The organism is Kitasatospora sp. NPDC001261, from assembly GCF_042896795.1.
Taxonomy (GTDB): domain Bacteria; phylum Actinomycetota; class Actinomycetes; order Streptomycetales; family Streptomycetaceae; genus Kitasatospora.
Genome location: NZ_JBIAXP010000005.1, coordinates 333,334 through 391,004 on the forward strand (window position 1 = coordinate 333,334; position 57,671 = coordinate 391,004).

Consider the following 57,671-nt stretch of genomic DNA (forward strand, 5'->3'; position numbering starts at 1 on the left):
AACCAGAGGCGTTGCTGCGCGAAGGAGAGGGGAAGGACGTCCGGTCGGGAGACGGGCGCGAGGCGGATGCGCCGCTCCCCGGTTCCGTGACCGAGACGGAGTGCCAGGGCGCCCGGGCTCGGGTGCTCGAACAGCTCGCCGGGCTGGATCTCGGCGTCGAGGACACCGCGGACGCGGCTGATCAGGCGGGTGGCGAGCAGGGACTGGCCGCCGATGTCGAAGAAGCTGTCGCCGGGTGCCACCCGGGTGAGGCCGAGCAGTTCGGCGAAGAGCCCGCAGAGGACCGCCTCCCGGGCGTGCGGCTCGTCGGCGCCGAGGATCTCGACGGGGGCGAGGTGGGCCGGCAGGCGGTCGCGGAGCTCCTGGAGCACCTTCGGGGACGGGCCGGGCAGGACGTAGGCCACGAGCCTGGTCTCGGCCCGGGCCGTCGTCCGCTCCTGCTCCTGCTCCTGCTCCTGCTCCGCGGGATCTTCGGCCCGCACCAGGACGGGGATCGCGTGGGAGACCTCGGGGTGTTCGAGCAGCTGGTCGCGCAGTCGGTCGAGCAGACGGCGGCCCCGCTCGTCCTCCCGGCCGCCGGACAGCAGGCCGGCCAGGGAGAACGACTCGGCACCGGTGGCCGCGATCCGGCGCGGGCGGCGTACCAGTCGGCGCAGGACGGAGGGCACCGGCCCGGCGGAGCGCTCGCGCAGGCCGACAGTGTCCAGGCGGACGGGAGCCACCACGGGCCGGCGGGCGCGGATCGCGAGGTCGAGGAGGGCGAGGGCCCGCGGCGTGGGCAGCGGCAGGACGCCGGAGCGCCGGATGCGGCCGAGGTCGCCCTCGTCGAGGCCGGCGGTCATGCCGGACTCCTGCTCCCACAAGCCCCACGCGAGCGAGAGGCCCGGCAGCCCCAGGGCCGACCGCTCCTGCGCCAGCGCGTCCAGGAACGTGTTCGCCGCCGCGTAGTTCGCCTGACCGGCACCGCCGATCAGGCCCGACACCGAGGAGTACACGACGAACGCTGCCAGCCCGGGGCACCGCTCCCGTGTCACCTCGTGCAACGCCCACGCGCCGTCCACCTTCGACCGCAGCACCTCCCCCAGCGCCTCCGCACCCAGCGACACCAGCACCCCGTCGCGCAGCACACCCGCCAGGTGGAACACGCCCGTCAGCGGCCGCTGGGCCACCACCTCGTCGACCAGCACCCCCAACGCCACCCGGTCGGCCGCGTCACACGCCCGCACCTCCACAGTGCGCGCGCCCAACTCCAACAGCTCGTCCCGCAGTGTCGCCGCCCCGGGCGCCTCCACGCCCCGACGGCCCACCAGCACCAGGTGCCGCACCCCGCACGCCACCACCAGATGACGCGCCAGCAATGCCCCCAACACCCCCGTACCGCCCACCAGCAGCACCGCCCCCTCCGGGTCCAACGGCACCGGGGCCCGGAGCTCGGCCGGTGCCGTCCGGGTGAGTCGGGGGGCGAGCAGGGTGCCGTCGCGCAGGGCGAGTTGCGGCTCGCCGGTCGCGAGGGCCGCGGCCAGGACGCCGCGGTCCGGGTCGGTGTCGACGTCCAGGAGGACGAAGCGGTCCGGGTGTTCGGTCTGGGCGGAGCGCAGCAGACCCCACAGGACCGAGGCCGGCAGCGCGCTCACGCCCTCGTCGGGGGCGGTGGCGACGGCCCCGCGGGTGAGGACGACGAGGCGTGAGCGGGCCAACCGCCCCTCGGCCAGCCAGTCCTGCAGCACCTCCAGTACGCGCTGGGCGACGGCGCGGGCCGCGCCGGGCACGTCCCGCCCGTCGCCCTCCGCGTCCAGGCAAGGGAGGATCACCGTGCCGGGCACCTCGGCGGCCCGGGCCAGGGCGGCCGGGTCGGGGTACGCCACGGCACCAGGGAGAGCGAGCCCGTCGGCGGAGCCGAGCACGCCCCAGGAGTCTTCGGAGGAGGGCCGGACGGCGTGGCCGCCGAGTGCGGTCCAGTCCAGGTGGAACAGGTCGTCGTGAACCTCGGCCTCGACCCCGCCCTCGGTTTGCTGACTCATCGTCACTTCACCGATGCTCAGCACCGGTTCGCCCATCGCGTCCACCGCGAACACCCGCGCGGTGCCGGCTCCCGTGGGCGTCAGCGACACGTGCAGCGCGGTGGCCCCGGTGGCGTACAGCTCGACGCCGGACCAGGTGCGGGGCGCACCGGTTCCGGCGAACGGTCGCAGTGCGGCGGCCAGCAGCACCGGGTGCACGCCGTACCCCACGGGGTCGGTGTGGGACGGGAGTTCCACATCCGCCCGGAGGACGTCGTGGTCCGGGCCCGTGGCGGCCGGCCCGGCGTCGACCGGGGTCTCGGTCAGTTCCCCGGTGGCGTGCCGGATCCAGGTTCCGGAAGCCCGCGAGAAGACGGCGAGGGAGCAGCGGCCGCGGCCCAGCGCCTCGACCACGACCTGCACGTCGGTCGCGGTCCGTCCGAGGCTCAGGGGCGTCTCGACGGTCAGCCGCTCCAGCCGGTCGCACCCGGCCCGGTCGGCCGCGGCCAGCGCCAGTTCGAGCAGCACGGCGTGCGGAACGTCCGCGGCCCAGGGGTGGGTCGTGGGCGAGAGCCGGCCCGTGAGCACCCAGCCGTTCCCGTCGGGCCGCTCGACCGCCGCGCCCAGCAGCGGGTGCCCCACCGTTTCGAGACCCGCGGAGGCCACGTCCGCGACGGCGGTGTCCTCCTTCAGCCAGTAGGACCGGCGCTGGAAGGCGTACGTCGGCAGCTCCACCGGCCGCGCGCCCGGGAAGAGCGGGGACCAGTCGACGGGCAGTCCGCCGGTGTGGAGGCGGGCCGCGTTCGTGAGGATCTGCCGGACGGCCCCGTGGTCACGGCGCAGGGAGCCCACGACGACCCGCTCGCCGCCGAGGGTCTCCTCGATGCCGGCGGTCAGGACGGGGTGCGGGCTGGATTCCACGACGAACCCGTGGCCGCCGTCGGCCGCGGCCTGGACGGCCTCCTGGAACCGGATCGGCCGCCGGAGGTTCTCGTACCAGTAGTCGGCGTCCAGCCGCGTGGTGTCGAGGGCGGTCGCGGTGACGCTGGAGTAGAAGGCGGTGTCGCAGGTCGTGGGGGTGATGCCGGCCAGCTCCGCCAGGAGCTGCTCACGCAGCGGCTCGACGCTCGCGGAGTGGGAGGCGTAGTCGACGTCGATGCGGCGGCTCACGATCCCGCGCGCCTCGCAGCGGGCCGTGAGCCGGTCGAGGGCCTCGGGGCCGCCCGAGACCACGGTCGAGGAGGGGCCGTTGACCGCGGCGATCTCGGCATGGCCGTCGACGGTGGCCAGCAGTGCGCGCACGTCCTCGACGGGGGCGGCGACGGAGACCATGCCACCGGTGCCCGCCAGGCGCAGCAGGGCCCGGCTGCGGATGGCGACGATCTTGGCCGAGTCGTCCAGGGACAGCGCTCCCGCGACGTGGGCGGCGGCGATCTCGCCCTGGGAGTGGCCCACCACCGCGTCGGGGCGCACGCCCAGGGAGCGCCAGACCGCGGCCAGTCCGATCATCACGGCCCAGAGGGCCGGCTGGACGACGTCGACCCGGTGCAGCGGGGGTGCGCCGTCACGGCCGTTCAGCACGTCGAGCAGGGACCAGTCGACGTACGGGGTCAGGGCCTGGTCGCAGGCGCGGAGCTGTTCCTCGAACGCCGGTGACCCGGCGAGCAGTTCCCGTGCCATGCCGGCCCACTGGGAGCCCTGGCCGGGGAAGACGAAGACGGTGCCGCGCCGACCGTCGGGGGGTGTGGTGGAGGGCGTGACGGTGACGTTGTCCGCCGTGCCGCCCTCGGCCAGGACGCGCAGCCCCGCGAGCAGCTCTTCACGGTCGGCGCCCGTCACGACGGCGCGCTGCTCGAACAGCGAGCGCTGCGCGACCAGCGACCAGCCGACGCTGCCCGCGCCGACCTCCGGGCGCTCCGTCAGGTGCTCCGCCAGCCGGCCCGCCTGCGCCCGCAACGCCTCCACCGACCGGCCGGACACCACCCACGGCACCACACCCGGACCCTCAACAGGGGCTGTTAGCTCTTCGGCGACCCCTTCGACGATCACATGCGCGTTCGTCCCACTGATCCCGAACGACGACACACCCGCCCGCCGCGGCCGACCCACCTCAGGCCACTCCCGCGCCTCGCTCAGCAGCTCCACCCCGCCCGAGGACCAGTCCACATGCGACGACGGCACCTCCGCGTGCAACGTCCGCGGCAACACCCCGTGCCGCATCGCCAGCACCATCTTCATCACACCCGCCACACCCGCGGCGGCCTGCGTATGACCGATGTTCGACTTCACCGACCCCAGCCACAAAGGCACTTCACGCCCCGCCCCATAGGCGGACAGCAAGGCCTGCGCCTCGATCGGGTCCCCCAGCCGCGTCCCCGTCCCGTGCGCCTCCACCGCGTCGACGTCACCCGCCGACAACCCCGCGTCCTCCAAGGCCCCGCGCACCACCCGCACCTGCGCCCGACCGCTCGGCGCCGTCAACCCGTTCGACGCACCGTCCTGGTTCACCGCCGAACCCCGCAGCACCCCCAACACCCGGCGCCCAGCCCGCCGCGCGTCGGAAAGCCGCTCCAGCACCAGCACGCCGCAACCCTCACCGAACCCCGTGCCGTCGGCCCCCTCGCCGAACGCCCGGCACCGGCCGTCCGGGGAAAGACCGCCCTGTTTGCCGAGTTCGACGAGCGTGGACGGGCCCGCCATGACGGTGACACCGCCGGCCAGCGCCATCGCGCACTCGCCCCGCCGCAGCGACTGCACCGCCAGGTGCAGCGCCACCAGCGACGACGAGCACGCCGTGTCCACCGACACGGCCGGGCCCTCCAGCCCCAGCACATAGGCCACCCGGCCGGACGCGACACTGGCCGTGTTCCCCGTACCGGCGTAGCCCTCGGCCTCGGCGGGGACGGAGGACAGCCGGGAGACGTACTCCCCGGAGATCAGCCCGGTGAAGACACCGGTCGCACTGCCCTTCAGGGTGTCGGGACGGATCCCCGCCCGCTCCAGCGCCTCCCAGGACACCTCCAGCAGCAGCCGCTGCTGCGGGTCCATCGCCTCGGCCTCGAGCGGCGAGACACCGAAGAACCCCGCGTCGAACAGGTCCGCGTCGTGCAGGAACCCGCCGCTCCGGGTGGGGATCGAGCCGGGTCCCCGCGCGTCCTGCTCCCGGGTCGGGGCGCCGGAGCCGTCCAGGTTCCATCCCCGTCCCTCGGGGAAGCCGGAGATCGCGTCGCGCCCCTCCGACAGCAGCTGCCACAGGTCCTCCGGCGAGCTCACCCCGCCCGGGTAGCGGCACCCCATGCCCACGATCGCGATGGGTTCGTGGGCCTTCTCCTCCAGTTCCCTGGCCTGCTGTCGTGCCTCGCGCAGGTCCGCCGTGGCGCGCTTGAGGTAGTCGCGGAGCTTGGCTTCGTTGGACATGGGGCTCACCTTTCCCTTACCTCAGCGCGACAGTTCGTTGTCGAGCGCGTCGAAGAGTTCGTCGTCGGTCACGTGGTCGAGGTCGTCGGCGGATTCGGCGGGTTCGTCCTGCTCCCGCTGCCAGGCGCGAAGGATCTGCGTCAGTCGGGTGGTGACCCTGGTGCGGTCCTCGCGCTCGCCGGCGAAGAGCTTCAACGCCTCCTCCATCCGGTCGGCGTCGGCGAGGATGCGCGAGACCGGGTCCGGTTGCCCGGGTTCGAGGGCCGCCAGGAGGTGGGCGGCCAGTTCGTCCGGTGTGGGCTGGTCGAACAGCACGTTGACGGGGAGCCTGAGCCCGGTGGCCGCGTTGAGCCGGTTGCGCAGTTCGACGAGGGTGAGGGAGTCGAGGCCGAGCCCCCGGAACTCCGCGCCGGTGTCGATGGCTCCGGGCCCCGGGTGGCCGAGGACGTCGGCGATCTCCTGGCACAGGAGCTCCGTCACGACGTCGAGGCCGCGTCCTCCGGCCGCCCCCGCGATCCGGTCGGTCCAGGTGGAGGCGCCCGCCGTCCTCGGTGCCGCGGCCGGGGCCGCCGTACGCCGGGCCGGGGCGGAGACGAGGCCGCGCAGCAGCGGTGGCAGGTCGGCCACGGCGGCCCTCGCGTGCAGTCGCGCCGGGTCGAGCACCAGCGGTGCCACGGCCGGCTCGCTTCCCTGCCGCGCCTCGTCGAACAGCGCCATGCCCTGTTCGGAGGGGATCTTTCCGATGCCGTACCGCTCGAAGCGCTGGAAGGCCGTGTCGTCGAGGCCGGCGGTCATGCCGGACTCCTGCTCCCACAGCCCCCACGCCAGCGAGAGACCCGGCAGCCCCCGGGCCGACCGCTCCTGCGCCAGCGCGTCCAGGAAGGTGTTCGCCGCCGCGTAGTTCGCCTGGCCCGCGGTGCCCACCAGGCCCGACACCGAGGAGTACAGCACGAAGGCCGCCAGCCCGGGGCACCGCTCCCGCGTCACCTCGTGCAACGCCCACGCACCGTCCACCTTCGACCGCAACACCTCCCCCAGCGCCTCCGCACCCAGCGACACCAGCACCCCGTCCCTCAGCACCCCCGCCACGTGGAACACACCCGTCAGCGGCCGCTGGGCCACCACCTCGTCGACCAGCACCCCCAACGCCACCCGGTCGGCCGCGTCACACGCCCGCACCACCACAGTGCGCGCGCCCAACTCCAACAGCTCGTCCCGCAGTGTCGCCGCCCCGGGCGCCTCCACACCCCGACGACTCACCAGCACCAGGTGCCGCACCCCGCACGCCACCACCAGATGACGCGCCAGCAACGCCCCCAGCACCCCCGTCCCACCGACCACCAGCACCGCCCCCTCCGGATCCAACGACACCGGAAGGGTGAGCACGTTCTTGCCGGTGTGGCGGCCCTGGCTGATGTGGCGGAAGGCCTCCCTGCCCCGGCGGACGTCCCGGACGGTGAGCGGGAGGTGGGTGAGCGCGCCGGCCTCGAAGAGGCGCACGAGCTCGGTGAGCATCTCCTGGATGCGGTCCGCGTCGACCACCATGAGGTCGAACGCCTGGTAGGAGACGTCGGGGAGGGACGCGGGGTCCCTGACGTCGGTCTTGCCCATCTCCAGGAACCGGCCGCCGGGGCGCAGCAGGCGCAGCGAGGCGTCCACGTACTCGTGGGCCAGCGCGTTGAGGACGACGTCGAAGCCGCCGTCCTCGCCGAGCACCCGGCGGAAGCCCTGCTCGAAGAGGAGGTCCCGGGACGAGGCGATGCGCTCGTCCGGCAGGCCCATCGAGCGCAGCGTGTCCCACTTGCCGGGGCTCGCGGTGCCGAAGACCCGCGCGCCGAGGTGGTGGGCGAGCTGGACCGCGGCCATGCCGACGCCGCCCGCCGCCGCGTGGACCAGCAGCGACTGGCCCGGGGCCAGGGCGGCCAGGTCGGTCAGCGCGTAGTAGGCGGTCAGGAAGACGACGGGAACGGCCGCCGCCTGGGCGAAGGTCCAGCCATCCGGGACGGTGACGAGCATCCTGCTGTCGGTGGCGACCACCGGTCCGAACGCGCCGGGCAGCAGGCCCATGACCCGGTCGCCGGGCGCGAACCCGGTCACTCCGGGACCGACCTCGGTGACCACGCCCGCCCCCTCGATGCCGAGCGGGCCCGCGTCGCCGGGGTAGAGCCCCAGGGCGTTCAGCGCGTCACGGAAGTTGAGGCCCGCGGCGCGGACGGCGACGCGCACCTCGCCCGGCAACAGGGGGGCGAGCGCCTCGGGGCGGGGCTGGAGGGACAGCGCGTCGAGGGAGCCGCTGGCGCCCGGTTCCATCCGCCAGGCCGGCGCGCCCTCCGGGGGTGCGAGCAGCTCACGGGATGTCTGCCGGGCCAGCCGGGCGGCCTTCAAGGTGCCGTTGCGCAGGGCCAGTTGAGGCTCTCCGGTGGCGAGCGCGGCGGCCACCAGCCCGGGGGTCGGGTCGGCGTCGGCGTCGAGCAGGACGAAGCGGCCCGGGTGTTCGGTCTGGGCGGTGCGCAGCAGGCCCCACAGCACGGATGCGGCGAGGTCCGCCACGCCTTCGGCCGCTTCGACGGCCACCGCGTTCCGGGTGAGGACCACCAGGGGCGCGGAGGTCCGGTGCTCCTCGGCCAGCCAGCTCTTCAGCAGGCCCAGGACCTCCCGGGCGGCGTCATGGGCCGCGGACGGCACCGCGTGCTCCGGCGCGCTCGCCGTCCACGGGAGGACGGCCACCTCCAGGTCCTCGACCGCACCGGCCAGCGTGGTGAGGTCGGCGTGGCGGGTCACGCCCGGCAGGTCGGGGCCGCGCGTGCCGAGGACGGCCCAGCGGTCCGTCGGCGGGTCCGTCGGCAGGTCCGGGGCCGGGCCGGCCGGAGCGGTGCCGGCGGCCGGGTCCGGCACGGGCACCCACTCCACGGCGAACAGCGGCGTACGGCCCCCGCCCGCCGCCGAGTAGGGGCGCAGGGTCAGCGCCTCGACGGTGGCGACCGGCGCCCCGGCGGCGTCGCAGACGGCCAGGGCCACGGTGTCGGTGCCGGTGGGCGTCAGCCGTACCCGCAGCGCGGTGGCACCGGTGGCGTGCAGTTCGGCACCGGACCAGGCGAACGGCAGCCGGAGCCCGGCCGCCTGGTCGCCCTCCAGGACGAGCAGGTGCAGCGCCGCGTCCAGCACGGCCGGGTGCACTCCGAAACCGGAGGGCTCCACGCCGGCCGGGAGCCCGACCTCCGCGTACAGCACGTCGCCGTCGCGCCAGGCGGCGCGCAGGCCCTGGAAGGTCGGCCCGTAGTCGTAGCCACGGGCGGCCAGGGCCTGGTACGCGTCGGCCACGTCGAGGGGGGTCGCGTCCTTCGGCGGCCAGTCCGTCAGCGCGCTCCCGGTGCCTTCGGCCCCGGCGGCCAGCACGCCGGTGGCGTGGCGCCGCCAGGTGTCGTCGGAGCGCGAGAACACGGCCAGCGACCAGCGTCCCTCCTCTTCGGGGTCCAGCACCACGCGCAGGTCGGCCGGGGCGTCGGGGTGGAGGGACAGCGGGGCTTCCAGGGTGAGTTCGTCCAGCCGCCGGCAGCCGGCCCGGGTGCCCGCCGCGAGGGCGACGTCGAGCAGCGCCACACCGGGCAGCAGCACCTCCTCGCCGATGACGTGGTCCTCCGTCCAGGGGTGGGTCGTGGGCGACAGGCGGCCGGTGAACACCCAGCCCCTCCCGTCGGGCCGCTCGACCGCCGCGCCCAGCAGCGGGTGCCCCACGGTCTCGAGACCCGCCGAGGCGACGTCCGCGACGGCGGTGTCCTGCGTCAGCCAGTAGGACCGGTGCTGGAAGGCGTACGTCGGCAGCTCCACCGGCCGCCCGCCCGGGAAGAGCGGGGACCAGTCGGGCAGGTGGCCGATGAAGGCGGCCTGGGCGACCGCGGTGAGCAGGGAGCCGCTCTCCGGGCGCCGGGCCCGCAGCAGCGGCAGGGTGACCGCGTCGGTCCCGGCCGGCAGGCAGTCCGGGACCAGACCGGTCAGGACACCGTCGGGGCCGAGTTCGAGGTAGGTCCCCACGCCGAGCCCGGCGAGGTGCTCGACCCCGTCGCCGAACCGGACGGCGCGGCGGATGTGGGACACCCAGTAGTCAGGGGAGCAGAGCTGCTCGGCGGTGGCCTCCCGCCCGGTCACGTTGGACACGACGGAGAGGACGGGGGCGCGGAAGGTCAGGCCTTCGAGAACGGTGCGGAACTCCTCCAGCGCGCTGTCCATGTGGGGAGAGTGGAAGGCGTGGCTGACCCGCAGCCGCCTGGTCCGGCGCCCCAGCGCCGCGAAGTGGTCCGCGACCTCGGTGGCGACCTCGGCATCACCCGAGACCACCACGGACCGCGGGCCGTTGACCGCGGCGATCCCCGCCAGGTCCTCGCGCTCTCCGAGGACCGCCAGGACCTCCTGCTCGGTGGCCTCCACGGCGATCATGGCGCCGTCGCCGCGGGCGGCCTGCATCAGCCGTCCCCGCGTCGCCACCATGAGCGCGGCGTCCGGCAGGTCGAGCACGCCCGCGACATGGGCGGCGGCCACCTCGCCGACCGAGTGTCCGAGCAGGTGGTCGGGCCTGATGCCGTAGTGCTCCAGGAGCCTGAACTGCGCGGTCTCCAGGGCGAACAGGGCCGACTGGGCGTACAGGGTGCGGTCCAGGAGGTCGGCGTCCGTACCGAAGACGACGTCCTTCAGGGGGACGGGCAGGTGCGCGTCCAACTGCGCGCACGCCTCGTCGAACGCCTTCGCGAAGACGGGGAAGTCCCGGTGCAGACTGCGGCCCATGCCGAGGCGTTGTGCGCCCTGGCCGGTGAAGAGCAGCGCGAGCCTGTTCGAGCCGTCGGGGGGTGCGGTGGAGGGCGTGACGGTGACGTTGTCCGCCGTGCCGCCCTCGGCCAGGGTCCGCAGTCCGGCGAGCAGTTCTTCACGGTCGGCGCCCGTCACGACGGCGCGCTGCTCGAACAGTGAGCGCTGCGCGACCAGCGACCAGCCGACGCTGCCCGCTCCGACCTCCGGGCGCTCCGTCAGGTGCTCCGCCAGCCGGCCGGCCTGCGCCCGCAACGCCTCCACCGACCGCCCGGACACCACCCACGGCACCACATCATCAACAGGGCTATCGGGAAAGGCAGTTGCTTCTTCGGCGACCCCTTCCACGATCACATGCGCGTTCGTCCCACTGATCCCGAAGGACGACACACCCGCCCGCCGCGGCCGGTCCAGCTCAGGCCACTCCCTCGCCTCGGCCAGCAGCTCCACCCCGCCCGAGGACCAGTCCACATGCGACGACGGCACCTCCGCGTGCAACGTCCGCGGCAGCACCCCGTGCCGCATCGCCAGCACCATCTTCATCACACCCGCCACGCCCGCGGCGGCCTGCGTATGACCGATGTTCGACTTCACCGAGCCCAGCCACAACGGCACTTCGCGCTCCACCCCGTAGGCGGACAGCAAGGCCTGCGCCTCGATCGGATCGCCCAACCGCGTGCCCGTCCCGTGCGCCTCCACCGCGTCGACGTCACCCGCCGCCAACCCCGCGTCCTCCAAGGCCCCGCGCACCACCCGCACCTGCGCCCGACCACTCGGCGCCGTCAACCCGTTCGACGCACCGTCCTGGTTCACCGCCGAACCCCGCAGCACCCCCAACACCCGGCGCCCAGCCCGCCGCGCGTCGGAAAGCCGCTCCAGCACCAGCACGCCGCAACCCTCACCGAACCCCGTCCCCTCGGCCCCCTCACCGAAGGCCCGGCACCGGCCGTCCGGGGACAGACCCCGGTGCCGGGCGAACTCGATGAGGGTGGCCGGGGCCGCCATGACGGTGACGCCGCCGGCCAGGGCCATCGAGCACTCGCCCCGCCGCAGCGACTGCACCGCCAGGTGCAGCGCCACCAGCGACGACGAGCACGCCGTGTCCACCGACAGGGCCGGGCCCTCCAGCCCCAGCACGTAGGACACCCGGCCGGACGCGACACTGCTCTCGTTGCCGGTCAGGACGTGTCCTTCGAACTCCACCGGGACCCGGGCGGGGGCGGGCCGGTAGCCGCTGGTCATCACTCCGGTGAAGACGCCGGTCGCACTGCCCTTCAGGGTGTCGGGACGGATCCCCGCCCGCTCCAGCGCCTCCCACGACACCTCCAGCAGCAGCCGCTGCTGCGGGTCCATCGCCTCCGCCTCGCGCGGCGGAACGCCGAAGAACCCCGCGTCGAACAGGTCCGCGTCGTGCAGGAAACCCCCGCCACGCGTGTACGTCCGCCCGCCTTCCCCCGCGTCGGGATCGGGGTCGTAGAGGTGCTCCAGGTCCCACCCCCGCCCCTCCGGGAGGCCGGAGATCGCGTCGCGCCCCTCCGACACCAGCCGCCACAGGTCCTCCGGCGACCGCACCCCGCCCGGGTACCGGCACCCCATCCCCACGATCGCGATCGGCTCGTCGTCGTGGGGGGTGCGGAGGGGTGCGGCGCCGGTGTCGGTGCGTTCGCCCGCGAGTTCCGTGCGCAGCCACTCCGCCAGGAGGGCGGGTGTGGGGTGGTCGAAGATCAGGGTGGGCGGGAGGGGGACGCCGGTGGCGGCGGTCAGCCGTTCCAGGAGGTTGACGGCGTCCAGCGAGTTGAAGCCGAGGTCCTTGAAGCGGCGGGAGGTGTCGACCAGCCCGGGCTCCGGGTGGCCGAGCACGGCCGCGGCGTGTTCCCGTACGAGGCCCGTCAGTTCGCCGTGGCCGGGCCGCGACGGCCCGGGTGCGGGGGCCCCGGTCTCCGCGCCGAACGGCACACGCCGGTCCGCCACCGCGGGCCCACGCCGGTCCGCCACCACGGTCTCGCGCCGGTCCTCGCCGTCGAGCCAGTACGACTGCCGCTGGAACGGGTAGGTGGGCAGCCGGAGCCGGCGCCCGCTGCCCGTCCGGAGCGCGGGCCGCCAGTCGACCCGCGCACCGCGCACGTGGAGCCGGGCGACGGAGTCCAGCAGACGGCGCGGACCGCCCTCGCCCCGCCGGAGCGTCCCGGTGACCGCCGCCGCGGCACCGACGGTCTGCTGGAGCGCGACGGTGAGCACCGGGTGCGGGCTGACCTCGACGAACGTCCGGTGCCCGGCCTCCAGCAGGTGCCGGGTGGCGGTCTCCATCCGGACCGGCCGGCGCAGGTTGCGGTACCAGTAGCCGGCGTCCAGCTCCGTGGTGTCGGTGATCTCACCGGTGACGGTGGAGCAGAACGGGATCCGCGACCGGCGCGGGGTGATCCCGGCGAGTTCCGTCAGCAGCGCGTCCCGCAGGACCTCCACGTCGCCGGAGTGCGAGGCGTAGTCGACCGGGATCGCGCGCACCCAGACGCCCTCGGCCTCGTACTCCGCCAGCAGCCGGTCGACGCTCCCGGGCGGACCGGAGACCACCGTGGACACCGGGCCGTTGACCGCGGCGATCTCCACCCCGTCCCAGCCCCGTTCGAGCCGGTCGCGGACCTGCGCCACGGGCAGGGAGACGGTGGCCATGGCGCCGGTGCCCGCCAGCCGGCCGAGCGCGCGGCTGCGCAGCGCCACGATCCTCGCGCCGTCCTCGACGCTGAGGGCGCCCGCGACGCACGCGGCGGCGATCTCGCCCTGCGAGTGCCCCACCACCGCGTCGGGACGCACCCCGAAGGAGCCCCACACCTCGGTCAGGGCGAGCATCATGGCCCACAGCACGGGCTGGACGACGTCGACCCGTTCCAGGGGCGGGGCGTCGGGCGTCCCGCGCAGGACGTCGAGCAGCGACCAGTCGACGTGCGGCCGCAGCGCCGCGTCGCACTGCTCCATCCGCTCCCGGAAGACGGCCGAGGTGTCAAGCAACTCCCTTGCCATGCCGTCCCATTGGGAGCCCTGGCCCGGGTAGACGAAGGTCACCTCGCCGTCCTCGGCGACGCTGCCCCGGACCAGTGCCGGGTCGACTCCGCCGGGTTCGGCGGCGGCGGTCAGGGCCCGGAGGAACTCCTCGCGGTCGGCCGCGACGACGACCGCGCGGTGCTCCCGGGTCGCGCGCGTGGTGGCCAACGCGAGGGCCACGTCGGCGGGTTCGGCGTCGGGCTCCTCGGCCACGTACGACCGGAGGCGGTCGGCCTGGGCCCGCAGCGCCTCCGCTGTGGCACCGGACAGGACCCACGGCACCACGCCGGAACCGCCGTCCGCCGGCGCCCGGGTGTCCACGGCGGGGGCGGGCGGCTGGGACAGCACGACATGGCAGTTGGTCCCGCCGAGACCGAAGGAGCTGACGCCCGCGAGGCGGGTGCCGTCCGCCCCGGTCCACGGCAGGCGGTCCGTCACCATGCGCAGCCGCAGGGCGTCCATGTCGATCAGCGGGTTGGGGGTGCGGAAGCCGAGGCTCGGCGGCAGCGTCGCGTGCTGGAGCGACAGTGCCACCTTGACCAGGCCGACCACGCCCGCCGCGGCCTCCAGGTGGCCGACGTTCGTCTTCACCGAGCCGACGTGCAGGGGGCTTTGGCCGGCCGTCCGGGCGGTGCCGAACACGGCGCCCAGCGCGGCGGCCTCGACCGGGTCGCCGACCCTGGTGCCCGTCCCGTGCAGTTCGACGTACTGGACGTGCGCGGGGTCGACACCGGCCCTCGCGCAGGCCCGCCGCAGCACCTCTTCCTGCCCGGCCCGGGCCGGCACCGTCAGTCCTTCTCCACCGCCGTCGTTGTTCAGGGCGCTGCCGAGCAGGACGCCGTACACGGGGTCCCCGTCCGCGAGGGCCCGGCTCAGGGGCTTGAGCACCACCATCGCCCCGCCCTCGCCGCGGACGTAGCCGTTCGCCCGCTCGTCGAAGGTGAAGCAGCGGCCGTCGGGCGAGAGCGCGCCGAGCCCGGCCATCGCGTGCGCCGTGTCGGGCAGCAGGTTGAGGTGCACCCCGCCCGCCACGGCGAGCGCGGAGTCGCCGCGCCGCAGGCTCTCGCAGGCCAGGTGGACGGCGGCCAGCGACGACGCCTGGCCGGCGTCGACGGTGAGGCTGGGGCCGTGCAGGCCGAGGGCGTACGAGACGCGGTTGGCCGTCATGCCGCGCTGGGTGCCGGCAACGGTGTGCGGGGTCCGGGCGGCCGGTCCCCGACGGTCGAGCAGGAGGCCGTAGTCGCCGGACGCCACGCCGAGGAAGACGGCGGTGTCCTGGGAGCGCCAGGTCTCCGGGCGGATTCCCGCGTCCTCGAAGGCCTCCCAGCTCAGTTCCAGGGCCAGGCGCTGCTGCGGATCCATCGCGGCGGCCTCGCGCGGGCCGATCCCGAAGAACCCCGCGTCGAACCGGTCCACGTCCTCCAGGAACGCCCCCCACCGCAGGGCGGACGGCTCGTCGTCCCCGGGCCCCCCGGGACCGCCCCGGCGGTCGTCGGGAGTTTCGGTGACGGCGCTGCGGCCGTCCCGCAGGAGGTCCCACAACTGCCGGGGTCCGGCAGCCCCCGGAAGGCGGCAGGAGATTCCGACCAACGCGATGGGTTCCTCCGGCACCGACCGATTTCCCGCGGAATTCACGGAGGCCTCGGAATGCCCATGGCGGAGATCAGACATGACGCCCCCTGTTATCACTTCGAACCGACCGACGGCATGACGGAACGCATCCCGGAGAACCAGGGAAAGGAAAGAGAGATTCGGAATTCCCCGTCAGAACACTGTGGAACACGGCACACGGCCCCCAGAGACTGACATACGCACCGCACCGCCCGACAAGCCCGTTCGACGGCCGACCACGCGTTTTCGGCCCATCTGGCGGAAGACCGCAGGTCAACGTCCGCCCCGGTCCCACCTGGTGGTTTCCGGAAGATCACGGTCCGGCACGGCCGGTCGCGGAACCCGCCGTCACCACGGACGCCTGAGCGATCTCGGCAAGAAATCGACGGGACATGTTTGGGCACCCGTGGGACTCCCGCACCCGGGACACCGCCCCGATCGTCCGTATCCTGCGGGCATGACGAGCCCAGCCGCCGCCCCCGTTCCCGTCGCCCGCCACGCCGCCGCCCACGCCTCGTCCGTGCGGGAGATCCTCGAACTCACGGCGCGGCCGGAGGTGATCTCCTTCGCCGGCGGCCTGCCCGCCCCGGAGCTCTTCGACGTCACCGGCCTGCGGGCCGCGTACGACCACGTGCTGGCCACGGCCCCGCACCGCGTCCTCCAGTACTCGACCACCGAGGGCGACCCGGCGCTGCGGGCGGCCGTCGCGGAGCGGCTGGGCTCCCGCGGCCTGCCCACCCCGGCGGACGACCTGCTGGTCACCTCGGGCTCCCAGCAGGCACTGACGCTGGTCTCGACGGCGCTGCTGGCCCCCGGCGACACCGTCCTCGTGGAGAACCCCACCTATCTGGCGGCCCTGCAGTGCTTCGCCTTCGCGGGAGCCCGCGTCGTCCCGGTCCCCTCCGACGAGGACGGCGTCGACCCGGTGGCGCTGGCCCGCCTCGTCGCCTCGGAGCGGCCCAGACTCCTCTACCTCGTCCCCAACTTCCAGAACCCGACCGGCCGTACGCTCTCCGTCGAGCGCCGCCGGGCCGTCGCGGAGGTCGCGGCCCGCCACGGCCTGTGGATCGTCGAGGACGACCCCTACGGCGAGTTGCGGTTCGACGGCGCTCCGCTGCCGTGGATCGCCTCGCTCGACGCCGCGGCCGACCGCACGGTGCTGCTCGGCAGCCTCTCCAAGACCATGTCCCCGGGCATGCGCCTCGGCTGGCTGCGCGCTCCGGCCGAACTGCGCCGCGCCTGTACGACGGTGAAGCAGACCACCGACCTGCACTCCTCCACCGTCGACCAGGCCGCCGCCGCCCGGTACCTCACCCATGCCGACCTCGACGCGCACCTGACGCGGGTCCGCGCCGCCTACCGGGAACGCCGTGACGCGCTGCTCGACGGCCTGCCCCACGCGCTCCCCCACGGAAGCACCTGGAACCGGCCGGACGGCGGGATGTTCGTGTGGGTGCGCCTGCCGGACGGGCACGACGCCACCGCCCTGCTGCCCCGGGCCGCGGCCCACGACGTCGCCTACGTACCCGGCGCGCCGTTCTTCGCGGACCGGCCCGACCCGGCGACCCTGCGGCTGTCGTTCACCGGACACCCCGCCGAGGCGATCAGGGAAGGACTGACCCGCCTCGCCGGGATCTTCGGGTGACCATCGGGGCCCGCCGACACCCGGCGACGGCGGGGCCGGCGCCCGGCAACGGCGCGGGTATGCTCCCGTTCTGACGGTGCGCTCCCGTACTTGTGGACACTCGTGCGCAAGCCGCCGTCACCTACAATGCGGCCATGACTGGCTTACTACGCCTACGGGTTGCGCGAGGAGCTTCCTTGTCCGGTGACACGCCTCGACGACTGGGCACCATGACAGCCGTGGCAATCGCACTGCTGGCGTCGGATTTCATCACCAAACAGATAGCGCTGACACATTTCTCGGGGACCGATCCGACATCGACCCTCGGCGGGCTTCTGAAATTCACGCTGGTCTTCAATTCGGGCGGGGCGTTCTCCATCGGCGCGGGGGAGACCTGGTTCTTCACCACGGTGAAGATGCTGGTCATCGTCCTCATGCTGGTGGTGTCGCCCCGGATCCGCACCCCCCTCTGGGCGGTCTCCTTCGGGCTGGTCATCGCCGGTGCGGCCGGAAACCTCATCGACCGGCTGTTCCGGGACCCCTCCCCGTGGGAGGGACGCGTCGTGGACTGGATCCAACTGCCGCACTGGCCGGTCTTCAACCTCGCCGACTGCGGCGTGGTCTGCGGCAGCGCCCTGGTGATGTGGGCCTCGATGCGCGGCATCCGCCTGGACGGCACGCGCGCCACCGAGGAGCCGGCCGAGCCGGACGCGACGGAACGGACCGCCGAGGTGAAGAACCCGTAGGGCAGCCGGCCGTCCGGCCCGGGGAGAGCCGCCCGGCCGGCCCCGAACCCGCCTGCGGGGCCCCCGAGTCGTGCGCCGGGCCCCGCACGGGGCCCCTTCCTCACGCCGCGGCGTGGGCCCTGAGCAGTCCGTACCGCTCGGCCAGGACGGCGGCCTGGGTCCGGTTGCGGACGCCCAGTTTGGCGAGCAGCTCGCTGACGTAGTCCTTGACGGTCGCCGGGCGGAGGTACAGCCGCTCGGCGATGTCCGCGTTGGACAGACCCTCGCCCAGGCAGACCAGGAGCTCCCGCTCGCGGGCGTTGAGCCGGGCCGGGACCTGCCGGTCGGGCGGCTCGGGCGCCACCGCCGGGGCGGCCGACCGGAGTTGCGGGAAGACCACGGTGCCGCCCGAGGTGAGCACCCGGACGGCGTCCAGCAGCAGGCCGCTCGGGGCGTTCCGCCGGAGGCAGCCGACCGCGCCGTGCTGCAGCGCCCGGTTCAGCAGGTCGCCGTCCTCCTCCGTGGCCAGCATGGCCACCCGGGGCGCCCGGGGCAGGTAGATCAGCGAGAGCAGGGTGTCGAGGGCCGCGTCGGCCTGGCGGCCGAGGTCGAGCAGGACCAGGTCGGGCTGGAGCGCGCGGGCCTGCTCGACCGCCCGGTCCACCGGACAGTCCGCCACCACCGTCAGCACGGGGTCGGATTCGATGATCAGGCGCAGTCCCGAAGCGACCGGTGGCTGCCGGATATTCCCAACCACTCCCTAAAGGTGGCGAACTGGAGATTAACATGTCCGTTTTCTCGACCCCGGAGAAGCGCATCGCCGCCGCCGGTGCGGCCGTTGCCGGTCTGAGCGCCCCGCTCCTGCTGGCCGCCACCACCCCTGACGTGCTGACCGGCTACTTCGGTCTGGAGTACAAGAGCGCCGACCGCGTGCTGACCGCCATCGAGGCCGGCACCGACGTCGCCGCCGCCCTCTCCCTGTTCGGTGGCGTCACCGCCGCCGGCGGCGTGGCCATGTGGATGCTCAAGAAGGCGATCACCGCCGGCGGCCGCCGCGCCATCATCGCCTGACCCGGGCGCCGGCCGGACCCCGCCGCACCGACGGGGTCCGGCCCACCGGCCGTGTGCAGCAGACGTCTTGGGGAGGGACGACGTGATCGCGGGAGTCCGCGGAGGGCTCGCAGCCGCCTGGGCCCGGCAGCGCTGGGCCGTGGCCGCGGGGCAGTTGCTCTGGTTCGCCTGCATGGCGATCGGGATCGCCTGCTCGGGCGGCATCGAGTCCGCCGTCCGCGTGGAACCCAAGCCCGCCGGTCCGGACCTGTGGCTCGAGGTCTTCCTCAACAACGCCAAGGTGGCCGCGCTGGCCTTCAGCGGAGTCGCCACCCTCGGCCTGACCACGGTCGCCTTCTCGCTGCTCTCCGGCCTCGGTGTCGGCGTGCTGATCGGGCACGCGTACGCGCTGGGCGGCGGCCAACTGCTGCGGGCCGTCGGACCGCACGCGGTGCTCGAACTGCCGGCCCTCGGCCTCGCCGTCGCGGCCGGCCTGGCCCCGGCGCTCGGGCTGTCCCGCCGCCTGGCGTCCGGACGGGGCGCCCCGTTCAGCCAGCACGTGGTCGACGCCGCTGTCCTCTTCGGAACCTCGCTGGCCGCGCTCGCCGTGGCCGCGGGCGTGGAAACGTGGGTGAGCCCCCGATGACCTTGACCACCACGACGGACCACCGTCCCCTGCTCGATCCGGAGGCCGCGCCCGAAGGCCGGGATGACGGCCGGGACGACGGCCGGGACGACGGCCGGGCCGGGCGCCTGCGCCACCGCGCCGCCCTGGCGCTCGCCGTCCTCGTCCAACCCCTGGCCGGTCTCGGCCTCGTGCTGTTCGCGGCCTTCACCGAGGTCCTGCGCCGCAGCACCGGCCTGAGCACCGCCCGCAGCGCGGCGGCCGCGCTCGCGCCTGCGGCGGTGCTCCTCGCGCTCTGCCTGATCCCGCGCTGAGCCCGCGCCGGACCGGGCTCGCACCGCCCGCACCGCTCGAGAGAACGACCCCCGTACGACCCGCACGACCCCGCACGACCGAGGAGCCGACATCACCGTGGTATCGCAGATCAAGCCGACCGGTGCGGCCGTGGCCGGCCTGCTGGCCGTGGCCGCCGCCGTCCTGGCCGGGGTCCGGACGGTCTGGTACTGGACGAGCCGGCCGGACACCCTGGCCGCGGTCGACCGGGCCGACCGGGTCGTCGACGCCGCCCGGTCGACGGTGGTGCAGACCCAGGACCTGCTCAACTGGGGCTGGCTGGCGGCCGCTGTCCTGCTGCTCGCCCTCGGCGCGGTGGTCGCCCTGGCCTCCACCGGCCGCTGGCTGCTGTTCGGCTTCTCGGCCCTGGTCTGCATGCCGCTCGGGGTGGCGGGCTTCCGGCTGCCCGCCGCCGCCGGACTCAACGGGACTGCCGCCGGCTTCTGCGTCCTGGTCGTCGCGGCCAGCGCGGTCGCCCTGCTCACCGGCCGGCGGGACTGATGGACGGCCGCCGACTCGCCTGGACCGCCGGGCTGGCCCTGGTCGACGCCGACCTGCGGCGCCGGCGCAACCGCCTCCCGGGGCTGCGCACCCTCGCCCCGCCGGCCCGGGCCGTGCTCGCGCTGGCCGTCGGCGTCGGCCTGGCCACCGTCGCGGCCCTGCTCTGGGGGATCGGCTCGGCGCTCGGCCGGGTCTTCCCGGTCGGCCCCGAGGACGGCACCGTCGTGTCCGGCGCCTGCTGGTCGGTGGCGGTCGTGCTGGTCGCCGGCCACCTGCTCTCGGCGCGGCCCAACCAGGCCCGGCTGCTGCTCGATCCGCCCGACCGCGCCGTCCTGCTCTCCTGGCGGGTGCCGCAGCAGTCCGTGTTCCTGGCCCGCCTCTGGCTGCCCGCCCTGGCCGGGGCCGTCGGCTCCGTGGCGGTCGCGGGCCTGGCGGCCGGCCCCTGGCTGGCCGCCTCCCCCGCGGGCCGGGCCCTGCTGCCCGCCGCGCTCACCGCCGTCGCCGGATCCGCGCTGGCCGGAGCGCTCGGCCACGTGGCCGCGACCGCCGCGCTGATGCTGGGCCCGCGCCGGGCCCTGCCGCTCGCCGCGCTCGGCGTCCTGCTGCCGGGGCTGTCCGCCCTCGGGCTCGTCCTCGGACCGCTCGCCGACCGCCTCCACCTGTCCGGCCGGGCCGAACCCGAGGAGTACGGGGCGGCGCTGCGCTCCGCCGTGGCCCGCCTTCGCCCGGACCTCTGGGACCGCCTGCTCGACCCCGACCGGCTCGGGACGGCCCTGCTCGGCTGGTGCTCGACCCTGCTGCTGCTCGGCGGCCTCGCCCACCTCCTGCTGCACCGGGCCGCCGCCCGCGGCGCGCTCCGCCCCGCCGTCCCCGGCGGGCCCGCGGCCGCCGCACACGCCTCCAGCACCCTGCTCGACCGGGTGCCGCCGGTGCTGCTGCCCGCGGCCAAGGACCTGCTGGCGCTGCGCCGCCGCCCCGTCGCCAGCACCGGCGCGCTGTTCCGGACGGCCCTGGTCGGCCTCGCCCTGGCGGCGCTCGGCGCGGGGGTCCGGCTCGGCCACGGCGGCGAACCGCCGTGGCGGCTCCCGCTGGGCGCCTGGAGCGTTCCGCTGGCGCTCGCCGTGTTCCTGGCGCTGTCCACCGTGGTGGCCCAGGTGGCGGGGGTCGAGGCCGAACAGCGGTCGCTCGACCTGCTCCGCCAGGCGCCGGTGCCGTTCGGCCGGATCCTGGCCGGGAAGGTGGCCTCCTGCTGCGCCGTCGCGGCCGTACCCGTCGTACCGCTGTACCTCGGGCTGCTGCTGGTCGGCGGCGGGAGCGTGACCGCGGGCGCGCTGCTCGCCCTCCCGGTCGCGCTGCTGGCCGGAAGCTGCGCGCTGGTGGCCGCCGCTTTCCTGACCCCGGCCGCCGAGGGCTTCGCCGACGGCCGGGCCGCCCGTTCCGGCGCGGCCGAGACCGTGGAGGGCCTGCTGGCCGCGGTGCTGGCCGCCCCCGCGGCGGCCGGGCCGGTACTCCGCTCGGCCACCGGCACCGGCGGGGCCGTCGAGGCGGCGGCCTGCCTGCTCGACCTGGCCCTGCTGCTGGCCGTCCTGCGGTTCGCGGCCCGAAGTGATCTCCGAATCCGGAAGGTGCGCCCGTGATCGCCGTCGAATCCGCCAGTGTCCGGTACGCCGGGCACACCGCCCTCGCCGAGGTCGGACTCACCGTCGGGGAGGGCGAGTTCGTCGCCCTGGTCGGCCACAACGGGTCGGGCAAGACCACCCTGCTGCGGCTGCTCGCCGGGCTGGAGGAGCCCACCTCGGGCCGGGTCGCCGTCGCCGGCCGGCCTGCCACCGCGCTCGCCGTCCGGGCCGAGCGAGGCTACGCCCCCGCCGAACCGCCGCTCTACGACTACCTGACCGTCCGTGAGCAGCTGGTCCTGGCGGCCAGGCTGTACGGCGCCCCGGTGCGGGAGGCCCTCGCCGCGCTGGCCGGCACCGCCCTGGAGGACCGCCCGGACGCCCTCGTCCGGGAGCTCTCGCTCGGCATGCGCAAGCAGCTCGGCCTGCTGGTCGCCACCGTGCACCGGCCCCGGCTGCTCCTGCTCGACGAGCCGACCAACGGCCTCGACAGCGGCGCGGCCGGCGCGCTCCGGGCCGCCGCCGACTGGCGGGACCAGGGGCGCACCGTCCTGCTCTGCACCCACGACCTCGGCTGGGCCGACGAGTTGGTGAACCGGCTGGTCGTCCTGGACCACGGCGCCGTCCGCCACGACCTCCGGCTCGACGGCGAGACGGCCACCGCCGCGCTGCACCGCCTCGACCCGACCGGCACCCTCCTCACCACCGCCGACTCCCCGACCCACCCGGCCAGCACGGAGCCCGCCACACCATGACCCCTCCCAGCGCCCGGACGGCCGGCCCGGCGGTCGAGGTCCGCGGACTGCGCCGCCGCTACGGCGCCCTCACCGCCCTCGACGGCGTCGACCTGACCGTCCCCGCCGGCTCGCTGACCGCGCTGATCGGGCCCAACGGCTCCGGCAAGACCACCACCATGCGCGTCCTGCTGGGCCTGGACCGCCCCGACGCGGGCACCGGCACCGTCCTCGGGCACCCGCTGGACCGGCCCGAGCGCTACCTCCACGCGGTCGGCGCGCTGATCGAACAACCCGCGCTCTACCGGCGGCTCGACGCCCGCACCAACCTGCGGGTGCTCGCCGAACTCGGCGGCATCCCCCGCGGCCGGGTCGACGAGGTACTGGAGCAGGTCGGCCTCACCGCCCACGCCGGCCGACCGGTGGGCGGGTACTCGCTCGGCATGCGCCAGCGGCTCGGCATCGCCGCGGCCCTGCTCCCCGAGCCCCGGCTGCTCGTCCTGGACGAGCCGATGAACGGGCTCGACCCGATCGGCATCCTCCAACTCTGGGAGCTGCTGCGGTCCCTGGCGGACGCCGGCGCCACCGTGCTGGTCTCCAGCCACCAGCTCAACGAACTGGACGCGATCTGCGACCGCTTCGTCCTGATGCACCGGGGCCGGGTGCTGTTCCAGGGCGGCAGGGCGGAGCTGACCGCCTCCCGGACGGCCGTCGTCGAACTGGCCCCGGAGTCCGCCGCCGACGGCGCGACCCTCCACGACGTGCTGAACGGGGCCGGGTACCCCAACCGCCACGAGGACGGGCTGCTGCTGGTCGAGGCCCCCGCCGACGCGGCCGCCGAACTGAACCGGATCGCGGCGGCGGGCGGCGTGACCCTCGCCCACCTGGCCGTCCGACGGGCCTCCGTGGAACAGGCCTTCCTCGCCCTGGTCACCGGCACCGGGCCCGCGCCGACCGCCCCTCCTCACCCGACCAGCCCGACCGAGAGGACAGCCGTCCCGTGCTGACCCACGTGCACCAGGCGTTCCGCAGCGAGCTGGTCAAACTGCTCCGGCCGCGGCTGCTCTGGCCGCTCCTCGGCTCCGTCGCGGCGGCCACCGCCGCGGTCGCCGCCGGCACCGCCGCCCTCCGGGACGACCCCGGCCCGGTGGACCTGCTCGGCGCCGCCCGTACCGCCACACCCCTGATCGGCCTGGTCATGATGTGCGTGGCCGCCAACGCCTTCTGCCAGGAGTACCGCGAGGGCACCTGGCGGAACCTGCTGGTCCGCCAGCCGGCCCGCGGCGCACTCGCCACCGGCAAGCTCGCCGGGCTGGCCCTCCTGTCCCTGCTGGTCGCCGCCACCGTCTGGGCCACCTGCGCGGCGACCACCACCCTGACCGCCGCACGCCACGGCTCCCCACCCCACTGGGACGGAGCCCCGTCCACCACCCTGCGCCTGCTCGCGGCGATGCCCGCCTACGCGGTCCTGGGCTCCGCCGCAGGCCTGCCCTACGGTCGACCGCGGCAGCCCTGGGAACAGTCCTCGGGTGGACCCTGGTCGCCGAGTCCGCCCTCACCGCCCTCGCCGCCACCAAGGGCTGGGACATCTCCCCCTGGCTCCCCGCCTCCGCCGTCACCCGCCTCTCCGCCGCCCCCTCCCCCACCCTCCCCCACCCTCACCACCACCGCCTGGTGCACCCTCCTCTTCACCACCGCCACCCACCACTTCACCCGCACCCCCCACCTCTGACCCACCCCCCACCCGCCCCGGCGCCAGCACGACCGCCCGGGCGGCCCCCTCCATCCCCCCGCCGACTCCCTGAATCCCAACACCGAGGGCCGGCGCCGCAAACAGAACCACAAACAGTTCACCAAGGTCGCCAACCCGAACCCGCCCAACGACGACTCGCTGGTCATCCCCTACAGCCCCACCGGAATCCGCCCACCAAACCGACCACACCCTGGCCGATACGGTCCAGCGACCACCATGCGACACCACAACAGAAAGAGCCTGCAGTCGGTTTCCCAAGTACCGGCTCTCACAACCGACATCACTGTCGGAACGACAGGATGTGAACCTGCGACCCCTTGACCCCCAGCCCCTCCCCGCCCCCGTCGCAGCTGTCGTGGCCCAAGCCGTCCCCATCGCTCGTTCCGGTCCGCCTTGCGTCGGCGAAGGCTCAGGTGTCCGGGTACGTGCTGAGACTCTCCGTTGTAGGTTTGACCTTGTCATCAGCGCGGCCCGCCGGGCTTCCTTCCAGGGACATGCCCCCACCCGCACGAGTCACTTCGTGCTGCCTGGGAGCATTCCTTGCTGTTCCGCGACTCCGCGTCCGCGGTCGCTGCCGAGAGCCTGGCCGGATCACTGTTCGTGCGCCTCATCGACCAGTTCGTTCACAAGCACGGCCACAAACCCAGCTCATCCGAGGTGCGCTCCTGGGAACGGAGCATCCCGGCTCTGACCAACGCCCTCCTGGACGCCGGGCTCGGCATGGTCGAAGTACTCCTCGAGTACTCGCTGCCGCTCAACAGCAAGCGAGCGGACGTCATACTCGCCGGCGTCCACCCGACCACGGGCGAGCCGTCGTACGTGGTGGTCGAGCTCAAGCAGTGGAGCAGCGCGCTTCCGGAGGACGGCGAGCCGCTGCTCTGCCGGGTGGACGCCTACACCCGGCCGGTGCTGAACCCGATCGAGCAGGTCCGCGGCTACTGCGACTACCTGATCTCCTTCAACGGCGCGCTCGCCGCGCATCCCGAGCGGCTCTCTGGCGTCGCTTTCCTCCACAACGCGACGGAGTTCGGCGTCCAGGGCCTCTACGAGGTTCCGCAGGACGAGCGCGGCCGGCTCTTCACCGCCGAGCGCCGCGGGGAGTTCATCCAGTACCTCCAGTCGAAGCTGAAGCCGGTCTCCGGCGCGGAGGCGGCGGACCAGTTGCTCGCGGGCAAGGTGGCCCCTTCCAAGCAGCTGATGGCGGTCGCCGCCGACGAGGTTCGCGAGCGCGAGCAGTTCGTGCTGCTGGACGAGCAGCGGGTCGCCTACGAGCTGGTGCTGCGCGCGGTCCGCCAGGCGCAGCAGTCTGATCACAAGGAGGTCGTCGTCATCACGGGTGGCCCGGGTACCGGGAAGAGCGTGATCGCGCTGTCCCTCCTGGGTGATCTGTACCGGCGCGGCGTCACGGCCCTGCACGCGACCGGGTCCAGCTCGTTCACCACCACCATGCGCCGGATCGCCGGCGCACGGAAGCGTGCGGTCCAGGACCTGTTCAAGTACTTCAACAGCTTCATGACCGCCGAGCGCAACGGGCTCGACGTACTGATCTGCGACGAGGCCCACCGGATCCGGGAGACGTCGGCGAACCGCTACACCCGCGCTGCCCAGCGCACCGGCAAGCCCCAGATCGAGGAGCTGATCGACGCCGCCCGGGTGCCCGTGTTCCTGCTGGACGAGCACCAGGTCGTCCGGCCGGGCGAGATGGGCACGGTGGCCCAGATCCGGGCCGCCGCTGCCGTGAAGGGCCTGGACTGCCAGGTGGTCGAGCTGGACAGCCAGTTCCGCTGCGGCGGCAGCGACGCCTACCTGCACTGGGTGGTGCGTCTCCTGGACCTCGAACCCGGCGGCCCGGTCGGCTGGGAGCCCGACGGCAAGGTCGTCCTGGAGGTCGTGGACAGCCCCCAGGAACTGGAGGCGTTCCTCGACGCCCGGCGCGCGGAGGGGTACGGTGCCCGGATGTCGGCCGGGTACTGCTGGAAGTGGACCACGAAGGTCGCCCCGGGGGACCCGCTCCCCCTCGACGTGCGCATCGGTGACTGGGCTCGTCCGTGGAACGTGTACGGCGACCGGTCGATCGCCGGCGCCCCGCCGGCCGCGTTGTGGGCCACCGATCCGGCCGGTTTCGGCCAGGTCGGCTGCGTGTACACCGCGCAGGGCTTCGAGTACGACTGGAGCGGCGTCATCCTCGGGCCGGACCTCGTCTGGCGCACCGACCGGTGGATCCCCAACCGGACGGCGTCCAAGGACCCCGTCTTCCGCAAGTCCACCACCGACGCCGACATCGCCCGGTTGATCCGCAACACCTACAAGGTGCTGCTGACCCGCGGAATGATCGGCACCGTCGTCTACTCGACGGACCCGGAGACACGCGCCAAACTGCGGAACCTGGTAGCCGGCCAACAGGTGGAGCAGATCGAGGCGGCGCACGGCCGTCGCGGCTGATCGGCCACTCACCGCACCGGGCCGACGGGCTCCCGGGGTTCGCCTCGGAACACCTGTTCGCCGTGCCACTGCCGGTGCAGGCCTGCGACCAGTGGAGTCCCTGCCTGCGGGCCGATGACCGGCCGTCCGGCAACGCACATACGCCCGCTTCCGGTCCGACCGTGCTCGTTCCCAGCATTCCCCGGATGAGGACAAGCCTCATCCAGATCTCGCACGCCTCTCACCGGACACAAGCTCGTTCTCGTCGCCTGCGCTTGCTCCCTGGCCGACGGCGTGATCCGCCTTGAGTGGGAATCCGCTGAACTCCACTGCAAGGAAAGGTCATTGATCTGGCACCGCCATGAGCCCCTGCCCATCCCACGGCAGCACTGACGCGACAGCTTCGCGCGCCGACGGTGAGCCCTTTGCCTCTGCCCCTGCGGGGCATGGCGGCGGACCGGCATGCGTCCTGCCAGGTTCCGCTCACTGACCCCCGACGCCAACGCGTCCCACGCGGTAGCATCGTTGCGCTGCGCACCTTCCCGGAGGGTACGAGGCCTAGGTTCCATGCGCCCTCGACAGGCGGCGATTGACGAATGGTTGTGCCCGTCAGGTGGTCAACATCTGACGTGAGCGTGGTTGCCCGGTAGGGTGCCCCCTGCCATTTCCGATATCACTACCTGGGGATGGCCGCATGACCTCGATCGAGTACAAGCCTGCGCGTCGTGGACGGATCCGCAAGATCCTCACCGACATCGTCGTCGGAGTCGCCTCCAACATGCTGGTGGCGGCGCTGACCTCGGTGGCGCACCTGCTCTTCTGACGCAGGTCAGTGGCGGGCCCGGCGAGCCCGCCACTTCCACCTTTCCACACCTTCCGTCAGAACAAGCGAAGGTCGTTCTTGGGCTTCTTCCGTCCCCGCTTCGGACGGGCGTGATGCCTTGGCAAGCTCTCCCGAGTCGGCCGCAATCCGTGGATCTCGGTCTCCCCGACAAGGCCCTTGAGGTAGGCCCGGGTCTCCTCGTCCGTGGAATAGAGCACCGTCGCCCGGCTGGCCCGGGTCATCAGCACGTGGTAGGCGTGCCGAATCAGGCGGGCGAACTCCTCGTCACCGACGCTGCTCGCACTGACCTTCGGATCAAGAGATCCTGGAACTCTCACCCGTCTTACACCTTGCGCCGACTTCTCCGTCTCCTTGCCTCGGCGGAACTCCCACTGGTCGTTCCGGCGCACCATGTCATCGCCCATGATCACTCCGCACCAGTCCCACTCGAGGCCCTGTGCGGTGTACACACAGCCGATCTGGCCGATGCCGTTCTCGTGCATCGACCACCTGACACCGGGCGGGGCGCCGTCCGCGCAGAAGCTGTCGCTCTTCGCGTTCCACGGCTCGTGCCAGTCACCGATCCTGACATCCCGCTCCAGTCGCTTCTCCCGGCCCACAGGCTCGGTCCAAGGCCAGCAGTAGCCGGCAACCATACGCGCGGATGCCCCGGCGCTCTCCTCGCCGAGGATGATGTCCCTGAGCGCGTCCGGCGTGTCCACCACCTCGACATGCATCAAGCCGTCCGGCGTCCAGTGCTCAGGTTCGTCATCCGACAAGCCGAGCAGCGCGTGCACCCAGCGGACGTACGCGTCACTGCCACCGCATCGGAACTGCTCGCGGAGGCCGTACCGCACCACCTTGGCTCCGCGCCGATCGGCCGCCTGCTGGATCAGGTCGACCGTACCGACCTCCTTCGGACGAACGACCTGGCCTTCGTCGAGGAAGAACACCGTCAGCCGGGACGCATCGAGGAGTTCATCCACCTGCGGCCGAGATCCCTGCTTCTCCGGCGGCCAGAACCGGTTCTCGGAGCGGTCACGGAGTCGGTGTGCCTCATCGCAGATCAGAACATCGAGCAGCGGGTCGGGCGTCGTGACGTAGTCGAAGAAGTAGGTGAAGGTCTCCTTGAACTCCCGGTCACCGACACCGACGTGCTCCTGCATCGCCGCGTTGAAGGCCCTGCTCCCGCTGGCATAGTTGACGTTCCGGCCAGCGGCCTCCAGCTCCGCCTTGATCTGCAGGCCGATAGCGCTCTTTCCGGTGCCTGCGCCACCGGTCACCAGGAAAACTACTCGTCGCTCGTCCGGAACCAACGCGGACTGCTTCGAGGAGGGCAGTACCTTGGCAGCTGTCTCCAGGATCTGATCAGCCACCTCCTTCTGCCGCCCCCGCAGGGTGAAGACCGTGTCCGTGCCCCGGGACAACATCATCACGTCGAGCAGCGGTTCATTGCGCACGCCGATGCCCTGGAGTAGCAGCTCGGCCTCGGTGCTGCCGCCGTCGGCGGCAAAGTGTCCCTGCAAGTCGGTCAGCAACTGGCGGCGGCGATCACCGGTGTACACCTTCGCATAGACACCCGTCGGTGCGTCCACGTCGATCAGCGGACGGACAGAGTCCTCAGTGGCGTTGTGCAGGTAGGCAAAGCCGCCGCACTCGATGTCGACCGTTCGGAAGGGGCCCCGGCTGCCGGTGAACGCATGGTAGTACTCGCGCAGTTGCAGCGCAGGGTGCTTCTTGGGCTTCGCCAGGCCCGCGACGTAGATCTGGTCCGCAACGGCCCGCTCGACCCTGGTCACGGTCGACCAACGCTTCAGCTCCACCAGCTGGACGGACGGCCGATTCTCCCGCGGGTGGCGGCCCACCAGGACGACGTCCACGAGCCTGGGACTGCTCCCCTTGATGTCCTCGTCAGCAGTCGCTGCGCACTCGACGACCATCTGCACATTGCCACGATCAGCGGCGACCAGATCGTTCGCCAGACAGATCAGACTCTCCGCCCACGCCAACCGCTCCGTCTCCGAAGCCTCGTGCTCCCGGAACTTTCGCCATCGTTCGGCAAGATGCGGCACCATCCGGCGACGCGAGTTCAGAGTGAGCAGATCCTGCGCCGACAACTTCAGCAGGAGCATGGGCACGAAGGGACTCCCCCAGACCAGACCACCAATGATTCGTGCGGGTTGGGGGCATGTCCTCAGTGGGAAGCCTGTCGGGCCGCAAACAGTACCGTCGATCCTACGTGCAGAAGCGGCTGTCAGTACACAATTCTCAGCGGCGATACGTACATCAAGAGATCATTCTCATCCCGGGCGAAGGCCCAGCCGCGCAATACCCCCAGTCGCCCGACCACTGCCATCTCTGCACGTCAGACGGTATACAACCCGCGCTGTTCGTTCACCCGAAAGGCCCTCAAAGGCGGAGGTGAATTGCGCGTGGTCCCAGATCGCCCCCCGACTGATGCACTGACCAGCGCCTCCAAGGAGCTGAACCAGTCGATACCCTCGACCCCGGCCGGCAGCTACGGGCGCCCACCCTCGCACGACAGCCGCGACGAGGACCCATCCGCCCACGCCACTGATTCCCCGCCACGGCCATCAGTTGCTTTCCTTTGCGGCATGGTCCTGGGAGGGCTACACCGGCCTTCTCTTCGATGCGTGCAACACACCACGGCTGAGCACGTTCCAGGAGGACACCACGCCTCTCGCCCCTGCCCTCGACGACCTCCTGGGCCTTGGCCAACGTGTACCCGCCAGCCACCGCGGAACGCCCTCGACTCCATCCCCATCGACGACCTCACCCGCCAGCACGTGCCCGCATCCGTCACCGACCGGCTGCGCCGGCGCCGAGGCAGAGTCACCGTCCACCGGATCATGTCCACGCTCGCCAGCGCCCTCGCCACCGCCGTCGACACCGAACGCCTGGCCCGCACCCCCGCTCATCTCCAGGCCCGCCGCGAACGGCGCCTGTGGACCGAGGAGCAGGCGGCTCGTTTCCTGCGCTTCACCCATCTCGTCGCCCCGCTGCATGCCGACCTCGCCGAGCTGATGATCGGCACCGGCGTGCGCGAGGGGGAGGTCCTGGCCCTGTGCTGGGACGACGTCCACCTGCCCGAGCGCACCCTGTCCATCCGCGCGAGGCTCTCCTCGATCGACAACGACCAGCTCCTGCTCACCGCTCCAAAGACCGGGCAGTCGCACTTGGGTTGCCCTGTCCGACCGTGTCACCGATGCCCTCGACGAGCGGGCAGGGTCACGCGCGTTCGCCCAGATCACCCCCGCCGGCGGCTATGTCTTCCACTACCCTGGCCGCCCCCTGAACCCCAAGACCGTCCTCGGCCGCTTCCACCTGCTCTGCGACAAAGCCGACGTCCCCCGGATCACCCTGCACGACCTCACCGCCAGCTTCGCCACGGCCTCCGGCACGCCGCTCTCGGTCGCCTCCACGCCCCTGCGCCACCGCACCCTGCCCACCACCGCGAACATCTACGCCGACCTCACCAGACTCGCCGCCCGCGCGGCCGTCGACGCCGTCGCCTGGATCCCGGATGGCGCCGACCATGCCGCCCTCGGACACCCCGTCTACCGCGCCCAGCACCCCTGGCGCCAGCGCCCGCTCCTGCACCGGCAACTGCCCGCCTACCAGCAGGCGCGAACAGAAGAACCAACCGCGCCCTGGCCGATGTGGCCCAGAGACCACCGTGCGACCACCAGCCGACACCACAACAGAAAGAGCCGGCACTCGGTTTCCCAAGTACCGGCTCTCACAACCGACATCACAGTCGGGACGACAGGATTTGAACCTGCGACCCCTTGACCCCCAGTCAAGTGCGCTACCAAGCTGCGCCACGTCCCGTGGTCTCGGTGCCTGCAGCGGGGCCTGGGGGGCTCTGCTGTGGGCTTCTCGACCTTGTCTCCGGTTGTCCCGGCGACGTGGAAAACAATACAGCACGTCGGGGGGTGCTCGCTGCCAGGTTCGGGGGGTGGGGTGGGTCAGGGGGTGGGGTGGCGGGCGTCGTAGGTGAGGAAGGCGGGGCGGCGGGCGGCGAGGAGGAGGACGGCGGCGACGCAGGCGAGGCCGCCGGTGATCACGGAGGTGGCGGGGTTGGTGAGGGCGGCGACGGTGCCGGACTCGAAGTCGCCGAGGCGGGGGCCGCCGGCGACGACCACGATGAAGATCCCCTGGAGGCGGCCGCGCATCTCGTCCGGGGCCGCGACCTGCATCATCGTGTTGCGGAAGATCATGCTGACGGTGTCGGCGCAGCCCGCGACCGCGAGCAGCAGGAGGCCGAGCCAGAGGTTGTGGAGGGCGCCGAAGGCCGCGATGGCCAGGCCCCAGGCGGCGACGGCGGCGAGGACGGCGACGCCCTGGCGGTGGACGCGGCCGACCCAGCCGGAGAAGAGCGCGCCGATCAGGGCGCCGACGGCCGGGGCGGAGACCAGCAGGCCGACGGTGCCGGCGTCGCCGCCGTAGAAGGTGACCGCGATGGCCGGGAAGAGGGCGCGCGGCATGCCGAAGACCATCGCGGCCAGGTCGGCGAGGAAGCTGGTGCGCAGGTTGGGCTGCTCGCGCAGGAAGCGGAGGCCGTCGAGGACGGAGGCGCGGCCCTTGCGCTCGCCGAGCGGCCGCATGGCGGGCAGGCGCCACATCGCGTAGAGGGTGCCGGTGAAGGCGACGGTGTCGACCAGGTAGGCGGCCTGGGATCCGTAGGCGCCGATGAGGACGCCGCCGAGCATCGGGCCGACGGTGAGGCCGAGGTTCATGCTGACGGTGTTCAGGGCGTTCGCCGCCGGGAGCTGGTGGCTGGGCACCAGGCGGGGGATCATCGCGGAGCGGGCGGGCGAGCTGATCGCGAAGAAGCCGGCCTGGACGGCGACGGCGGCGTACAGGACGGCGACCAGGCCGAGGCCGGCCAGCGCCTGCGCGGCCAGGGCGGCGGAGACGACCGCCAGACCGGCCGAGCCGAGCAGGCCCAGCCGGCGCCGGTCGACGGTGTCGGCGATCGCGCCGCCGTAGAGGCCGAAGGCGACCAGCGGGACGAGGGAGAAGATGCCGACCAGGCCGGTCGCGAAGGCGGAGCCGGTCAGGTCGTAGACCTGGACGGAGACGGCGACGGCCGTCATCTGCTGGCCTATGGAGGAGACGGCCTGCCCGGCCCAGACCCGGCGGTAGTCGGGGTGGTCGCGCAGCGGGCTGAGGTCGGCGAAGGCCCGCCGGTACCAGGGTGAGCCAGCGGCTACCTCCGGCCCGGGTCCGTCCCCTGCCCCGGGTCCGTCCCCCGGTCCGGGTTCCGGTTCGGGTTCGGGATCGGCGGCGGAGGATGCGGGGGACGGGCCGGGCGCGGGGGACGGCGTGGAATGTTGATTGTTCGACATAGTCCCTCATGCTCCGCTCCGCCCCCGGACGGCCCCGCACCGGGGCCGCCCCAGCGAAAGCCCGCCCCCGCCCGCGACGCCCCGGCCCCACCCGCGAGGCCCCCGCTACCGGCTCAGCACCTGCCTCTCCCCCGCCTCCACCGCGAAGTCCAGCCGGTTGCCCGGCGGCGGGAACGGGCAGATGAAGTGGTCCGAGAAGGCGCACGGCGGCAGGTAGGCCCGGTTGAGGTCGAGGACGGTGCGGCCCTCGGCGTCGGGCGCGGGCAGGGTGATGAAGCGGAAGCGGTAGGTGTCGATGCCGCTGGTCGTGTCCGCGATCACGCCGCTGAGCCGATCGCCCGACCGGCTGACGGTCAGGGTGCGGTGCTCGCCCGCCACCGTGAAGGCGATCTGCCCGGACACGGCCAGCGGGCGCTCCCGGCCGTCGGCGTTCGGGACGACGACCGACCGGGCGTCGTCGTCCTCGAACGGGGTGAAGACGGCGGGCACGGCCCACTCGGGCGCGTACGGGAAGGCGGAGATGCCCGCGAACGCCGTCCGGCGGGGTGCGGCCGGGTCGAAGACCCGCAGGGCCAGCTCGCCCTCGCGCTCGATCGGGACGAGCAGCAGGCCTCCCAGGACGGCGGTGTCGGCGGCCGGGTCGCTGTCCGGGCGCAGCAGCGCCTCGCCGTCCACCGGTGCGTCGGCGCCGTCGACCGTGATGCCGTCGGACGCCGCCGCCCGGACCCGGACGCCCTCGGCGTCGGCCCACCAGCGCCCGGGCAGGCCGGGGATCTCGGCGGGCTCGGGCTCCAGCCAGTGCGTGCCGGTGAGTGCGAGCTGGCCGTGCTGCGCGCTCACCGACGCCGCCCGGCCGTCGCTCCAGTGCTTCCAGTCCTCCGCGGCCGTCTCCGTCATCGGTCCACCCTCCCGGTCGGTCCGTGGACGGCCCGCTGTTCGGGCCGCCCGTCCTCCGTCATCCACAACACCGTCCGCGCGGACGGATCATTCCCGTCGGCCCGATGTCGCCGAAACCGCAACACGGCGGCAACGCGCCGACACCGGGCACAACACGGGGCACCACTCCGGCCACACACCTACCCCTCGCGGCGCTTCAGCGGACGGAACAGCCCCTCCTGCACCACGGACACCACCAGCCGGCCGTGCCGGTCGAAGATCTGCCCGCGGGCCAGGCCGCGCGCGCCGTGCGCGATCGGGGACTCCTGCTGGTACAGCAGCCAGTCGTCCGCCCGGAACGGCTGGTGGAACCACATCGCGTGGTCGAGCGAGGCCATGTCGAAGCTCCGCTCGCCCCACAGCGGCTCGACCGGGGCGCGGACGGCGTCCAGCAGCGTCATGTCGCTGGCGTAGGTGAGGGCGCAGACGTGGATCAGCGGGTCGTCCGGCAGCGGGCCGTTGGTACGCAGCCAGACGCCGCTGCGCGCCTCGACGCCCTCCAGCTCCTCCTTCGTCCAGCGCAGCCGGTCGACGTAGCGGATGTCGAAGGGCTGGCGGCGGCTGATGAACGGGGGCAGCTCGCCGAGCCGGGAGCCGACCTCGTCCAGGGCGCTGGGCAGGTCCTCGGGGGCGGCGACGGGCGGCATCGGGTACTGGTGCTCGATGCCGGCCTCCTCGGGTCTGTGGAAGTCGGCGGTGAGGGCGAAGATCGACCGGCCGCCCTGGATGCCGAGCACCCGACGGGTGGTGAAGGACCGGCCGTCACGGATCCGGTCGACCTGGTAGACGATCGGCACGCCGGGGACCCCGGGGCGCAGGAAGTAGGCGTGCAGCGAGTGGACCGGGCGCTCGTCGTCCACCGTGCGCCCCGCCGCGACCAGCGCCTGCCCGGCGACCTGGCCGCCGAACGTCCGTTGCAGCGCCTCCTCGGGGCTGCGCCCACGGAAGATGTTGAGTTCGATCTGCTCAAGGTCGAGCAGATCGACAAGGTCGTCGACGGGGGTACCCATGGGCACGTTTCCTCTCCGGACTCCGAACAATTCTCCAGCTCAATCGAATCCTTTGGCGACCCGGGTCATTCCCGCGCAGCGGTCCGGAACGCCCAGTTCACTCGAACGAGTAGGCGAGCCGACGAGCAGGTGACGGACGGGACGGCCTGGTCGGCCAGGAGGCCCCCACCGGCCGCACGACCTCCGGCTACGCCCCCAGCCCCGACTCCCGCACCGTGATGTTGAGCCGCCCGAGCAGCCCCAGCGCCGGATCGGCCGTCCCCGGCAGCGTCCGCACCACCCCGTGGTACGCGAACCGGGCCGGGCCGCCGAACACCAGCAGGTCGCCGCTGCGCAGCTCCAGGTCCGTCCACGGCCGGGTCCTGGTCTCGGTGTTCCCGAGCCGGAAGACGCAGCCGTCGCCCAGCGAGAGCGAGACCACCGGCGCGTCCGCCCGCTCGTCGCGGTCCTGGTGGAGGCCCATCTTCGCGCCGTGTGCGTAGTGGTTGACGATCGCGATGTCCGGCGCGTACGACGCCGCCCCCGCGACCTCCCCCAGCGCGGCCCCGTACGCCTCGGCGACGGCCCCGCGCGCCAGGTCCCCGAGCAGCCGCGGGAACGGCTTGACGGGCGCGCCGTCCTCGGCGACCTCCCGGTAGCCGTACGGGTACCAGTGCAGGCCGAGGCTCACCATCCGGACGGACATCACCCCGCCGGTGGGCATCCGCACGGCGTGCAGACCGGCCGGCGGGCGGGCCCACTCCCGACAGGCGGTGACCAGGCGCCGCTGCGCGTCGAGGTCCAGCCAGCCGGGCAGCAGGACGGCGCCGGGGGCCGGCTCGGAGCGCTCGCGCGCGGCCGGGGACCCACCCGGATCACCGAACAGCTCGCCCTGGATCACCCCACCATCCTCCCGCACCGCGCCCGCCTGGGCCGACCCGCGCCCACTCGGGCCCAGCCCCGCGCCCAGCCCGGCCGCCGCCGACGGCGGGCGCACCCCCGCGCGACCCCGACTCCCGCCCGCGGGAACGCCGACGGCCGCTCCCCCGACCGGCGGAGGAACCCGCGCGGCGGAGAAGCGGCCGTGAAAGCCGTGCACATCGGTACGCACATCCGTACGTCGACGCACCGACAGCCGACGCACCGACAGATCGGCGCATGAACAGATCGGCACATCGGCACCCGGTCGGGCACCGGCACGGTGAGCCCCGGGCAGCCGATGCCGGCCGCGCACGGGGCCTCACGTGCTCGAGGAGGCCTCAGCTGGGCAGACCTCAGATGCTGAGGGTCTGGCCCGGGAAGATCAGGTCCGGGTTGCCACCGATGACCTTGGCGTTGTTCTGGTACAGGTCGTGCCAGTCCAGGCCCTGCGCGGCGGCGATGGAGCTCAGGGTGTCACCGGCCTTGACGGTGTAGTCGCCCTTGGCGGCCGGCTTGGCGTCGTTCGAGCGGTTCCAGGACTTGGCGCCCTGGTCGGCCTTCGGCGCGGACTTCTGGGCGTCGGCCCTCGGGGCGGCAGCCTTCGGCGCGGCGGCGTCGTTCTTCGGCGCGGCCTGAGCCTTCGGCGCGGCCTGGGCCTTGGGCGCGGCCTTCGGGGCCTCGGCCGGCTTGGCGGCGGGCTTCGGGGTCTGCGCCGGCTTGGCGGCGGTCGAGCCGGCGGCGGAGCCCGCCGAGGTGTCGACGGCGGCCGGGGCGCCGCCCTTGGTCAGGCCGGCCTTGACGGAGCAGACGGGCCAGGCGCCCGGGCCCTGCGAGGCGAGGACCTTCTCCGCGACGGCGATCTGCTGCGCCTTGGTGGCCTGGTTGGCCTGCGAGGCGTAGGCGGTGCCACCGAAGGCGGCCCAGGTGCTGGAGGTGAACTGCAGACCGCCGTAGAAACCGTTGCCGGTGTTGATGGCCCAGTTGCCGCCGCTCTCGCACTGGGCGACGGCGTCCCAGGTGGAGACGGAGGCGGCGGAGGCCGAGGTGGCCGTGACGAGGCCGGCCACCGGCAGGGCCGCGACAGCGGCGCCCGCCACGACAGCCATCCGAACGCGGTTGCGCTTGGTGGCGGTGGAGGTGGTGGCAGCGGCGGTCTCGTTACGGAAGGTCATGAGGTTCCTCTCGACAGCCCCGGGCGGGCATGCGGAACCAGACCCCGGGAAGGGCCGTGATCACTCGCTGCGTCCGTCGGGCGGCCGGGCACGTGTCGGACGTGCCGCTTGCCGCCCCGGCCACCCAGCCGCTCGCCGACGACGTGTTCGAGCGATCGCGTCGGCGGGCACCTGCCACGCCCGGCGGACCGGGGGGCTGTGCGTCGGGGGTGAACCCGGGTGGCGCTCGTTGCGCCGTCCAAGAAGCTACGAGCCGATCAACGGGGAATCCAAAACTTCGACGGTCTGCCCAGCTCAGCCAAGGGTTACCGGCGGTAACGACCATGCAATCATGCCCGAATTGTCCGCTTTAGCCGTCGATTCCTAGATCAAACATCCAGACTCCGTGACTCACCTCACTGTTTGATTCCGGCAGTCCCGGCACCGACATCGACAGATTGCGACCACGAGAACACGCGGTGCGGTCGGATCCGAGGCAATTCACGTCAGCCTCCAGGGGCACCCGTGACGCCTGACACAAGGGCCCGTTGGGCATGGCGACCTCTCCGTGTCCGCCCCAGCACCCCATCCACACCCATCCGAGGAGACCCTGTGCCGCGCATGCTCGACGTCAGCGACGAGGTCCGGTCCGAGATCGGCGACGACGAAGCCGACCGCCTGCTAGGTGGCGACCGCGCCCCCGACGGCTACGAGTGCACCTCCTGCCGGACCCCCGGCGACACGCACGTGGAGCCCACCAGCACCGTGCTGTTCGTCGGCGACGAGACCGCCGTCCTCGCCTTCGCGCACGCCCGCTGCATCCCCTCCCAGGTCGTCCCGGTCTCCGAGGAGCAGCTGGCGGGCGCCGTCCGCAGCATCAGCCAGACCCAGCCCGGCGGCCCGGACCTCGCCGTCCCCGCCGCCGTGCCGAGCGCCCCCGCGCCGGCCCCGGCCGCGCCCGTCGGCCCGGCCCCGACCCAGCCGGCCGCCCCCGGCCAGGCCGCCATCCTCGGCATCACCTGCGGGCTGGTCCTGCACGGCAAGGTCGGGCACGCCTCGCTGGTGGTCGAGCCGACCGGACCGGTCGGCCGCCCCGGCAGCACCTCGGGCGAGGACGAGTTCCTCGACCTGCTCCAGGACGCCGGCTTCCAGCCCGTCACCGACCTGGACGAGACCCCGGACCAGCTGCCCGGCTGGTCCGTCCTGGTCGCGATGGGCAAGCTGCACGCGATCCTCCAGCCCGCCGCGGCCGGCGGCAGCACCGGCTGGTGGCAGGCGCACCAGCCGCTCCAGGTCACCGACGCCTGGCGGATGGCCGCGAGCCAGCTCTCCGAGGTGACGATGTACGCCGTGCCGGCCGGCATGGTCGGCCGGCAGCCCCGCGAGGACCTGCTGCGCCAGGCGCTGGAACGGGCGGTGGCGCTGGGCCAGGTGGTCGCCGCCTCCCTCCCGCTCGCCGGCACCTGATCCGGCTCCGCGCCCCGACCCGCCGGACGGCCGCCTCCCACCCCACGGCAGCCGTCCGGCGGGCGCACGCCCGCGACACCCCGCCGCGCGCCATGCCCGGGAACACCCCGCCGCACCCCGCCCGCGCCCTGCGCGCCCCGCTTCACTCCGCCGTGCCCGCGTCCGCCCCGGCGTGCCCACACCCCGCCCGGCGCGCGCACCCGTTGCGCACTCCGGCGTGTAGGCGCACCCCCGCCCCCAGGGCCCGCATCCCCCGCCCCTCTCGCTCGTTGGCCCCTACGTGTACAGCTACGACGTCTCCGCGTCCCCCGGCCGGTCCGCCAGCGCCTCGCGCTCGATCCCGGGCATGCGCCCCTCGTACGACGCCGAGCACCCGCACTCCGCGACGCCGATCTACGACGAGCTGTACTCCGAGTACCGGCGCCTCTTCCGCGCCCTGCCCGGTGACCGCTCGAACGAGGAGGACCTGAAGTTCACCGGCTTCGCGGTCCGCGACAGCTACCCGCTGCACGGCGAGCAGCGCCCGTACCCGCCCCAGCAGCAGACCTTCCACACCCTTCCGGGCCAGGCGCCGGGCCTCCCCCAGTTCATGCCGGGCTCCCAGCACCACGGCTCCGGCCCCACCGGCGGCCAGCAGCACAGTCACAGCGGGGGCCACACCGGCGCCCACGCCACCCCCCACAGCAACTCCCACACCGGCAACCACACCGGCGGAGGCCACCCCGGCACGCACGCCGGAAGCCACACCGGCCGTCACACCAGCAGCGCCCACCCCGGCACCCACAGCACTGGCCACCACCACGGCCACCACCCCGAGTCCCCCACCGGCGACGGCCTCGGCCCCGCCGCCCCGGCCCCCGTCCAGGACCAACCCGCCGTCCCCGCCGCCCAGTTCACCGACGGTCAGGGCTGGGTCGCGGCCGGCTACCTGGGCGCGGCTCCGCACCCGATGCCGGTGCCCGCGCCCGCACCGCCGGCGCCGCCCGCGCCCTCCCCGGTGATGGGTACGGCCACCGGTCTCGCCCCCGCGCCGTCCAGCGGCGGCCGCCACCGCCAGATGCTCTCCCTCCCCCCGGGCCCCACCGTCGACCACCGCTGACACCCGGCCCGCACCCCGGCCCGCACCCCGGACCGGCCCCGACCGGGAAACCCACCCCGGACACGCCGGAGGGCCCCGCCACCACCGTGGCGAGGCCCTCCGGCCGTCGGTCGGCGGACCGACCGGTCCTACCGACTGCTGCTGCTCCTACTACTTCTTCTTGCGCTTCTCCCGGACCCGCACCGAGATCGAGATCGGCGTCCCGACGAACCCGAACTCCTCGCGCAGCCGGCGCTCGATGAAGCGCCGGTAGCCGGCCTCCAGGAAGCCCGAGGCGAACAGCACGAAGCGCGGCGGACGGGTGCCCGCCTGGGTGCCGAACAGGACACGCGGCTGCTTGCCGCCGCGGATCGGGTGCGGGTGGGCGGCGACCAGCTCGCCGAGGAAGGCGTTCAGGCGCGCGGTCGGGATGCGGGTCTCCCAGCCCTCCAGCGCGGTCTCGATCGCCGGGACGAGCTTCTCCATGTGCCGGCCGGTCTTGGCCGAGACGTTGACCCGCGGGGCCCACTGCACCTGGACGAGGTCGCGCTCGATCTCGCGCTCCAGGTAGTAGCGGCGCTCCTCGTCGAGCTGGTCCCACTTGTTGTAGGCGACGACGACGGCGCGCCCGGCCTCGACGGCCATCGAGATGATCCGGGTGTCCTGCTCGGCGAGGGTCTCGCTGGCGTCGATCAGGACGACCGCGACCTCGGCCTTCTCCAGCGCGGAGGAGGTGCGCAGCGAGGCGTAGAAGTCGGCACCGGCGGTCAGGTGGACCCGGCGGCGGATACCAGCGGTGTCCACGAACTTCCAGGTCTTGCCGCCGAGGTCGATCATCTCGTCGACCGGGTCGCGGGTGGTGCCGGCCAGCTCGTTGACGACGACCCGCTCCTCGCCGGCGACCTTGTTCAGCAGGCTGGACTTGCCGACGTTGGGCCGGCCGATCAGCGCGATGCGGCGCGGGCCGCCGGGGGCGGCGTCGCCGAAGGTCTGCGGCGGGGCCTCGGGCAGCGCGTCCATGACGGCGTCCAGCAGGTCGCCGGAGCCGCGGCCGTGCAGGGCGGAGACCGGGTACGGCTCGCCCAGGCCCAGCGACCACAGGTAGGCGGCCTCGGCCTCGGTGGAGGGGCCGTCGACCTTGTTGGCGCACAGGACGGTCGGCTTGCCGGCCCGGCGGATGATCTTGATCAGGGCCTCGTCGGTGTCGGTGGCGCCGACCTTGGCGTCCACCACGAACAGCACCGCGTCGGCCTGCTCGATGCCGAGCTCGGCCTGGGCGGCCACCATGGCGTCGATGCCGAGGACGTCGATCTCCCAGCCGCCGGTGTCGACCACCTTGAAGCGGCGGCCGTTCCAGCTGGCCTCGTACGTGACCCGGTCGCGGGTGACGCCCGGCTTGTCCTCGACGACGGCCTCGCGGCGGCCGATGATGCGGTTCACCAGGGTCGACTTGCCGACGTTCGGGCGGCCGACCACGGCCAGCACCGGCAGCCGGACGTGCGCGCCGCCGTCCTCGGCGTCGAAGCCGTCGAGGTCGATGCCCTCCTCGGCCGCGAGGGCCATGAACTCGGCGTAGTCGGCGGCGTCCAGCCCGCCGTGATCGGCGGTGTCGTGCTCTGCGGTCATGTTCGTCTGTTCCGTTTCCCGGCCCGGCCCTTCCCAGGGGCGTGCCGTGCGTACCTGCCCCGCTCGGGGCAGCGCGATGGTTTCCGCCGCGGCGCCTCGACGGCCCGCGGTTCGTTCAGTGGGTCGGACCGGCCTCCACGGCCGCTCCGGTACCCGGTCGATCAGCGCCGGTCCGATGTCCGGTCGGCCGATCAGCCGATCAGTCGGTCGGACCATCGGCCGGTCGGTCGGTCAGACCGACGACAGCCCGGCCCGCTCCTCCACCAGCCCGGCGATCCGGTCGATCACCTGCTCCAGGGTGAGCTCGCTGGTGTCCACCAGCACCGCGTCCGCGGCCTGGGCCAGCGGGGCCGTCTCCCGCGAGGAGTCGGCGGCGTCGCGGCGCGCGAGGTCGGCGGCCATCGCGGTGATGGTCGCCTCGTCCACGCCCTTGGCCCGCAGCTCGGCCGCCCGGCGCGCGGCCCGGGCCTCCACGGAGGCGGTCAGGAAGACCTTGACGGTGGCCTGCGGGAACACCACGGTCCCCATGTCCCGGCCCTCGGCGACGATGCCGCGCTCGGCGACCTCGGCGCAGCCGCGCTGCAAGTCCACCAGTCGGGACCGTACGGCCGGCACCGCGGACACGGCGCTGACCTTGGCGGTCACCTCGGGGCCGCGGATCGGGCCGGACACGTCCTGGCCGTCCACCGTGATGGTGGGGCCGTCGGCGTCCGTCCCCGACACGATGACGGGCTTGCCGCACGCGACGGCCACCGCCTCCGGGTCCTCGACGTCGACCTCGTTGACCAGCATCCACCAGGTCATCGCCCGGTACATGGCGCCGGTGTCCAGGAAGCTCAGGCCCAGCCGGGCGGCGACCGCCCGCGAGACGGTCGACTTGCCGGAGCCGGAAGGTCCGTCGATGGCGACGACGACCGGGGCGTGCGCTCGGTCGGCAGTGTCCACGGGCGAACCTCTCTCTGAGCATGGGAGCCGGAGCCTGGGCAGGCGGACGGCCGGGGATGTCTCCCTCAAGGTTAATGGACCGCCGCCGTGACCCGCTCCGCCGCCGGTCGGCCGACCTCCGGGCCCGGGACCAGGCCCGGGACCAGGCCCGAGACCAAGCCCGAAACCAGGCCCGACCGCCAGGCCCCTCCGGCCCGCCCCGACCGGCCCCGCACCTCAGTCCCGCACGCTCCAGCCGCTCGCCCGCAGCGCCTTGGTCAGCCGCTTCACCGCCGTCGGCGCCACCGACAGCTGGACGAAGCCGACCTGCTGCCCGGTCGAGTGCTCGATGACGACGTCCTCGATGTTGACCCCGGCCTCGCCGACCTCCCCGAACAGCCGGCCCAGCTCGCCCGGCTGGTCACCCAGGACGACCGCCAGGGTCTCGTAGCGGGTGGGCGGCGCGCCGTGCTTGCCGGGGATGCGGGCCTGGCCGGTGTTGCCGCGCCGCATGACCGCCTCGATCCCGGCCGCGCCCACCCGGCGCTCGCCCTCCTCGTCGGCCTGCATGGCGCGCAGCGCGGTGACGGTCTCGCCGAGGTCGCGGGCGACCCCCTCCAGCACGTCGGCGACGGCGCCGGCGTTGGCGGAGAGGATGTCGACCCACATGCCGGGGTTGGAGGCGGCGATCCTGGTGACGTCGCGCACGCCCTGGCCGGAGAGCCTTATGGCGGTCTCGTCGGCGTTCTCCAGGCGGGCCGCGACCAGCGAGGAGACCAGCTGCGGGGCGTGCGAGACCAGGGCGACCGCCCGGTCGTGCTCGGCGGCGTCCATCACGATCGGCACCGCGCCGCAGAGCGCGACCAGCTCCAGCGCGGCGTTGAGCGTCTCGGTGTCGGTGTCCGCGGTCGGGGTGAGCACCCAGGGGCGGCCCTCGAAGATGTCGGCGCGGGCGGCCAGCGGGCCGGAGCGCTCGCGGCCGGCCATCGGGTGACTACCGATGTAGTGGACGGTGTCGCAGCCGAGCTCGGCGACCTCGCTGCCCGGGCCGGCCTTCACGCTGGCGACGTCGGTGTACCAGTGGGCCAGGTTGCGGCGCTGGCAGTCGGCGAGCACCTTGCCGACCAGCGCGGGCGGCACGGCGATGATCGCCAGGTCCACCGGGCCGTCGACCGGGTCGGTGATGCCCGCGCCGAGCGACTCGGCGGTGCGGGCCGCGTCCGGGTCGGCGTCCTCCAGGTGGACGGTCAGCCCGCGAGCGGTCAGGGCGAGCGCGGCGGAGGTGCCGATCAGTCCGGTGCCGACGACGACGGCAGTGCGCATGGCGGGTCGCTCTCCTCATCACGATTCTCGACAGGTGCCGGAACCGTCCGGGAGCACCCGCGCCCCATCCTCCCTCATCCGCCCCGCCCAAGTCCCCACCCGCCACCCGGCAACCACGGGGGCGGCCCCGGCAGCTTCCGGCACCGGCAACCGCCACGCGCCCGCCCCCGTCCCACACAGTGCACGCGCCGCACCCGGAAATCCTGCGACGTCCGCCCCGAAGCCGGGCAGACTGGCCGCCCGGGAAAGGGGAAGGCACGGGCGAGCACCGCGGGAACAGCAGGACGGCACGACGAGCGCCACGCGGCGGGCGACACGCGAACGAAGGGGTTGCGCATGGACGATCAGCACAGCGGCCGGAGCGGGCAGTCGAAACCGCCGGCCGTACCGGCCCACCCGTCGGTCCTGGACTCCGTCGTCGTGTACGCCGAGGGCGCGGTGTGCCGCCGACGGGCGACCGTCCCGGTCCCGCCCGGCGGACGGCTGCGGCTGACCGGCCTGCCCGCCGCCCTGGACGGCCGCTCGCTACGCGCCCGGGTGCTCGCCGGACCGGCTGGCGCCGCGGTCACCGAGGCCCGGTTGGAGCTGCTCGCCGAACTCCGTGAACCGGACGAACTCCCGGAACTGAAGCGGGACTTGGACGAGGCCAACGAGCGCCGTAGCGCGCTCGGCGAACGCCTGCGACTGGTCCAGGCCTCGATCGCCGAGACCGCCGCGCTGCGCGCCGTCCCCCCGCAGCGCCGACGCGACGAACCGCTGCGCCGCACGCCCGCCGACGCCTGGCTGGAGCTCGCCGACTTCGTCGAGGAGCGGCTGGCCCGGCTCCAGGAGCGCGCCGAGGAGCTCACCCGGCAGCTGGAACTCGCCGACCACGAGCGCGACCTGGCCGCCGACCGGCTGGAGCGGGCGTCCACCGCCGACCGGACCGAACCGGTCGGCACCAGCACCACCGTCCTGCTCACCCTCACCACCGCGAGCACCCACCCCGACCAGGACCAGGGCCACAACCAGGACCAGGACCAGACCATGGAACTGGAGCTGGAACTGGAGTACGGCGTCCCCGCCGCCCGCTGGGTCCCGGCCTACCGGCTGTCCTACCGGACCGGCGCCGACACGGCCCACCTGGTCCTGCGCGCCGCCGTCGCCCAGCGCACCGGCGAGGACTGGACGGGCGTGCGCCTCGCCCTGTCCACCGCCGACCTCGACCGCCGCACCGACCTGCCCCGGCTCGCCTCGCTGCGGATCGGCCGCAGCCAGCCCGCCCCGCCGCCCTCCGGCTGGCGCGAGCCCCCGGCCGGCCTGGCCGACCTCTTCACCGGCTACGACGCGGCCGGCGCCGGCCGCCCCGCCCCGCGACGCGAGACCCCGATCGCGGTGTCGGCCGCCGTGGCGCCCCGCTCCGCCCGCCTCGGCGGCGTCCGTCCGGGCGGCTCCCGGGCCGAGGCCTTCGCGGCCGAGGAGCAGTTCGCCCCCATCGTCCCGTACGGCGGAGGCGGCCTGCTGAACGCCGACCAGCCGATGCCCGCGCCACCGGGCGCCCCGATCGAGCCGGGCGCCCCGATCGCCCCCGGCGGCTTCGCCGGCTACGGCGCCCCACCGCCCACCCCTTACCCGGTCGCCGCCGCCGCGCCGCCGCAGGGCCCGGGCGGCTTCCCGCCCGGGGAGGTCCGCCGCCGCGTCGGCCACGCCGCCCCGCCGCCACCCGGCCTCGCCCCGGACGCCACCCTGCTCGACTACCCCGACCTCGTCCTGGCCGGCCCCGAGGAGCCCGCCGCCCGGCGCGGCACCCTGCACCCCCGCCCCGAACGAACCGAACGAACCGCACAGACCGCACGGTTCGAGCGATTCGAGTACGAGGAACCCGCCTGGACAGCACCCGGCGGCAGCGGCACCACACAGCTCCGCACCCTCGCCCTCCCCCGGCACGCCGTCCCACCCCGCGAGTCGGCCGGCTCCTTCGACCACCGCTTCGACGCCGCCGCCCCCGCCGACATCCCGTCCGACGGCACCTGGCACACCGTCACCGTCGGTGAGATCCCGCTCGCCGTCCGCCCCGAGTACGTCACCGTCCCCGCCGTCGAGGAGAAGGTGTACGCGACCCTGGTGCTCGCCAACCGCACCGACCAGGCCGTCCTGGCCGGCCCGGCCGAGGTCACCGTGGACGACGAGTTCCTGCTCACCGCCGCCCTGCCCACGCTGGCCCCCGGCGGCACCCGTCGGCTGGGCATCGGTGTCGCCGAGAGCATCGAGGTGGCGCGCCGCACCGAGCTGCACGAGTCCACCACCGGCATGCTGAAGGGCAACAGCACCGTCCTCGACCACCGGGTGCACGTCCAGCTGGCCAACCGGCTCGGACGCGCCGTCACGGTGGAGGTCCGCGAGCGGGTGCCGGTCGGCTCCGACGCCGAGATCCGGATCGAGGAGCGGGCCGACTGGCACGCCCCGACCGTCTCCACGCCGGACTGCCCGCCCAGCACCCGGCTCTGGCGGGTCGACCTGCCGCCGGGCGGACGCACCGAGCTGGACGGCGGCTACCTGATCAAGATCCCGGCCGGAAAGGCCATCGTCGGCGGAAACCGGAGGAACTGAGCGATGACCGTCGAGACCCGTCCCCTCCCCGTCACCGCCGTGACCTGCCTGGAGGACCGCGGCCAGGTCGAGCGCGGCACGACGGTCGCGCTCGCCGCGGGCGTGCAGCGGCTGCGCCTCGGCCCGCTCACCGCCCTCGCCGTCGACCGCACCCTGCGCGTCGAGTCCGGCACCGACGGCGTCCGGGTACTGGAGTCCCGGCTGGTGCGCGGCTGGGCCCCGCGCGCCCCGCTGCCGCCCGGCCCGGAGGACTCCGACCTGCGCCACCGGCTGCACCGGCTGGACGCCGAGAGCCGGCTGGCCGACCAGGCCCGGGCCCGGCTGGAGGCCCGGCTGGCCCTGCTCGCCCAGCTCTCCGCGGACCTGCTGCGCGAGATCGGCGAGGCGGCCGGCCTCGGCGAGCTCGAACCCAACCGCTGGGCCCGGGAGCTCGACCGGGTGGACGCCGAGCGCGAGCGCTACGGCGAGGAGCTGCGCGCCACCCACTCCCGGCTGCGCCGCCTGGAGGAGGAGCGCTCGCAGGCCCTGACCGCCCTGGACGAGGCCGAGGAGGACCCGGCCGAGCTGACCGCCCATCTGGAGCTCACGGTCGAGGCGGCCCGGCCCGGCCCCGCCGAGCTGACCGTCTCCCACCTGGTGCCCTGCGCGCTGTGGCGGCCCTCCTACCGGGCGACCCTGGACGGCGGCGAGCTGCGCCTGGAGTCGGAGGCGGTGGTCTGGCAGCGCACCGGCGAGGACTGGACGAACGCCCGGCTCACCTTCTCCACCGCCCGCTCCGCCCTCGCCACCGCCCCGCCCGCGGTGGCCGAGGACGTCCTGGTGCTGCGCGAGCGCACCGACGAGGAGCGCCGCACGGTCGAGGTCGAGCTGCGCGAGGAGGCGGTCGCCGTCCTGGGCCCGGCCTCCCGGGTGCCGGGCGTGGACGACGGCGGCGAGGTCCGGGTGCTGCCCGCCCCCGCCCCCGCGACCGTGCCCTCCGACGGCCGCGCGCACCGGGTGCCGCTGGGCGCCTTCACCGGCCCGGCGGGCAGCGAGTACGCCTGCGCCCCGGAGCTGTCCCCGCTGGTCACCCAGGTGGTCCGGTTCCGCAACGCGGCCGGGCACCCGCTGCTGTCCGGCCCGGTCGAGCTGGTCCGCGGCAGCGGCTTCACCGGCCGCGGCGAGCTGCGCTTCACCGCCGCCGGCGCCGAGGCCGAGCTGTCCTTCGGCAGTTCGGACGGCTACCGGGTGGTGCGGGAGAGCGAGGAGCGCCAGGCCACCGCCGGCCTCACCGGCCGCCAGACCACCACCCGGACGGTCCGGCTGCACCTGTCCCGCTTCTCCGGCCCGGAGGAGCGCGACGAGCGGATCGTCACGGTGCGCGAGCGGGTGCCGGTCTCCGAGGTGTCGGCGGTCGAGGTGCGGCTGCGCAAGGAGGAGTGCTCCCCGGCGCCGGACTCCTTCGACGCCGAGGGCATCGTCCGCTGGGACGTCCCGCTCGCCCCCGGCGCCCGGCGCACCCTCACCCTGGTGTACGAGGTGTCCGCCTCCGCCAAGGTGGCCGGGCTCTGACCGCCGCGGGCGGCACCCCAGGACCAATCCGGAGACAACGGGTAGAAAAGGAACCATGATCCTCCACCTCGCCCCCCTGGACGACTGGCTGTCCGACCCCGGCCGCCCGTACGCCACCGCGTCGCTGCTCACCGACGGGTTCATCCACTGCTCGGCGGACGAGCGGACGGCGCTCGCGGTGGCCAACGCCTTCTTCTCCGACACCCCCGACCCGCTGATGGCGCTGCTGATCGAGGAGTCGCTGGTGGAGCCGATGGTGAAGTGGGAGGCCCCGCACGGCGCCCCGCCGCCCGGGGCCACCCCGGGCGTGCTGTTCCCGCACATCTACGGGCGGCTGAACCGCACCGCCGTGGTCGGCCTGGAGAAGGTCGAGCGCGGCCCGGACGGCCGCTGGGCCTCGCTCAGCCCCTGGAGCTGACGGAGCCTCCTGTCCCCGCTACAGCCACCCCCGCTCCCGGGCCGCCATCCCGGCCTGGAAGCGGGTGGTGGCGCCCAGCGAGCGCATCAGGCTCTGGAGGCGGCGCTGGGTGGTCCGGGCGCTCCAGCCGAGCGACCGGGCGATCGACTCGTCGGTGAGGCCGGCCGCCAGCAGGCCCAGCAGCTTGCGGTGGTCGGTCTCCGGCTCCGACCCGGCGTCCTCGGTGCCAACCGCCGCCTGGAGGCGGACGGCCCGCTCCCACTCCGCCTCGAACAGCGTGTCCAGCGCCTGGAGCAGCGCCGAGGGGTGGATCACGTACGCGGCGTCCAGCACGCTGTCGCCGACGCTGATCGGGATGATCGCCATCCGGTCGTCCGAAATGATCATCTTCATCGGCAGCGTCGGCCGGACCCGCGCCTCCTCGCCGTCCTCGACGCCGACCAGGATGTTCTTCTCCAGCCGCCCCGGCCAGGCCACCGCCTCCCGGTCGTAGACCGTCCGGAACTTCACGCCCTCGCGCAGCCGCCGCCGCTGCAGGGTCAACGGCGCCACCGGGTCCTGGATGTACGGCGGGCGGTCGAAGCCGCGCACCTGGTACTGGCTGGTCTCGGTGATGTGCTCCAGCCGCTGGGCGATCGCCTCGCCGCCGGTCAGCACCTCCACCGAGTGCGCCGGGTCGGTGTACCGCGAGGCCTCCCGGAAGGCGTCCATCAGCCGGTGCATCTCGGCCCGGGCGTAGCGCAGCTCCGACTCCCGGTGGCCGATCAGGGTGCCGATCGCGACGTCCGGGGGGACGGGCAGGTAGCGGTGCCGGTCCACCGGCGCCCGGGTGGCCATGCCCTGCTGCGCCAACCGGTCCAGGGCCCGCACGCTCTGCTGGAACGTCAGCCCGCAGCTCTCCGCCAGCTCCTCCGCCGTGGACTGCGGGCTGGCCACCAGGGCCGCGTAGACCTGCCCGTCCGGCTCCGCCAGTCCCAGCGCGCCGAGGGCCTGTCCGCCGGCCCGCCCCAGTGCTGCATCGGACACGACGCCCTCTCCCCCTGCTCGCCCGTTTCCGTCGGCCGCTCCCGCCCCGACCCGCGCACCCCGTGCTGGCGCAGTCCCGCCACCGGGCGGGGCGGCGCTCCGGTGGCCATCCTCGGCCACGGATCATGGCGCTGACAAGGCCGTGACCAGCGGTTGCGTCCCGGCTCACACGACCCGTCCGAAACGTGGACATCCACCCCCGGACATCCCCACAGCACATCCGCACCGGGCGTCCGCGGACGGACGCCCGCACGCCGACCCGACCCCGCCGCGGGAACGCCGGAGCCCCCGGCCGCAGCACGTGCGACCGGGGGCTCCGGTGGAGCGGACGGGGCCTACAGGCCGACCTCGCGCATCAGCTGGCCGACCTCCGGGTTGGTCAGGCGGCGCAGCCAGCCCGACTTCTGGTCGCCCAGGGCGATCGGGCCGAAGTGGGTGCGCACCAGCTTCTCGACCGGGAAGCCGGCCTCGGCCAGCATCCGGCGGACGATGTGCTTGCGGCCCTCGTGCAGGGTCACCTCGACCATGTAGTTCTTGCCGATGTTGGAGATGACCTTGAAGCTGTCGGCGCGCGCGTAGCCGTCCTCCAGCTCCACGCCCTGGGCCAGCCGCTTGCCCAGGTCGCGCGGGATCGGGCCCTGGATCGCGGCCAGGTAGGTCTTGGTCACGCCGTAGCGCGGGTGGGTGAGGCGGTGGGCCAGCTCACCGTGGTTGGTGAGCAGGATGATGCCCTCGGTCTCGGTGTCCAGGCGGCCGACGTGGAACAGCCGGGTCTCCCGGTTGGTCACGTAGTCGCCCAGGCACTGGCGGCCGTCCGGGTCCTCCATGGTGGAGACCACGCCGGCCGGCTTGTTCAGCGCGAAGAACAGGTACGACTGGGTGGCGACGGTCAGGCCGTCCACCTTGATCTCGTCGTTCTGCGGGTCGACCCGCTTGCCCTGCTCGGTGACGCGCTTGCCGTTGACCTCGACCCGGCCCTGCTCGATCAGCTCCTCGCAGGCGCGCCGGCTGCCGATGCCGGCCCGGGCCAGCACCTTCTGGAGGCGCTCGCCCTCGGGCTCGCCGAAGGTCTTGGGCAGCTTGACGGCCGGCTTGTCGTGCCGGGCGAGGACGGCGTCCTCGATCTTGGCCTGGAGCTCGCGGGAGCGCTGCGGCTGACGGCGCGGGTCGCCCGGGGCGCCCTGGCCCTCACGGCGCGGGCGCGGGGCCGGGCTGGGGCGCCGGCCGGCGTAGCCGCCGCGGGCCGGGGTGGCGTTGGGGCCGCCGCCGTACTCGGGGCGGTCGTACCGGCGCTCCTCGGGCCGCAGCGGGCGGTCCGGGTAGCGCCGGTCGTCCCGACGGTCGTCCCGACGGCGGTCGTCGCGCCGGTCGTCACGGCCGAACGAGCCGCCGCGCGAACCCGCGCTCGAACCCGAGCCCGAACCGCCACGGCCGCCCCCGTACGAGGAGCCGCCACCGCTGCCGCCGCCGTACGAGCCGCCGCGCGAACCCGCGCTCGAACCCGAGCCCGAACCGCCACGGCCGCCGCCGTAGGAGGAGCCGCCACCGCTGCCGCCGTACGAACCCCCGCGCGAGCCCGAGCCGCCGCGGCTACCGCCGCCGCCGCTGCCGCTGCCGTAGGAGGAGCCGCCGCCCCGGCCCCCGCCCTGTCCGCCGCGACCGCTACCGCCGCCGCTGCTGTTCCTGCCGTTGCCACTGCTACGCATCAAAGTGTCCGTACGTCGTTCCGTCTGGGATGTGCGGTCGTTTCGGCCGACCTCACCGCCCCCTACCGATCGGGCCCGGCCCGACCGGCCTCGCCACTGCCGTCCGCGGCCTGCGCGGCAGCGGCGGCGACCGCCTCCGCGATCATCGTGCCCTCCAGGGACTCCGCTTCCACGTCGTCGACCTCGGGCAGGAAGGGAGCGAGCTCCGGCAGCTCGTCCAGGCCGCGGAGCCCCATCCGTTCCAGGAAGTAGTTCGTCGTCCGATACAGGATCGCACCTGTTTCGGGCTCGGATCCGGCCTCTTCCACCAGTCCTCGCTGTACCAGGGTACGCATCACGCCGTCACAGTTCACACCACGGACGGCGGAAACCCGGGATCTGGACACCGGCTGCCGGTAGGCGATCACCGCCAGGGTCTCCAGTGCGGCCTGGCTGAGCCGGGCCTGCCGGCCGTCCAGGAGGAAGCGGTCGACGGCCGCGGAACAGGTGTCCCGGCTGTAGAACCGCCAGCCGCCCGCGACCAGCCGCAGGTCGAAACCGCGGCCCTGGGCCGTGTACTCGGCGGACAGCTCGCGCAGCGCGGCCGCCACCTCGGCCCGGGGCCGCTCCAGCACCCCGGCCAGCCGCTCCTCCGCCACCGGCTCGTCGACGACCATCAGCACGGCCTCCAGGTCGGCCCGCAGCCCGGCGTCGGCGGGCCCCTCGGCACCGGAGGCCGGCGGGGCCGACTTCTGGTGCACGACGACCGCCCCGGCCGGCTCCACCGGCCCGACCGGCCCCGCGGGCTCCACCGGGTCCGGCAGCAGCGCGAAGGCCGGCTCCAGCCACTCCTCGGCCCTCGGCCGCCCCGGCATCCCCAGCGGGCGCCGCACCGGCCGGCCGCCCTCGTCCCGTCCGCTCATCGCCGCCGACCCTCCTCGACCCCGCCGTCTCCACCGGCCTCACCGGCCGGCCGGTCGAACTCGTCCGTCACCTCGACCGCGCTCCGCCCCTCCTCGGCCACCCAGCGCACCAGCAGCTCGCCGAGCGCCTCCGGCTGCTCGAAGGCGAGCACCCGCTCCCGGTACAGCTCCAGCAGCGCCAGGAAGCGGGCGACCACCACCAGGTCGTCCGGCGCGTCCTCCACCAGCCGCCGGAACGAGGCCTCACCCAGCTCGGTGAGCAGCCCCACCACCAGGGAGGCCTGCTCCCGCACGCTCACCGGCGGGGTGTGGATGTGGTCCACGTACACGACCGGCGCGGGCCTGGGCTCCATCGCCCTGGCCGCCAGCTCGGCCAGCCGCCGCGGCCCGATGCCGAGGACGACCTCCGGCAGCAGCTCCGCGTGCCGGGGCTCCAGGGCGGCGGTCCGGGGCCGGCGCAGCAGCTCGGCCGCCCAGCGTTCGCCGAACAGCGCCGCCGCCCGCTTGTACGCCCGGTACTGGAGCAGCCGCGCGAACAGCAGGTCACGGGCCTCCAGCAGGGCCAGGTCGGCCTCGTCCTCGACCTCCGCCACCGGCAGCAGCCGGGCGGCCTTGAGGTCGAGCAGGGTGGCGGCCACCACCAGGAACTCGGTCGCCGCGTCCAGGTCCCAGTCGGGGCCCATCGCCCGGATGTGCGCCATGAACTCGTCGGTCACGGTGGCCAGCGCCACCTCGGTGACGTCCATCCGGTGCTTGGCGATCAGGCTGAGCAGCAGGTCGAAGGGGCCTTCGAAGTTGTCCAGCCGTACCCGGAAGCCGCCCCGCGACTCGTTCTCGGTCGCGCTCGCGGCTGTGGTGCTGGCGGTGACGGTGGCGGCTGGTCCGGCGGTTCTGGGCATGACGGTCCATCTTCACCCGTCCCCGCCTCCGGTCCGGCCCCGGGGCCGACCGACACGCCGTGCCATCCGCGCCCCGGACCGGCGCCCGCCCGGCGCTCCGCCGGCGCTCACCGGCCCGTACGAGCCCCTCCGCACGCACCCGTCCCGTCGAACAGGCCACGGTGGGTCCCCCGGGCCCCGGGAACGCCCCTGCGGCGCCCGACACGGCCCTCCGGCACCCGGGACGTCGCCGGCCCTCCGGCCCGCGTCCCGCGGGCCTCCTGCCGCCCTTGCGGCGCCCTGCGGCGCCCGACACGGCTCCGGCGGCCTCCCCACGCCGGGCCCGCGGCCCCCCTCGACGCCCGGCGCAACCGCCGGCCGCCCTTCCGCGCCGCCTACCGGCCGCGCAGCCGCCGTACCAGGATCGAGGCCTCGCCCCGCTGCTCCAGGTCCGCCAGGACGACCGCGATGGCCTCCCGGACGATCCGCCCGCGGTCCACGGCCAGGCCGTGCTCGCCGCGCAGCACCAGCCGGGCGTGCTCCAGGTCCATGAGCTCCTCGGCGGACACGTACACCGTGATCTTCTCGTCGTGCCGCTCGCGCCCGCTGGGCCGGCGCGGCGCGCGGCCGCGCGGCCGGGCACGGCCGGCGGCACCGGACGGCTCCTCGGCGGCGCCCTGGTGGGTGCGGGCCGCCGGGGCGGCACTCCGGCCGCCCTGGACGGTCTGCCCGGCCGCGGCGACGCCTGCGGCGGGCCCGACGCCCGCTCCGGACCGCTGCGCGGGCGCCGGCACCGAGGCGCCCGCCTGCTGCTCCGGCGTCACCTGCCGGTCGTCCTGGGCGCCCTGGGCGGCCTCGGTGCCCTCGGCGCCGTCCGGTCGGCCGTTGACGGTCCGCGCGGTCTCCGGTCTGGATGCCTCGGCGGCCGGACGCGGCGCGAGGGAGGGCGACAGCGCCATCCCTCCCGTGGTCCGGAACAGCTCGTCGGCACCCGGGAGACTCACTCGGCGGGGCGGCACCGGTCGAGCACCTCCCTGGCGAGCTGGCGGTAGGCGGCGGCACCGACCGAGTTGGTCGCGTACGTCGTGATGGGCTCGCCGGCGACGGTGGTCTCCGGGAAGCGCACGGTCCGCCCGATGACGGTGTGGAAGACGTGCTCGCCGAACGCCTCGACGACGCGCGCCAGCACCTCGCGGCTGTGCACGGTGCGCGAGTCGTACATGGTGGCCAGGATGCCGTCCAGGCGCAGGTCGGGGTTGAGCCGCTCGCAGACCTTCTCGATGGTCTCGGTCAGCAGCGCGACACCGCGCAGCGCGAAGAACTCGCACTCCAGCGGGACGATCACGCTGTGAGCGGCCGTCAGCGCATTGACCGTCAGCAGGCCCAGCGAGGGCTGGCAGTCGATGATGACGTAGTCGTAGTCGGGCAGCAGCGGCTTCAGGGCGCGCGCCAGCGCGGACTCCCGGGCCACCTCGCTGACCAGCTGCACCTCGGCGGCGGAGAGGTCGATGTTGGACGGCAGCAGGTCCATCCCCGGGACCGCCGTCTTCAGCAGCACCTCGTCGGCCGTCAGGCCCCGCTCCATGAGCAGGTTGTAGACGGTGACGTCGAGCTCCATCGGGTTGACGCCGAGACCGACCGAGAGCGCGCCCTGCGGGTCGAAGTCGACGAGCAGCACCCGGCGGCCGTACTCGGCCAGCGCCGCGCCCAGGTTGATGGTCGACGTGGTCTTGCCGACGCCGCCCTTCTGGTTGCACATGGCGATGATCTGGGCGGGGCCGTGCTCGGCGACCGGCGCGGGGATCGGGAAGTACGGCAGCGGACGGCCGGTCGGGCCGACCCGCTCGCGGCGCTGGCGCGCGGCGTCGGGGGCCAGCGTGGCGGCGTACTCCGGGTCCGGCTCGTACTCGGCGTCCGGGTCGTCGTAGGCGCCGTAGGCGAACTCGCCGTAGGCCAGGCCGTAGGCCGCCAAGTCGGCGTCGTGATCGGTCACCGTGGTCACCTGTGCTGTGTTCTGGCGTGCTTCGAAAGTACGGAGTGCGACCGAGCCGACCTCGGCCGAGCCCACGGAGGGCTGCCGGGCCCCGGGCTCCTCACTCGGCTGGCCGGCGGTGAGCGCCGCCAGTCCTGGCTGACCACCCCCGGGAGCAATTGTCGACTCATTCACAAGTCGTCTTACCTCCTTGGGCATCCAGGACTCTATGTCGATTCGTCAGCGTGGCAGCATGCCGACGGTTTGCGACTCTAGGCCGTTCAAGGCGTTCGCAGCAACACAATCCACGGTAGTGGGCAGGATGTGTCGACTATCGAGCGGGCTGCTGTCAAGGGATGAGCGGGTCACCGGCCCCAACGTTTCTGCGGGCGGGTGACGTGACCGACAGATATTGACGACAGAGCGACCTACCCGATCCACCCGCCGTTCACGGGCACGGCGAAGCCCCCGGCCCGAAGGGATCGGGTCGGGGGCGAACGACCGCCGGGCGGTCAGGGGGTTCAGGCGAGCACGCTCTCCAGGGAGACCGACTCCAGGCCGAAGGCCTCGGCCACGGCCGGGAAGGTGATCTGGCCCTCGTGCACGTTCAGGCCCTTGGCGAGCGCGGCGTCGCGGCGCAGCGCGTCCTTCCAGCCGCGGTTGGCCAGCTCCAGCACGTACGGCATGGTGGCGTTGGTCAGCGCGTAGGTGGAGGTGTTCGGGACGGCGCCCGGCATGTTGGCCACGCAGTAGAAGACCGAGTTGTGGACCTTGAAGGTCGGGTCGTCGTGCGTGGTGGCGTGCGAGTCCTCGAAGCAGCCGCCCTGGTCGATGGCGATGTCGACGAGCACGGAGCCCGGCTTCATGCGGGAGACCAGCTCGTTGGTGACCAGCTTCGGGGCCTTGGCGCCCGGGATCAGCACGGCGCCGACCACCAGGTCGGCCTCCAGGACGGCCTTCTCCAGCTCGAAGGAGTTCGAGACGATGGTCTTGACCTTGGTGCCGAAGATGCGGTCGGCCTCGCGCAGCTTGTTGATGTCGCGGTCCAGCAGGGTCACCTCGTAACCCATGCCGACGGCGATGGTGGCCGCGTGCCAGCCGGAGACGCCGCCACCGATGACGACGGCCTTGGCCGGGTGGGTGCCGGGCACGCCGCCCGGCAGGGTGCCGCGGCCGCCGGCCGGACGCATCAGGTGGTACGAGCCGACCTGCGGGGCCAGACGGCCCGCGACCTCGGACATCGGGGCGAGCAGCGGCAGCGCGCCGTTCGACAGCTGCACGGTCTCGTACGCGATGGCGGTGGTGCCCGAGGCGATCAGCGCGTCGGTGCCGGCCCGGTCGGCCGCCAGGTGGAGGTACGTGAAGAGGGTCTGGCCCTTGCGCAGCCGGTGGTACTCGGAGGCGATGGGCTCCTTGACCTTCAGCAGCAGGTCGGCGGTGGCCCACACCTCGTCGGCGGTGGGGAGGATGGTGGCGCCGGCGGCCACGTACTCCTCGTTCGGGATCGAGGAGCCGACACCGGCGTTGTCCTCGATGTAGACCTCGTGTCCGTTGCGGACCAGCTCATGCACGCCGGCGGGCGTGATGGCCACGCGGTACTCGTGGTTCTTGACCTCGCGGGGGATGCCGACCTTCACGGCTAAACACGTCCTCTTGCCATGGGGGTCCCGACCGGAGAAGACCGGTGGGCGACGCGCACGTGGGGAAGCCTCCGGGACAGCCCGGGGCCGGGATCGCTGCGCGACTGAGTTCGAGTGTAATGAAGCCCAGGCGGCGTGTCAGCCTTCCAAAGTGAATAAATTTTCCGAACACATTGGCAGATTCGTAGGCTTCCCCTGCGACTTACCCACCAAAGACGTCGTAACCGGGCACTTCCGACAATACCTCCGAAAGGCCCATCACCACCCGGCGTCGACGCGTTCCCGCAGGTCCGCGAGGGCACCCCCGACGGCCTCCAGGCCCCGCTCGTCGCCCAGCCGGCGCAGCACCGCGAGCGCGGCCCGGTACTCCCGGTCGGCCTCGTCGAAGCGGCGCTGCGCGGTGTGCGCCTCGGCCACCCGGGCGAGCAGCCGGGCCTCGGCCGCGTGGTCCCCGAGCGCCTGCCGCAGGCCGAGCGCCCGGCCGTACCAGTCGGCGGCCCGCACCGCGTCGCCGAGCGCCCGGTGGCAGTTGGCGGCGCTCTCCAGGGCCCGGGCGCAGAGCGGTTCGTCGTCGGCCCTCCGGGCGTGCTCCAGGGCGGCCCGGTAATGGGCGGCGGCCTGCTCCCAGCGGCCCGCCGAGGCCTGGAGGTCACCCAGGTTGAGCAGCGCGGCCGAGGCCCGGCGGGGCCGGCCGTTGCGCTCGGCGACGGTCAGCACCAGCTCGTGCAGCCGGTAGAGGTCGGTGGGGGCGGCGGCTCCGGTCAGCGGCAGGGCCCGCAGCAGCGCGGTGACCAGCCGCCCGGCCGATCCGTCCAGGTCGCCCTGGCCGATCGCGTCGGCCACCGCGCCGAGCAGCAGCTCCCGCTCGCCGAGCAGCCACTCGCGGGCGTGCGCGGCCGAGCGCAGCCGCAGCGGGGCGGGCAGCGGGTCCTGGCCGGAGCCGGGGCCGGCCGCCGGGTCGAGCAGCGCGCGGGCCGACTCGGTGAGCCGGACCAGCCGCTCCAGCAGCCGGGCCCGGGCGAGCTCGGTCTCGGTGGGCCGGTCCTCCTGCTCGCGCAGCCGGACCAGTCGGGGGTAGAGCCGCCCGGGCACCCGGTAGCGCGGGGTGCCGTCGGCGGTCGGCGCCTCCTCGCCGAGCAGCTCCCGCTCGGCCAGCGCGGCCAGCGTCGCGGCCGCGTCCGGCACCGGGCAGCCGACCAGGGCGGAGGCGGTGCGCGGGTCGGCGGTCTGCGCCGGGGCCAGGGTGAGGGTGCGCAGCATCCGCGCCTGGGCGGCCGGCAGCCCGCGGTACAGCAGGCTGAACGCGCCGAGCAGCGGATCGTTGTCGGGGACGGGCACCGGCTCGGCCGGCTCCGGGCCGGGCTTCACCCAGGCCGCCGGGTCACCGGCCGACTCGGTCACCGCGGTGGCGGCCGCGGCGGGCTCACCGGCCCGGCCCTCCGCCGGCTTCCCCGGGGCCGCCTTCCCCGAGGGGCCCCGAGCGGCCCCGCCCGGCCCGGCGGCTCCGGCCGCTCCGGCGGGCCCGGCCGAAGGGGCACCGGAGGCCTTGGCCGCCCGCTCCCCCTCCTTCTTCTTCGGCGCCCTCCCCTTCTCCTTCTCCTTCTCCTTCGCCGAAGCAACCGCTGCGGCCTCGCCGCCCGCGGCCGGCTCCGCGACGGCCCCCGTGACCGCCGTCTCCTCCCCCACCACCCGGTTGAGCTCGCGCGCCGCCTCCGTGACCGCGATCTTCGGGTTCCCGCGCAGCCACCCCGCCATCAGCCGCAGCGCGGCCGGCCGGGAGGCGCAGGCCTCGGCGAGGTCCGCCCCGCCGACCGGGTCGCAGGAGATCCGGGTGCCGCCGACCAGGTCGGCCAGCAGCTCGCCGGAGGCCTGCCGGTCCAGCCCGCCGAGGATCACCGGGTCGATGTCCTCGATCCCGGTGAGCGGCCCGGCCGTGGTGGCGAGCACCAGGCAGCCCGGTTCGTCGGCGAGCAGCGGCCACACCTGCCCGGCGTCCCGGACGTCGTCCAGGACGAGCAGCACCCGCAGCCCGGCGAGCGCCTCGCGCAGCGCCACGCAGCCCGGCTCGTCCCGCCCGTCCTCGCCCGTCCCGGGCAGCGGCACGGCGGTCTGCGGGTCGAGCTGCTCCAG

Annotated in this window: 37 protein-coding genes, 1 tRNA gene and 1 pseudogene (2 of these 39 only partly in view); 17 read left to right on the top strand and 22 right to left on the bottom strand. The window is 74.0% G+C overall.

Annotated elements, in window-relative coordinates; translation table 11 throughout:
* Both ACFY4B_RS09355 and ACFY4B_RS09360 read right to left on the bottom strand, forming a co-directional pair.
* Positions 1–5,417, bottom strand: partial view of an amino acid adenylation domain-containing protein gene (locus ACFY4B_RS09355; protein WP_387967030.1) — the beginning only. 16,627 nt of this gene lie to the left of the window's left edge; the window shows 5,417 of its 22,044 coding nt (coding positions 1–5,417); its start codon is at positions 5,415–5,417; its stop codon lies off the left edge, out of view.
* A gap of 21 nt (positions 5,418–5,438) precedes the next feature.
* Entirely contained in the window at positions 5,439–14,891 is a 9,453-nt protein-coding gene (locus ACFY4B_RS09360; RefSeq protein WP_387967032.1) for a beta-ketoacyl synthase N-terminal-like domain-containing protein, read from the bottom strand.
* A gap of 433 nt (positions 14,892–15,324) precedes the next feature.
* Here ACFY4B_RS09360 and ACFY4B_RS09365 point away from each other — a divergent pair, with 433 nt between their 5' ends.
* Positions 15,325–16,512, top strand: a complete 1,188-nt coding sequence (locus ACFY4B_RS09365) for a PLP-dependent aminotransferase family protein (protein ID WP_387967034.1) — start codon at positions 15,325–15,327, stop codon at positions 16,510–16,512.
* 176 nt (positions 16,513–16,688) lie between these two features.
* The gene (gene lspA, locus ACFY4B_RS09370) at positions 16,689–17,237 is read left to right on the top strand and encodes a signal peptidase II (protein WP_234348152.1); all 549 of its coding nucleotides are present in this window, start codon (positions 16,689–16,691) and stop codon (positions 17,235–17,237) included.
* A gap of 100 nt (positions 17,238–17,337) precedes the next feature.
* Here lspA and ACFY4B_RS09375 read toward each other — a convergent pair whose 3' ends face one another.
* Positions 17,338–17,907 carry a response regulator transcription factor gene (locus ACFY4B_RS09375; protein ID WP_181970730.1) on the bottom strand — a complete coding sequence of 190 codons (570 nt, stop codon included), beginning with the start codon at positions 17,905–17,907 and terminating at the stop codon, positions 17,338–17,340.
* Between the two features lie 95 nt (positions 17,908–18,002).
* Here ACFY4B_RS09375 and ACFY4B_RS09380 point away from each other — a divergent pair, with 95 nt between their 5' ends.
* The 9 genes from ACFY4B_RS09380 (at position 18,003) to ACFY4B_RS09420 (ending at position 26,270) form a co-directional block, all read left to right on the top strand.
* Positions 18,003–18,287 (top strand): hypothetical protein, encoded by a 285-nt coding sequence (locus ACFY4B_RS09380; protein WP_387967036.1) that lies wholly within the window; start codon positions 18,003–18,005, stop codon positions 18,285–18,287.
* Positions 18,288–18,369: 82 nt separating this feature from the next.
* Positions 18,370–18,912 carry a stage II sporulation protein M gene (locus tag ACFY4B_RS09385; RefSeq protein WP_387967038.1) on the top strand — a complete coding sequence of 181 codons (543 nt, stop codon included), beginning with the start codon at positions 18,370–18,372 and terminating at the stop codon, positions 18,910–18,912.
* Positions 18,909–19,205 carry a hypothetical protein gene (locus tag ACFY4B_RS09390; protein ID WP_387967040.1) on the top strand — a complete coding sequence of 99 codons (297 nt, stop codon included), beginning with the start codon at positions 18,909–18,911 and terminating at the stop codon, positions 19,203–19,205. Before ACFY4B_RS09385 ends, ACFY4B_RS09390 begins: the two co-directional genes overlap by 4 nt.
* Before the next feature lie 97 nt (positions 19,206–19,302).
* Positions 19,303–19,725 (top strand): hypothetical protein, encoded by a 423-nt coding sequence (locus ACFY4B_RS09395; RefSeq protein WP_074004720.1) that lies wholly within the window; start codon positions 19,303–19,305, stop codon positions 19,723–19,725.
* Positions 19,725–21,362: a hypothetical protein gene (locus tag ACFY4B_RS09400; protein WP_387967042.1), complete on the top strand. Its 1,638-nt coding sequence runs from the start codon at positions 19,725–19,727 to the stop codon at positions 21,360–21,362. Before ACFY4B_RS09395 ends, ACFY4B_RS09400 begins: the two co-directional genes overlap by 1 nt.
* Positions 21,359–22,096, top strand: coding sequence for an ABC transporter ATP-binding protein (locus tag ACFY4B_RS09405; RefSeq protein WP_387967044.1), 738 nt, complete (start codon positions 21,359–21,361; stop codon positions 22,094–22,096). The genes ACFY4B_RS09400 and ACFY4B_RS09405 overlap by 4 nt, the downstream gene beginning before the upstream one ends.
* On the top strand, positions 22,093–23,082 hold the full coding sequence (locus tag ACFY4B_RS09410) for an ABC transporter ATP-binding protein (protein WP_387967046.1): 990 nt from the start codon (positions 22,093–22,095) through the stop codon (positions 23,080–23,082). The genes ACFY4B_RS09405 and ACFY4B_RS09410 overlap by 4 nt, the downstream gene beginning before the upstream one ends.
* Complete coding sequence (locus ACFY4B_RS09415) at positions 23,076–23,807, top strand: ABC transporter permease (protein WP_387967048.1); 732 nt, start codon at positions 23,076–23,078, stop codon at positions 23,805–23,807. The genes ACFY4B_RS09410 and ACFY4B_RS09415 overlap by 7 nt, the downstream gene beginning before the upstream one ends.
* A 561-nt stretch (positions 23,808–24,368) precedes the next feature.
* The gene (locus ACFY4B_RS09420) at positions 24,369–26,270 is read left to right on the top strand and encodes a DNA/RNA helicase domain-containing protein (protein ID WP_387967050.1); all 1,902 of its coding nucleotides are present in this window, start codon (positions 24,369–24,371) and stop codon (positions 26,268–26,270) included.
* Positions 26,271–26,278: 8 nt separating this feature from the next.
* Here the strand turns inward: ACFY4B_RS09420 and ACFY4B_RS09425 are convergent.
* Positions 26,279–26,401: pseudogene (locus tag ACFY4B_RS09425) on the bottom strand (restriction endonuclease); the annotation flags it as partial.
* Positions 26,402–26,943: 542 nt separating this feature from the next.
* On the opposite strand from ACFY4B_RS09425, the gene ACFY4B_RS09430 reads away from it, so the two are divergent.
* A complete protein-coding gene (locus tag ACFY4B_RS09430; RefSeq protein ID WP_387967051.1) occupies positions 26,944–27,072 on the top strand; it encodes a DUF6408 family protein in 129 nt (42 codons plus the stop codon).
* A 56-nt stretch (positions 27,073–27,128) separates the two neighbouring features.
* On the opposite strand, the gene ACFY4B_RS09435 is transcribed toward ACFY4B_RS09430, so the two are convergent.
* The 7 genes from ACFY4B_RS09435 to ACFY4B_RS09465 all read right to left on the bottom strand — a co-directional run bounded on the left by ACFY4B_RS09435 (position 27,129) and on the right by ACFY4B_RS09465 (position 36,462).
* Positions 27,129–29,204, bottom strand: a complete 2,076-nt coding sequence (locus tag ACFY4B_RS09435) for a DUF2075 domain-containing protein (RefSeq protein WP_387967053.1) — start codon at positions 29,202–29,204, stop codon at positions 27,129–27,131.
* A gap of 1,646 nt (positions 29,205–30,850) precedes the next feature.
* Positions 30,851–30,924: transfer RNA gene (locus ACFY4B_RS09440), tRNA-Pro, on the bottom strand.
* A gap of 137 nt (positions 30,925–31,061) precedes the next feature.
* Positions 31,062–32,444, bottom strand: coding sequence for an MFS transporter (locus tag ACFY4B_RS09445; protein WP_387967055.1), 1,383 nt, complete (start codon positions 32,442–32,444; stop codon positions 31,062–31,064).
* Positions 32,445–32,549: 105 nt separating this feature from the next.
* Positions 32,550–33,341 (bottom strand): DUF1684 domain-containing protein, encoded by a 792-nt coding sequence (locus ACFY4B_RS09450; protein WP_074004698.1) that lies wholly within the window; start codon positions 33,339–33,341, stop codon positions 32,550–32,552.
* 179 nt (positions 33,342–33,520) lie between these two features.
* On the bottom strand, positions 33,521–34,390 hold the full coding sequence (locus tag ACFY4B_RS09455) for an acyl-CoA thioesterase II (protein ID WP_117490115.1): 870 nt from the start codon (positions 34,388–34,390) through the stop codon (positions 33,521–33,523).
* 187 nt (positions 34,391–34,577) lie between these two features.
* Positions 34,578–35,267, bottom strand: coding sequence for an alpha-ketoglutarate-dependent dioxygenase AlkB family protein (locus ACFY4B_RS09460; protein WP_387967074.1), 690 nt, complete (start codon positions 35,265–35,267; stop codon positions 34,578–34,580).
* Positions 35,268–35,643: 376 nt separating this feature from the next.
* Positions 35,644–36,462: a transglycosylase family protein gene (locus ACFY4B_RS09465; protein WP_387967057.1), complete on the bottom strand. Its 819-nt coding sequence runs from the start codon at positions 36,460–36,462 to the stop codon at positions 35,644–35,646.
* 591 nt (positions 36,463–37,053) lie between these two features.
* On the opposite strand from ACFY4B_RS09465, the gene ACFY4B_RS09470 reads away from it, so the two are divergent.
* Positions 37,054–37,908, top strand: a complete 855-nt coding sequence (locus tag ACFY4B_RS09470) for a hypothetical protein (protein ID WP_074004696.1) — start codon at positions 37,054–37,056, stop codon at positions 37,906–37,908.
* Between the two features lie 280 nt (positions 37,909–38,188).
* Positions 38,189–39,007, top strand: coding sequence for a hypothetical protein (locus tag ACFY4B_RS09475; protein WP_387967059.1), 819 nt, complete (start codon positions 38,189–38,191; stop codon positions 39,005–39,007).
* A gap of 150 nt (positions 39,008–39,157) precedes the next feature.
* Here ACFY4B_RS09475 and der read toward each other — a convergent pair whose 3' ends face one another.
* The 3 genes from der to ACFY4B_RS09490 all read right to left on the bottom strand — a co-directional run bounded on the left by der (position 39,158) and on the right by ACFY4B_RS09490 (position 42,859).
* Positions 39,158–40,612 carry a ribosome biogenesis GTPase Der gene (gene der / locus ACFY4B_RS09480; RefSeq protein ID WP_049658414.1) on the bottom strand — a complete coding sequence of 485 codons (1,455 nt, stop codon included), beginning with the start codon at positions 40,610–40,612 and terminating at the stop codon, positions 39,158–39,160.
* Positions 40,613–40,843: 231 nt separating this feature from the next.
* Entirely contained in the window at positions 40,844–41,557 is a 714-nt protein-coding gene (gene cmk, locus ACFY4B_RS09485) for a (d)CMP kinase (protein WP_049658412.1), read from the bottom strand.
* A gap of 216 nt (positions 41,558–41,773) precedes the next feature.
* Positions 41,774–42,859, bottom strand: coding sequence for a prephenate dehydrogenase (locus ACFY4B_RS09490; RefSeq protein ID WP_049658411.1), 1,086 nt, complete (start codon positions 42,857–42,859; stop codon positions 41,774–41,776).
* Between the two features lie 336 nt (positions 42,860–43,195).
* Here ACFY4B_RS09490 and ACFY4B_RS09495 point away from each other — a divergent pair, with 336 nt between their 5' ends.
* Genes ACFY4B_RS09495 through ACFY4B_RS09505 form a run of 3 tightly spaced genes read left to right on the top strand, consistent with a single transcriptional unit; the run spans position 43,196 to position 47,417 of the window.
* On the top strand, positions 43,196–45,448 hold the full coding sequence (locus tag ACFY4B_RS09495) for a DUF4139 domain-containing protein (protein ID WP_387967061.1): 2,253 nt from the start codon (positions 43,196–43,198) through the stop codon (positions 45,446–45,448).
* A gap of 3 nt (positions 45,449–45,451) precedes the next feature.
* The gene (locus ACFY4B_RS09500; protein ID WP_387967062.1) at positions 45,452–46,999 is read left to right on the top strand and encodes a mucoidy inhibitor MuiA family protein; all 1,548 of its coding nucleotides are present in this window, start codon (positions 45,452–45,454) and stop codon (positions 46,997–46,999) included.
* A 55-nt stretch (positions 47,000–47,054) separates the two neighbouring features.
* Positions 47,055–47,417 (top strand): DUF952 domain-containing protein, encoded by a 363-nt coding sequence (locus tag ACFY4B_RS09505; protein ID WP_049659481.1) that lies wholly within the window; start codon positions 47,055–47,057, stop codon positions 47,415–47,417.
* 18 nt (positions 47,418–47,435) lie between these two features.
* On the opposite strand, the gene ACFY4B_RS09510 is transcribed toward ACFY4B_RS09505, so the two are convergent.
* The 8 genes from ACFY4B_RS09510 to ACFY4B_RS09545 form a co-directional block, all read right to left on the bottom strand.
* Positions 47,436–48,443 (bottom strand): helix-turn-helix domain-containing protein, encoded by a 1,008-nt coding sequence (locus tag ACFY4B_RS09510; RefSeq protein WP_049659479.1) that lies wholly within the window; start codon positions 48,441–48,443, stop codon positions 47,436–47,438.
* Between the two features lie 335 nt (positions 48,444–48,778).
* On the bottom strand, positions 48,779–50,149 hold the full coding sequence (locus ACFY4B_RS09515) for a pseudouridine synthase (protein WP_074004693.1): 1,371 nt from the start codon (positions 50,147–50,149) through the stop codon (positions 48,779–48,781).
* A 62-nt stretch (positions 50,150–50,211) separates the two neighbouring features.
* On the bottom strand, positions 50,212–50,805 hold the full coding sequence (locus ACFY4B_RS09520; protein WP_234348713.1) for an SMC-Scp complex subunit ScpB: 594 nt from the start codon (positions 50,803–50,805) through the stop codon (positions 50,212–50,214).
* 242 nt (positions 50,806–51,047) lie between these two features.
* Complete coding sequence (locus ACFY4B_RS09525; RefSeq protein WP_079272559.1) at positions 51,048–51,950, bottom strand: ScpA family protein; 903 nt, start codon at positions 51,948–51,950, stop codon at positions 51,048–51,050.
* Positions 51,951–52,324: 374 nt separating this feature from the next.
* Entirely contained in the window at positions 52,325–52,888 is a 564-nt protein-coding gene (locus ACFY4B_RS09530; RefSeq protein ID WP_387967065.1) for a hypothetical protein, read from the bottom strand.
* 41 nt (positions 52,889–52,929) lie between these two features.
* A complete protein-coding gene (locus ACFY4B_RS09535; RefSeq protein ID WP_369808367.1) occupies positions 52,930–53,997 on the bottom strand; it encodes a ParA family protein in 1,068 nt (355 codons plus the stop codon).
* A 425-nt stretch (positions 53,998–54,422) separates the two neighbouring features.
* Complete coding sequence (ald, locus tag ACFY4B_RS09540) at positions 54,423–55,538, bottom strand: alanine dehydrogenase (protein WP_049659955.1); 1,116 nt, start codon at positions 55,536–55,538, stop codon at positions 54,423–54,425.
* 261 nt (positions 55,539–55,799) lie between these two features.
* On the bottom strand, positions 55,800–57,671 hold the 3' portion of the coding sequence (locus ACFY4B_RS09545; RefSeq protein WP_387967067.1) for a tetratricopeptide repeat protein. The gene runs 324 nt beyond the window's last position; the window shows 1,872 of its 2,196 coding nt (coding positions 325–2,196); its start codon lies beyond the right edge, outside the window; the stop codon is at positions 55,800–55,802.

Coding starts and splice junctions, on each gene's coding strand:
- ACFY4B_RS09530 (WP_387967065.1), bottom strand. CDS start 52,888: ATGGCGCTGTCGCCCTCCCTCGCGCCGCGTCCGGCCGCCGAGGCATCC.
- ACFY4B_RS09410 (WP_387967046.1), top strand. CDS start 22,093: ATGACCCCTCCCAGCGCCCGGACGGCCGGCCCGGCGGTCGAGGTCCGC.
- ACFY4B_RS09445 (WP_387967055.1), bottom strand. CDS start 32,444: ATGTCGAACAATCAACATTCCACGCCGTCCCCCGCGCCCGGCCCGTCC.
- ACFY4B_RS09505 (WP_049659481.1), top strand. CDS start 47,055: ATGATCCTCCACCTCGCCCCCCTGGACGACTGGCTGTCCGACCCCGGC.
- ACFY4B_RS09525 (WP_079272559.1), bottom strand. CDS start 51,950: ATGCCCAGAACCGCCGGACCAGCCGCCACCGTCACCGCCAGCACCACA.
- ACFY4B_RS09450 (WP_074004698.1), bottom strand. CDS start 33,341: ATGACGGAGACGGCCGCGGAGGACTGGAAGCACTGGAGCGACGGCCGG.
- ACFY4B_RS09380 (WP_387967036.1), top strand. CDS start 18,003: ATGTCCGTTTTCTCGACCCCGGAGAAGCGCATCGCCGCCGCCGGTGCG.
- ACFY4B_RS09365 (WP_387967034.1), top strand. CDS start 15,325: ATGACGAGCCCAGCCGCCGCCCCCGTTCCCGTCGCCCGCCACGCCGCC.
- ACFY4B_RS09430 (WP_387967051.1), top strand. CDS start 26,944: ATGACCTCGATCGAGTACAAGCCTGCGCGTCGTGGACGGATCCGCAAG.
- ACFY4B_RS09435 (WP_387967053.1), bottom strand. CDS start 29,204: ATGCTCCTGCTGAAGTTGTCGGCGCAGGATCTGCTCACTCTGAACTCG.
- ACFY4B_RS09465 (WP_387967057.1), bottom strand. CDS start 36,462: ATGACCTTCCGTAACGAGACCGCCGCTGCCACCACCTCCACCGCCACC.
- der (WP_049658414.1), bottom strand. CDS start 40,612: ATGACCGCAGAGCACGACACCGCCGATCACGGCGGGCTGGACGCCGCC.
- ACFY4B_RS09520 (WP_234348713.1), bottom strand. CDS start 50,805: ATGGTCGTCGACGAGCCGGTGGCGGAGGAGCGGCTGGCCGGGGTGCTG.
- ACFY4B_RS09455 (WP_117490115.1), bottom strand. CDS start 34,390: ATGGGTACCCCCGTCGACGACCTTGTCGATCTGCTCGACCTTGAGCAG.
- ACFY4B_RS09495 (WP_387967061.1), top strand. CDS start 43,196: ATGGACGATCAGCACAGCGGCCGGAGCGGGCAGTCGAAACCGCCGGCC.
- ACFY4B_RS09400 (WP_387967042.1), top strand. CDS start 19,725: ATGGACGGCCGCCGACTCGCCTGGACCGCCGGGCTGGCCCTGGTCGAC.
- ACFY4B_RS09500 (WP_387967062.1), top strand. CDS start 45,452: ATGACCGTCGAGACCCGTCCCCTCCCCGTCACCGCCGTGACCTGCCTG.
- ACFY4B_RS09515 (WP_074004693.1), bottom strand. CDS start 50,149: ATGCGTAGCAGTGGCAACGGCAGGAACAGCAGCGGCGGCGGTAGCGGT.
- ACFY4B_RS09390 (WP_387967040.1), top strand. CDS start 18,909: ATGACCTTGACCACCACGACGGACCACCGTCCCCTGCTCGATCCGGAG.
- ACFY4B_RS09490 (WP_049658411.1), bottom strand. CDS start 42,859: ATGCGCACTGCCGTCGTCGTCGGCACCGGACTGATCGGCACCTCCGCC.